This is a genomic window from Pseudomonas peli (assembly GCF_900099645.1).
Taxonomy (GTDB): domain Bacteria; phylum Pseudomonadota; class Gammaproteobacteria; order Pseudomonadales; family Pseudomonadaceae; genus Aquipseudomonas; species Aquipseudomonas peli.
On the sequence record NZ_FMTL01000002.1, the window covers coordinates 113661 to 168593 of the forward strand.

Here is a 54933-nt window from a genome sequence, read left to right on the forward strand (position 1 = left end):
GTTCGCCTTTATGAGCCTGGACTGGGACGGGCAGATCCGCATGGATCCGTCCTCCAGCCATGCCATGCAGCGCTTGATTGGCCTGAAGAACGGCTACGACATCGCCTTTGCCTGCGACACCGACTACGACCGCCACGGCATCGTTGCGCCGAGCGTCGGCCTGTTGCCGGCCAACCACTTCCTCAGTGTGGCCATCGATTACCTGTTCCAGCATCGCCCGCAATGGAGCGCCACAGCAGCGGTGGGTAAAACCCTGGTGAGTAGCGCGATGATTGACCGCGTCGCTGCGCGCTTGGGCCGGCCGATGCAGGAAGTGCCGGTGGGCTTCAAATGGTTTGCCGGCGGTCTGTTCGACGGCTCCCTGGGCTTTGGCGGTGAGGAGAGCGCCGGGGCGACCTTCCTGCGCCGTGATGGCCGGGTCTGGACCACCGACAAGGACGGCATCGCCCTAGCGCTGCTGGCCGCCGAGATGACCGCAGTGACTGGGCGTGACCCTGGCGAGCTGTACCAAGGCCTGAGCGATGAGTTCGGCGCGATTTACGCCGACCGCGTTGATGCGCCGGCCACCCCTGCGCAGAAAAAAGCCCTGGGCAAACTCTCGCCCGCGCAGATCAGCAGCCGTGAGCTGGCCGGTGATGCCATTACCCAGGTGCTCGACAAGGCGCCGGGCAATGGCGCGGCGATTGGCGGCATCAAGGTGATCAGCGAGGGCGGCTGGTTCGCCGCGCGGCCATCGGGCACCGAAGACATCTACAAGATCTACGCCGAGAGCTTCCGCGATGCGGCGCACCTGCAGCGCATCTTCAGCGAGGCGCAGCTGATCGTGGATGGGGCACTGGTCGCCGAATAGCAGGGCCGCCGTCGGTGCGATAGCGCACCGACACTTGCCGCTGTGGCGTACAGGATGAAGCAGCGCTTGGGTGCCATGCCGGCACCTGTTGTTCCGGCGTGTTGCAACTCATCAAGGAGAACGCCATGAGCCTGGGTACCATTCTATTGATCGTGCTGGTGCTGTTATTGATCGGTGCCATACCGGCCTGGCCACACAGCAGAAGCTGGGGTTACGGGCCTACGGGCGGTTTGGGCGTAGTGGTGGTGGTGCTGTTGGTGCTGCTGTTAATGGGCCGAATTTAACCGCTACCTGACATGTCCCACGGCCGCTGCGCAGCAATTGGTTTGCCGCTTTCGCCTGAGTGATTCAGGCGTTAGTCTGCGCAGCGTATCCCCCGCTGTGGTCGTCGCATGTACCGTCTTGATCTGAAAATCCGCCTGCATAACGGTTCTGATATTGCCATCGGCCCCGGCAAGGCCGAGCTGTTGGCGGCCATCGCCCAGCACGGCTCGATCAGTGCCGCCGCGCGCGCCATGGGCATGTCCTATCGGCGCGCCTGGTTGTTGGTGGAAACCATGAACCGCAGTTTCAAACAGCCGCTGGTCAGCACCCTGGCCGGCGGCAAGCAGGGCGGTGGCACCCAGCTCACCGCCACCGGTGAGCTGATTCTGCAGCGCTACCGCGCCCTCTGCGCCGCCGCCCTGGCAGCGGTGCAGAGTGGTTGCGACGAGCTGGCCGAACTGCTGGCCGAGCCGCCCACTAACAGCGACCTATAACTCAATCCGCAAGCGATGCGCCGCGCCATCCAGGGCGACTTTTAATGGCCCTTGCGGGCAAGGGATGGGCTGGTCGTCCAGCCAAGCCTGGCGAATGCCCTGGCTGCGTTGCGCCGGGTTGCTCAGCTCAATCTGGTAGTGGCTGCCAGCCAGGGCGATACGTGCGCTAAAGCCCGGCCAGTCGGGAGGGATGCAGGGGTTGAGCAACAGCCAGTCACCCTCGCGGCGAATACCGAGAATTCCTTCCACGCCGGCGCGCTGCATCCAGCCGGCTGCGCCGGTGTACCAGGTCCAACCGCCACGCCCATTGTGCGGCGCCACTGCGTACACATCGGCGGCCAGTACATAAGGCTCGACCTTGTAGCGCTGGCAGGCCTCAGGGCTGTTGCCGTGGTTGATCGGGTTGACCAGGTCAAACAGGTCGAACGCCTGCTTGGCCGAGCCGAGCTGGCAGTAAGCCAGAATCGCCCACATCGCCGCATGGCTGTATTGCCCGCCGTTCTCCCGCAAGCCCGGCGGATAACCCTTGATATAGCCGGGCTCCAGCGGGGTTTTGTCGAACGGCGGGGTGAACAGCAGGGCGATACCATCGTCCTCGCGAATCAGCTGGCGTTGCATGGCAGCCATGGCCATGTTTGCCCGCAGCGGATCGGCACTGGCGGACAGCACCGCCCAGGACTGGGCAATCGAGTCGATCTGGCATTCGCTGCTTTGCACCGAGCCGAGCCAGGTGCCGTCATCGAAGGTCGCGCGGCGGTACCACTGGCCATCCCAGGCATGGGTTTCCAGCGCCAGGCGCAACTGCTCAGCATGCGCGCGCCAGCGTGCTACGCGGGCGCTGTCATACGCCTCGGCGTAGGGGGTGAACAGCGCAATGGTGCGCAGCAGCAGCCAGCCGAGCCACACACTTTCACCCTTGCCGTGCTCGCCGACACGGTTCATGCCGTCGTTCCAGTCGCCACCGCCAATCAGCGGCAGGCCCAGTTCGCCGGTCAGTTGCAGGCATTGGTCGAGGCCACGGGCGCAGTGCTCGAACAGCGAAGCCGGCGCATCGGCCTGCATCGGCTGGAAGAACGCATCATGTTCGCCAGTGGTCAGCAGCGGGCCTTCGAGAAAGTCCAATTGCTCATCGAGAATTGCCGCATCGCCGCTGCACTGGATGTACTGCGCAGTGGCGTAGGCCAGCCACACCCGGTCATCGGAGATGCGCGTGCGCACGCCCTGGCCGGAATGCGGCAACCACCAGTGCTGCACATCACCTTCGACAAACTGACGGCTAGCGGCGCGCAGGATATGCCCGCGGGTGATCGATGGGCTGGCGAAGGTCAGCGCCATGCCGTCCTGCAGCTGGTCGCGAAATCCGTAGGCACCGCTGGCCTGGTAGAACGCCGAACGCGCCCAGACGCGGCAAGCCAGGGTCTGATAGAGCAGCCAGCCGTTGAGCATGATGTCCATGGCGCGGCTTGGCGTCTGCACCTGCACCGCGCCGAGTACGCGCTGCCAGTGCGCTTGCACCTTGAGTAGCACCGCGTCCAGATCGGCCTCGCGGTACTGCGTAATCAAGGTGCTGACCTGCTGTTCGCTGGCGCATTGGCCGAGGAACCAGAGCACTTCCACGCTTTCCCCGGGCTGCAGTTCCAGCTGGCATTGCAGCGCGGTGCAGGGGTCGAGCCCCGCACCCAGGCTGCCGCTCAGTGGGGCAAGGCGAGCGAGGGCGGCGGGTTGCGTGAGGTTGCCGTTACGCCCGATAAACTCGCTGCGATCCGCCGTCCAGCTGCTTTGCCGGCCGCCCAGGTCGCTGAATGCGCTGCGCCCGGTAAAGGCGATGCTCCACGGGTTGCGGACCATAACGGCACCGGTGGCGCTGTCCTGCTGACTGACGATAAACGGCGCGCTGGCGGCCCGCGTGCTGCCCAGCACCCATTCGGCATAGGCGGTCACGCTGAGGCGGCGTGGCCGGCCGGAGAGGTTGCGCAGGGTCAGCCGAGAAATCTTGATCGGGTCATCCAGCGGCACGAACTGCAGCAGCTCCATGGCAATGCCGCTGGCCTGATGGCTGAAGCGGCTGTAACCAAAGCCATGCCGCGCTTCATAGTGGCCGCTGTCGCGCAGCGGTTGGGCGGTGGGGCTGAACAGCGCCAGGCTGTCTTCGTCACGGATATACAGGGCTTCGCCTGGCGGGTCGCTGACGGGGTCGTTGGACCAGGGCGTGAGCTGGTTTTCCCTGCTGTTGTCGGCCCAGGTGTAGCCGCTGCCTTCAGCCGAGACCTGAAAGCCGAACTGCGGATTGGCGATCACGTTGATCCAGGGTGCCGGGGTGTTGCTCCAGGCGTCCAGGCGCACCACGTACTCGCGGCCATCCAGATCGAAACCGCCCTGGCCGTTGGCACATTCCAGCGGGCTTGGCGGCGCTGCGTGGAATTCCGGCAGGGGTTGCGCGCTGTGGTTGCTGGCGCTTGCCGGGACGGGGCTGGGGCAGGCCGGGATACGGGCCAGTTGTTCGGCAATGGGTCCGCGATGCGCCACCAGTAGCACCCTGGCGGCGGCCTGCAGGCGTTCGCGGTATTCACCGCTGAGCAGGTCGGCACGCAGCACGAATACCGCGCCCTGCGCCAGTTCGGCGGTAAAGCGTGGGCGTGATTGGCTGCTGCGCACGGCGGTTTCGATGGCCACCTGCAGGTCCTGCAGGTAGGAGGAGGCATGCTCGTTGACGATCACCAGGTCCACGGCCAGGCGCTTCATCCGCCAGTATTCGTGGGCGCGCAGCAGTTGCCGCACCTGAGCAATGTCTTCGGCGTCACTGATGCGCAGCAGGACAATCGGCAGGTCGCCGGAAATCCCTTGGGACCACAGCCCGGACTGGCTGCCGAGGCCGCGCAGCAGGCTGGCCGACGGTGCGCGAAAACGCGAGTCGGCATACAGGATCGGCGCCGCCAGGCGTTGAAAGTCGGCGGCTTCGGCGGCGAGCATGTCGAGGTGGCGCAATTGCACCTGGGCCTGGGTCCAGGCCAGGGTTTTCGCGCGCTCGAAGGCGCTGCGGTCGTGGTGCTTATCGATCAAATCAAGCAGCGCCTCACGGGTAGGCGCCACCACCGTCCAGAACGCCACACGGGCAATCTTGCCGGGCTCGATCAGCAGACGCTGGCGCAGCGAGAAGATCGGATCTAGCACCGTGCCGACGGTATTCGATAGGCGCTGGCCCTGGCGGATTACCGCGGCGGCATGCAGCGCACAACTGCGTCCGAGAAACTTCGCGCGGTCGGACTCGTACTGCGGCTCGGCACTCACTTCACCTTCAATCACGGCAAAGTGCGCAGCCCACAGCGACGGTTCGCTGGCACTGCGCGGCCGGCGTGTGGCAATCAACGCACCGAAGGCTGGCAGGTACTCGGTGACCACAAATAGCTTGGAGAACGCCGGGTGGGCGTTGTCGCTGGCGGCGCTGGCCAGTACCAGTTCGGCGTAGGAGGTCAGTTCGATCTCCCGCGTGATGCGGCCGCTGTTGGTCAGCGAGACGCGGCGCACTTCACCGTCGTCCTCGCCGGACACCAGCACTTCCAGGCTGGTGGTGAGATTGCCGTCGTGGCGGCTGTAGCTGGCGTAGTCCTCGGCGAACACCACTTCGTCATAGGGGTTGCTGCTGCTCGGCTGCGCGCCCAGGGACCAGCGGGTGCCATTGAGGGTATCCCAGAGAAAGATAAAGGAGCCGTGCGAGTCGCGGGTGCTGTCTTCCTGCCAGCGGGTGATGGCGATGTCGCGCCAGCGGCTGTAACCCGCGCCGCTGGCGGTGAGCATCACGCTGTACCGGCCGTTGCTGAGCAGGTGAGTAACCGGCGGATTGCCGTTGAAGTGGTTCAGTCGGCGTTCGTTGTGCAGCGTGCAGTCGGCTTCTGTGGCGCAGGCGCTGACCTCTTCAGCGCGCGGATGGGCTACCGCGACATTGCGTGGCATGCGTTCCTGCAACAGCAGCTCGCAGGCCTGGATCATCGGCTCGCGGTGGAAGCGCGCCCGCATCTGGCCGTCATGCAGGGTGTTGGCAATGGCGACGATGCTCATGCCCTGATGGTGGGCCATAAAATTGCGCACGATGGCGAAGGGCTGCTCATCCGGCAGGCGGGTGCGGGTGAAATCCAGCGCTTCATAGAAGCCATAACGGCCCAGGGCGCCCATCTCATTCAGGCGGCGGTAGTTGGCCAGGGCGCCTTGCGGGTCGACCATGGTGGCCAGACCGGTGGCGTAGGGGGCAATCACCCGATTGGCGGACAAGCCGCGCTTGAGGCCCAGGCCCGGTACGCCGAAGTTGGAATACTGGTAGGTCTGCTCCATGTCGCGGGCGTTGTAGGCCGATTCGGAAATCCCCCAGGGGATGCCCAAATCATTGCCATAGGCGGCCTGACGCGCGACCACCAGGCGGTTGGTCTGCTCCAGCAGGCTGCCGGCCGGCGCGCGCATCACCAGTGAGGGCATCAGGTATTCGAACATCGAGCCGGACCAGGAAATCAGCGCCGAGCCGCTGCCCAGTGGCGTGGCGGTGCGGCCCAGGCGGAACCAGTGACGGGTGCTGACATCGCCCTTGGCGATGGCGAATAAGCTTGCCAGCCGCGCTTCCGAGGCGAGCAGGTCATAGCAGCTGCTGTCCAGGCTGTTGTCAGCCAGGCAGAAGCCAATCGACAGCAGCTTACGTTCCGGTTCCAGCAGGAAGGCGAAATCCATGCCTAGGGCCATGTTGCGTGCCTGCTCGGCGACGCTGCGCAGCGCGTCGTGCAGGGTTGTGCGTTGGCTATCCGTCAGCTCGGCATCCTGCTGCAGATCGCCCAGGGCCTGGGTGAGGGCCTGCAGCCAGAACAGCAGTTCGCCGGCCTGGTTATCCGTGTCGAGTGGGGCGAAGCCGCTGGCCAGCTGCGTGGCTTTGTCACTCAGGCGCAGCAGGGCTGGCAGCAGGCTAAACAGCGGCTGCACGCCATTCAGGCCGGCTTCGATCTGTTGCAGTAATTCGTGCAGTTGTTGGCTGCGTTCGCTACTGGCAGTCGGCAGGGCCGCCAGCGCGGTGCGGGCCAGTTGCAGGTTGTCGTCGATACCCTGGCGGGCGTCCGCACTTACGGGGGCTTTCAGCCATTCTTCGCAGGCATTGGCCACCACCAGCAGGTGGCCGGCCAGGTTGCCGCTGTCCACTGATGACACATAGGCCGGCGCCAACGGGCGCAAATCCTCGGTGTCGTACCAGTTGAAGAAGTGCCCGCGATGGCGCTGCAACTGCGCCATGACTGCCAGCGTGGCCTGCAGACGGGCGACGGTGCGCTCGGTGCCGGCCCAGCCGAAATCGCGGGAGGCAATGGCGGAGAGCAGGTACAGGCCCATATTGGTGGGTGAGGTGCGGTGGGCAATAACCGGCTTGGGATCTTCCTGAAAGTTATCCGGTGGCAGCTGGTTGTCGGCTGGGGTGACGAAGGTTTCGAAGAAGCGCCAGGTACGCCGGGCAATCAGGCGTAGCTCGTTGCGTTGCGTCGGGTCGATCAGCAGGCGTTTGGCCATGCGTGGCGAACGACTGACCAGCATGGCAATTGCCGGTGCGCTGAGCCAGAGCAATGCGAAGGGCAGTACCAGCGGCCAGATGGTCGGTGACCAGAACAGGGCCAGAGCGCACAGCAGCAAGCCGAGCGTGGTGCCGCCGGCCATGCCGCAGTAGAAACCCAGCAGTTTCAAGCGCGGGCTGATCGCCGCCTGCGCGGCGGTGGTCCATTCCAGCAGATTACGTCGGGTGATCAGCAGGCGGGTCAGGGTACGGCTGATCGCATCGAGCATGCGCCAGCTCTGGTCGGCGAGGAATGTCAGGTTCAGCGCGCTTTGCAGCATGGCCAACAGCAGGTCATCACGCAGCTTGCTGAGGTGGCTGCGCCAGCGGATACCGGCACGTGCCGGCAGCAGGCCGAAGCACAGGGGCAGCAAGGCGGGGATCAGCAGGCTGGCAATCAGTAACAGGCTGGCGCTCAGCGCTGCCGGCAACGGCAGCAACCAGCTCAGGCCCAGCGCCGCCAGGGTGACCGGGGCCAGCAGGGAGCGGCGCAGGTTGTCGAGCATCTTCCAGCGGCCGATGCTCGGCAGCGCCGGTTTGCCGTGTAGCGGCCCGAAAATCCATGGCAGCAGCTGCCAGTCGCCCCGCGTCCAGCGGTGCTGACGCTTGCTGGCGACGTCGTAGCGTGAGGGGAACTCCTCGACCACTTCCACATCCGAAGCCAGGCCTGCTCGGGCGAAGACGCCTTCAAACAGGTCATGGCTGAGCAGGCTGTTTTCCCTGACTCGGCCGGCCAGCGCGGCCTCGAAGGCGTCGATGTCGTAGATGCCCTTGCCGGTAAAGGAGCCTTCGCCGAACAGGTCCTGATACACATCGGACACGGCAGCAGCGTAGGGGTCCATGCCGCCGGGACTGGAAAACACCTTCTGGTACAGCGAGCCTTCGCGCTGCAACGGCAGTGATGGGGTCACCCGGGGTTGCAGAATCGCGTAGCCGCCAACCACCCGTTGTAGCTCGGTGTTGAAACGCGGTTGGTTCAGCGGGTGGGCCATCTTGCCTATCAGACGCAGCGCGGCATCGCGGGGCAGGCGGGTGTCGGCGTCCAGGGTGATGACGTAGCGCACCGCGTCCGGCACGCGCTGGCTTAGCCCAGGCACCGGAGTAAAGCTGGTGTCATTGGCACCGCGCAGCAAGCGATTGAGTTCATGCAGCTTGCCGCGCTTGCGTTCCCAGCCCATCCAGACGTTTTCACTGGGGTTGAACTGCCGCCGGCGGTGCAACAGGAGAAAGCGACTGCCGGCGATACCCGGCCCGTAGCGCTGGTTGAGCTGGTCGATGGCGACGCTGGCCTGTTGCAGCAGGGCGTCGTCGCTGGCCAGGTGCTCCTGGTCGGCATCCAGGCCATCGGTGAGCAGGGCGAAGGTCAGGTCGCCGCCATGCCCGGCCAGGTGATGCACTTCCAGACGCTCGATCTGCTCCAGCAGATCAGCCTCGCTGCCGAGCAGGGTCGGTACGGCAATCAGCGTGCGCAGGCTGCTGGGCACCCCTTCGCTCAGTTCCAGACCCGGCAGGCCCATGGCGCCAAAGCTGGAACTGACCGCGCGATTGACCAGCGCGGTGGCCACTTCAGTGGCCGGCAGAAAGCCCAGCACACCCAGCGCCAGCAGCCAGCCGGCAGTCACGCCCTGGCTAGCCAGGCTGTAAAGCGCCAGACCCAGCAGCAGGCTGGCCAGGCCAACGATGGCGCCGACGTAGCCGGTCATACCGAGGTGGATATGGCCACGGCTGATGCGCAGGCGCAGCGGCGGACGAAAATCGATGCGCTGCTCCAGCGCCAGGCGGCCTTCGGCGATCAGGTGGTAGCCGGGGTCGCTGGTGCGCGGATCTGCGTTCTGGGTTGCACTGGCCTGCTGTGTGGCCAGCAGCGCTTGTTCGGCCACTTCCAGTTCGCTGAAGGCGCTGCCACGGGCCAGTTGCTCGATGGCGCTGCGGTACTGGTTGCGGGTGGCAAAATCCATCGCGGCAAAATCGCTGCGTGCGTCCAGGCGGGCATCCACCAGGCTGACGTTCTCGAACAGCTGCGCCCAGTCGATGGAGGAAATCAGGCGCATGCTGTTGATGATGTTGCGTACCGTAAGGTTGGACGCGCCCTGGCGCTGCTGCGCGTGCTGCACCACTTCATCGATGCTGCTGCCCTGCGCGCCGAGGCGCTCTTCCAGCCAGCCCAGTGCCGGGGTGGTGAGCGGGTCATGGTCACGCAGGCGCTTGGCCAGTTGTGCGGCAAAAGGCTCGCTTAACGCGGTGCGGGCGCGCTCGTGCAGTTCCCTGTCGAGCGCCGCGTGCGGGGCGTCTTTACCCAGCAGGCGGCTGGCCAGGGCGTCGGCATCGGCCCGCGCGCTGCGCCCGGCGGTCATTTGGTCGGCCAGGCGGCGCAGGTTTTCGATCAGCACGATGCGCAGGGTGATGGCCACCGCCCACAGCTCGCCGATGGTCAGCGGTTGCACCTGCTGATAGGCGACGATAAAGCGCTGCAGGATGTCGGGGTCGAAGTGGCTGTCGGTGTGGGCGATAAACGCCCAGGCCATGCCCAGTACACGTGGATAACCGGCAAAGGGACCGCTGGCGATTTTCGGCAGTTGGCGGTAATAGCCCGGCGGCAGGTCATCGCGGATCTCGCGAATCTGCTCTTCGACCAGGTGATAGTTGTCCAGCAGCCACTCGGCCGCCGGTACCACGCCACGGCCGTTGGCCAGTTCCGCAGCACTGGCGCGGTAGGCCGCAAGCAATACCTTGGCGTTGTCGTTCAGCCGGCGATGCAAGGACAGCACGGCGGGCGGTTTGCTGCTGATCGGTTGGGCAGCGGCCAGGGTGTAGGCGTGTTGTTCGAGGCGTTCGATGCCGAACAGTTCTTCGCGTACCGGGGCGTGATCAAGCCATGGCGAGGGTGCAGCGGCATGGCTGAATAGAGCAGAAAAAACGGAGGTCATAGGGCGCGGTTCCAGCCATCATTGGCATGCGCGATGGGCGTCGAGGTGCGAGACCCATCTGAGAAACCGCGACAGCGGACCTACGAAGTCACGATTGCCGTGCCCCTGTTGCTTCGCCGTGCTGATTTTGCATATTGGCCGCAGACGCTGGTGTGTCCGGTCAACACCCAAGACCCGGGTACCGCGATGGCGAAGTAAACCTGCACCATCGGGAAGAATGCTGTCGCAGCATTGTCGTCACCCTACAGCACGCTGCTGGCTGGCGTCTGTTCGCTAGCGGACATAGGCACAAATGTGTCGACGTTTAGCGAAGTTGGGCTTCAGCGAGGGTCAGGCTGCGCGGAATAAGCGATGCATCCCAGTGCTGGCTGGCCCAGCGCAGCAGTTCGGCAGGCTGGCCATGGGGGGCGCCGTCCGGCAACGGCTGGCCAAGCGCACGCAGGGCGCGAATCAGCAGTGGAGTGGCTTGATCGGCCGGTAGCGGTGGCGAGCGGTAGGATTTGCCGAGCTTGTGGCCATCGGGCTGGATGATCAGCGGCACATGCAGATAACGCGGTTGCGAAAAGCCAAGCAGCTCCTGCAGGTACAGCTGGCGCGGTGTGGAGTCGAGCAGGTCTGCACCGCGCACTATATCTGTGATGCCCTGCCAGGCATCGTCGAGCACCACGGCCAGTTGGTAGGCATACAGGCCATCGCGGCGGCGAATGACAAAGTCACCGACCTCGCGGCCCAAGTGCTGGCGGTAGTCGCCTTGTACGCGGTCGACAAAGTGGTAGCTCAGCTCCGGCACGCGCAGGCGAATCGCCGCATCGGCAAAGCCGTGGCCGGCATTGCGGCAAGTGCCGGGGTAGATGCCTTGAGTGCCTTCCAGTTGCTTGCGTGAGCAGGTGCAGGCGTAGGCCAGGCCCTGGTTGAGCAGACGTTCGACCAGTGCAGCATACTCGCCGTGACGATTACTCTGGCGCACCAGTTCGCCATCCCATTCGAAGCCGTAACTTTCCAGTGTGCTGAGAATGCCTTCTTGGGCGCCGGCGACTTCCCGTGGCGGGTCGAGGTCTTCCATACGCAGCAGCCAGCGGCCATTTACCGCGCGCGCGTCAAGGTAGGACGCAAGTGCGGCGACCAGTGAGCCGAAGTGCAGGTAACCGCTCGGGGTGGGGGCGAAGCGGCCGATATACGCGGGTGTGTTCATGTCTGGCACACACAGGGAGGCAGAAACAGCAGAGGGTGCCGAAGCACCCTCTGGGTCAGATCAGGAACCGATCTGTTTTTCTTTGATTTCCGCCAGGGTTTTGCAATCAATGCAAAGGGTGGCGGTGGGGCGTGCTTCCAGTCGGCGGATGCCGATTTCTACGCCGCAGGAGTCGCACCAGCCGTAGTCGTTGTCTTCGATGAGTTGCAGGGTTTCGTCGATCTTCTTGATCAGCTTGCGCTCGCGATCACGGGCACGCAGTTCCAGGCTAAATTCTTCTTCCTGGCTTGCGCGGTCCGCTGGATCGGGGAAGTTAGCTGCTTCGTCCTGCATGTGGTGCACAGTACGATCAACTTCCTGCATCAATTCCAGCTTCCACTTGTTGAGGATGCCGGTGAAGTGGGCGCGCATCGGCTCACCCATGTATTCCTCGCCCTTTGTTTCTTTATAGGGCTCAAAACCACGAGTCAGTTGGCTGCTTTTTGCTTTTGCTTTGGTGGGCATGGATGACCGCCTCTCACTCTCTCTAATCCACTGCGCAGGACGGTGTCCCTTGCCGATCCTACGTCGCGTAGAACTGGCCCTGCGGCTGCAAGCGGGCGAACTTACCAGAACAACTCAGCCTGCGCCACTCCCGGTTGTCGAAGCTGCGTTGGGTATGCTTTAGAATCCGCGGCTTAATCCAGACCAAGGCAGTCCCATGGCTCAGTCCTACAGTGCGCGCAGCCGCGCCATAGAACCTTTTCACGTGATGGGGCTGCTGGCCCGTGCCAATCAGCTGCAGGCCGACGGCCATGATGTGATCCACCTGGAAATCGGTGAGCCGGATTTCACCACCGCCGCGCCGATTGTTGCCGCCGGGCAGGCGGCGCTGGCCGATGGGCACACCCGTTACACCGCCGCGCGCGGCCTGCCGGCCCTGCGCGAGGCGATTTCCAGTTTCTATGACCAGCGTTACGGTCTGGATATCGATCCGCAGCGCATTCTGATCACCCCGGGCGGCTCGGGCGCCTTGCTGCTGGCCACCAGTCTGCTGGTTGACCCCGGCAAGCATTGGCTGTTGGCCGATCCCGGTTACCCCTGCAATCGGCATTTTTTGCGCCTGGTCGAAGGTGCGGCGCAGCTGGTTCCGGTTGGCCCTGATGTGCGTTATCAGCTAACGCCCGACCTGATTGAGCGTTATTGGGATCAAGATAGCGTCGGCGCGTTGGTGGCTTCCCCAGCTAACCCGACCGGTACTTTGCTCAGTCGCGACGAGCTGGGCGGGCTGTCTCAGGCGTTGAAAGCGCGCGGCGGCCATCTGGTGGTGGATGAGATCTACCACGGCCTGACCTACGGTGTAGACGCTGTCAGCGTGCTGGAAGTGGACGACGAAGCCTTTGTGCTGAACAGTTTTTCCAAGTATTTCGGCATGACTGGCTGGCGCCTCGGCTGGCTGGTGGCGCCACCAGCCGCCGTGCCGGAACTGGAGAAACTGGCGCAGAACCTCTATATCAGCGCGCCGAGCATGGCTCAGCATGCAGCCTTGGCGTGTTTCCAGCCGCAGACCCTGGAGATCCTCGAGCAACGCCGCCACGCGTTTCAGCACCGCCGCGATTTCCTCCTGCCAGCGTTGCGTGAACTGGGCTTCAAGATCGCTGTGGAGCCGGAGGGCGCCTTCTATTTATATGCCGACATCAGCGCCTTCGGCGGTGATGCCTTTTCCTTCTGCCAGCACTTTCTGGAAACCGAGCATGTGGCCTTTACCCCTGGCCTGGATTTCGGCCGCTACCAGGCCGCGCAGCATGTGCGTTTCGCCTACACCCAGGATCTGCCGCGTCTGCAGCAGGCGGTGGATCGCATCAAGCGTGGTTTGAATAGCTGGAAGCCCCATGCAGTTTGAGCCGCCGCTGGAAGAGGGGCGCCTGCTACGCCGCTACAAGCGCTTTCTCGCTGATATAGAGACCGCCAGCGGCGAGCTGCTGACTATCCACTGTCCCAATACCGGCTCGATGCTCAACTGCATGAGCGAGGGCGCGCGGGTCTGGTTCAGTCGCAGCAACGACCCCAAGCGCAAACTGCCGGGCACCTGGGAGATTGGTGAAACACCGCATGGCCGTCTGGCGGTGATCAACACCGGGCGCGCTAATGCCTTAGTGGAAGAGGCCTTGCGTGCCGGGCTGATCGCCGAGCTAAACGGCTTTACCAGCCTCAAGCGCGAAGTGCCTTACGGTCAGGAACGCAGCCGTATCGACTTTCGCCTGGACTACCCGACAGGTGCGGCGTTTGTCGAGGTTAAGAGCGTCACCCTGGGGTTCGCCGACAGCCGCGTCGCCGCCTTTCCCGATGCGCGCACCGAGCGTGGCAGCAAACACCTGCGTGAATTGGCGGCACTGGCCCGTGAGGGCATTCGCGCGGTGCAGCTGTATTGCGTGAACCTGACGGACATTGATGCCGTGCGCCCGGCCGAGGAAATCGACCCGGCCTATGCCGCTGCTTTGCGTGAGGCGGTGAGCGCCGGTGTGGAAGTGCTGGCTTACGGCGCGGCGATCAGCGCGCAGGGTGTGCAGCTGATGAAGCGTCTGGATGTGCGGTTGTAGGAACGGGGCTTTCCGTTCCTCTTTAATGCTGCGTTCTGCCGGCCGGTAACGCTTGCACAGGTTGCATGGCGCTGCGCAGATGCTGCTCGAACAGCTCGACAATCGCCGGCCAGCCCTGGCGTGAGGCATGCAGTCGCGCATTCAGGCGCACTCGGCGCAGGCCCTCGTGGTCGGTCAGCAGCCAGCTGGCGGCGTCGATAAAGCCTTGTTCGTCCTCAGCCACCGCAAGCGCGCCGTTGTGGCCGTGGCGGATATGTTGCGCGGCCGCCGCTTGATCAAACGCCACCACGCCAAGCCCGGAAGCCAGGGCTTCGAGCACCACATTGCCGAAGGTTTCTGAGAGGCTGGGAAACACAAACAGATCGCCCGAGGCGTAATGCGCGGCCAGCTCTTCACCGCGCTGCAGGCCGCAGAACACCGCTTCGGGCAGTTGCTGCTGCAGGCTGGTGCGCTGCGGGCCATCACCGACCAGAATCAGTTTCAGCCGCCGCTGCGGGTGCGCCTGTTGCAGCGCCCGAAAGCTCTTGCTGAGCAGGGCCAGGTTCTTTTCCGCCGCCAGGCGGCCGACATGCAAGATGGCGATGTCCTGTTCCGCCAGGCCCCAGCGCTCGCGCAAGGCCTCGCTGCGTTTGGCCGGGTGGAACAGCTGGCTGTCGACGCCTCGCGAGAGCAGTTCCAGGTTGTCGAAGCCGCGCCGCTGCAGCTCAATCTGCTGGCTAACGCTGGGCACCAGGGTCATCTGCGAGCGGTTGTGGAACCAGCGCAGGTAATTGGTCAGTACACGGGTCAGCAGGCCGAAGCCGTAATGCCCGGTGTATTGCTGAAAATTGGTGTGAAAACCGCTGACCACCGGGATTTGCAGGCGCCGCGCCGCGCGCAGGGCGGACAACCCGAGCGGCCCTTCGGTGGCGATATACAGCACATCCGGGCGCTGCCGCTGCCAGCTGCGCAGCAGCTTGTGCATCGACGACTGACCCCACTGCAAACCGGGGTAGCCTGGCAGCGGCCAGCCACGGGTCAGCAGCAGATCCGGGTCGGCCGCACCGCGCGGGTCGACGTTCTGCCGCGGACGCACCAGTTGCACGCGATGGCCACGGCCACGCAAGCCGTCGACCAGGCGCCCGAGGGTGTTGGCCACGCCATTGATTTCCGGCGGGAAGGTTTCGCTGATCAGCGCGATATGCAGGGAAGCTGTGCTCATGGCAGCAGTGTCCGCTGCCGCTATGTAATGACTGTGACGCTTTGATTGCGTTTGTATTTCAGTCGAGCAGTTCGATCAGCTGTTGGCGCAGCCAGGCGTGCGCCGGGTCGAGGTGCTGTTGCTGATGCCAGATCAGGCTGACCTGCACCGGCGGCATATCGAAGGGCAGCGGCGCGATTTCCAGCGCATGCACCGGAGCGAAGGCTTCGGCCAGACGCGCGGGCACGGTGCCGAGCAGATCGGTCTGGGCGACGATGGCCGGGATCGGTAGGTAGTTGGGCAAATGCAACGCCGCGTTCCGGCGCACCCTGGCCGAACCTAGAACGATCTCCAGCGGCGAGCCACGTCCGGCGCGCGGCGTTACCGTGATATGCCGCGCCTGTTGGTAATCCTCCAGGCTCAGCCCGCCGATAAAGGCCGGGTGGCCGGCGCGGCCAATGGCCACCAGCGGTTCTTCACGCAGCGGCGCGTAGTGCAGGTCAGGCGAATCGAAGTGCAGGTAGTCGATGGCCAGGTCCAGCGCACCACTTTCCAGGCGTTGCACCAGGCTGTCGGCATCATCGGCTTGCACCAGCAGCTCGATCTGCGCAGCACTGCGCGCCAGGTGTGCCTGCAACATGGGCAGCAGTGCGGCTTGCGCGTAGTCATTCAGCGACAGGCTGAAGGCGTGTGGGGTTTGCGGGTCAAACGGCTCGGCCGGGCCCAGGCCGGTCTGCAGCAGGCGCAAAGCCTGACGTACCGGCAGATATAAAGCCTGGGCGCGGGCGGTGGGCGTCAGGCCCCGGGCGGTGCGCAGAAACAGCTCTTCGCCGAGTTGCTGACGCAGGCGGGCGAGGGCGTTGCTCACCGTCGACTGGCTCAGGTGCAGGCGTTCGGCCGCGCGGGTCAGGTTGCCTTCCTGCATCAGTGCATCGAAGACCAGCAGCAGGTTGAGGTCGAGCTGACGCAAATTCGTTATCAAGAATAATGCTCTTTCTGAATATCCATTATCGGAATGATCTGGCCGCGCCTAGACTGCTGTCAATCTGCACAGGAGTTATGCCGTGGCCTATAACAATGACAATGCCCAGGCTTTCCGCACACGTTATCGGGATGCCATCCACCCGCTTTACAACCCCTGGCTGCATGCCGCCTTTGTGCTGGCCTATGGCCTGACCTGCATCAGCCTGCTGTGGCGCACGCTGGACGCGGTGGCGCATTGGCAATGGCTACTGGTGCCGCTGAGCCTGGTGTTCTTCAGCTGGGGCGAGTACCAGGTGCACAAGCGCCTGGGGCACAACAAGACGCGCTTCGGTCAACTGTTCTACAAGCGCCACACGGGTGATCACCACAGCTTTTTCGTCGAAGGCCAGATGCGCTACGAGACGCCACGTGATTGGCGGGTGATCCTCTTTCCTGCCTGGCTGATCGTGCTCTACAGCCTGCCGCTGCTGGCTATCTGGTGGGTGCTGGCGCACCTCGACGGCAACTTGGCGGCGCTGTTCGCTGGCAGCATGCTGCTGGGTTATATGAGCTACGAGGTGGTGCACGCCTGCGAGCATCTGCCGGCCGAGCATCCTGTCGCGCGGCTGCCGTGGATTCGCCAGATGCGCCGCCTGCATGCGTTGCACCACCGCCGTGAGCTGATGCATGCGCGCAACTTCGGCATCGTCCATCCGCTGATGGACTGGCTGTACGGCACCCTGCACTGGGAACCGGAGCCGATTTATCAGCAGAATCGCCAGCAGCATCGCATCCGTCTCACCCGCCCAGCGGATGACGTGCTGAGTTATGCCGCTGCGCCGGCGCATTGGCCCGAATGGCATCCATCCTCACTGCGCATCTATGGCCGGGAGGGTGCATTGCTCGCCGGTGAGGTATTTGAAGAAGACATTCATGCCGGTGGCCGCGCCGGGCATCTGCGCTGGGATGTACTCGACTACCAGCCAGGGCGCCGCTGGCAGGCCTGCGCTCGTGGTGATCACGGGCTGGCGCTGCTGCTGACCTACGAGTGCATAGAAGTGGAAGGCGGTTGCGAGTTTGTCCGCACCCTGGAATACGGCTTCGACGGCCTGCTGATGCGTTTGGCTAATCGCCTGCTTCTAAGCCGGCGTATTGAGCGCGAATCCCTGGCCTCGATGCAGGCGCTGCGCACGGTACTTGAGCGCAGCCAACCTGCAGGGTGATGACTTAGGAAGTGGAGGTGAGCGCCTGCTCCTGGCGTTCACGCACCCAGAACACGGTGGCGCCGGCCACTGCTGCCGGCATCATCAGGATATTCAACCCTGGCACCAGCAAAGCGGCGTAGGTGATACCGCCAAAACCCAGGCTCTGCCAGCGCTTCTCGCGCAGCCAGGCGAGCATGTCTTGCCAGCTCATCTTGTTGTTGTCTGCGGGGTAGTCGATGTACTGAATCGCCATCATCCACACGCCAAACAGCAACCACAGCGGCGCGGCGATCAGGTTGACCACCGGGATAAAGCTCAGGATCAGCAGACCAATGGCGCGCGGCAGAAAGTAGCCCAGCTTGCGCATCTCGCGGCTGAGGGTGCGTGGCACCATGGCAGTCAGTTCGGCCAGGCTGAAGGGCGGAAAATCATCCTGCCCGCGCACCACCACTTCGACCTTCTCCGCAAGAAAACCGTTAAACGGTGCGGCAATGATATTGGCCAGCAGGGTGAAGGTGAAAAACACCATCAGCAGTACCAGCACGACAAACAATGGCCACAGCACGTATTCAAGAAAGCTCAGCCAACTCGGCAGGCTGGGCATAAAGGTCTCGACCCAGCCACTGAACTGCTGCATGGAAACCACAATCAACGCAGTAAACAGGATCAGGTTGATCGTCAGCGGCAGCAGCACAAACAGCCGCAGGCCGGGGCTAAGGACCAGTTTCAGGCCTTCGCTGAGGTATTGCGGGCCGGTCAGCACGGGGGCGTGCATTGGAGGAATCTCCAGGAAGTTGAAGTCGCGCCGACCTTACCGGCTTTGTGTGGCAGGTGAAAGCCTCTGTAACGGACGCTAACGATTGCCGGTGTGCGCTTATAGCGCTTGCCTATGCACAGTATTGGCAAAGCATATTTCCGCAGTGCGTCGGGCAGGCATAGGCTGCGCAGCATCCCTTTGTGGGGCTTTCGACCTTATTACCTTCCCCTAGGTCCTCGCGAAAGTCCCTTTTTATTGCTGCCGGCAATGCCGGGAGGAGCTGTTGATGTCTGCTGATCGTCATGCCCGCGTGATCATTCTGGGCTCCGGCCCTGCCGGCTACAGTGCGGCAGTATATGCTGCGCGTGCGAATCTCAAGCCCTTGCTGATCACCGGCCTGCAGGCCGGCGGCCAGTTGACCACCACCACTGAGGTGGATAACTGGCCCGGTGATGTACATGGCTTGACGGGGCCGGCGCTGATGCAGCGCATGCAGGAGCATGCCGAGCGTTTCGAGACGGAAATCGTCTATGACCATATCAATGCCGTGGACCTGGCTGGTAAGCCGTTCACCCTGGTCGGCGACAGCGGCACCTACAGCTGTGATGCGTTGATCATCGCCACCGGAGCCAGCGCCCGTTATCTGGGCTTGCCCAGCGAAGAAAGCTTTATGGGTAAGGGCGTTTCGGCGTGCGCCACGTGCGATGGTTTCTTCTACCGCAACCGTGAGGTCGCGGTGGTGGGTGGTGGTAACACGGCAGTGGAGGAGGCGCTGTACCTGGCCAATATTGCCAGCAAGGTGACCCTGGTACACCGCCGGGAAACCTTCCGCGCCGAGAAGATTCTGCAGGACAAGCTGCAGGCGCGGGTCGCCGAAGGCAAGATCGTGCTCAAGCTCAATGCCGAGGTCGATGAAGTGCTCGGCAACAACATGGGCGTGACGGGTGTGCGGGTGAAGAACAACGATGGCAGCTTTGACGAGCTGAACGTTGATGGCCTGTTCGTCGCCATTGGCCATACGCCGAACACCTCGCTATTCGAAGGCCAGCTGGCGCTCAAGGACGGTTATCTGGTGGTCAACGGTGGCCGCGAAGGCAATGCCACTGCTACCGGCATTCCTGGCGTGTTTGCTGCCGGCGATGTGGCTGACCACGTTTACCGCCAGGCCATCACCTCGGCCGGTGCCGGTTGCATGGCGGCGCTGGATGTGGAGCGTTATCTCGACGGTCATTAAGTCTGAGAATGCAAAAAGCCTCGATTTAATCGAGGCTTTTTGTTGTCTGCGGTCTACCTAGACCCAGGTATTCAGCTTCAAATCCCGCGAACTCATGCGCAAAAACTGATCGCTGGCTTTGACCAGCAAGGCGTGTTCGTCGACGGTCAGCTCGCTGCTCTTTTTACCCTGCGCTTCACTGCGGTAGAGGGTTTTTCCGCCTTCTTCGCGTAGGCGCTGGTAGCGCTGGCTGCGTGCTTCCACTTTTAAGGTCAGCAGGTCGACATAGGCCACCTGCATCAGCTCGCTCTGCCCGGTTTCCAGGGCGCAACGCTGCAGGGCAGGGGTGTGGGTGAAGGGCGATTCGGAGAGCATCACCTGCTGGCATTCGCTGAGGTCCGGGCGTGGCTCGCCGTTATGGAACCAGTTGCCACGGATGTCACGTTTGAGGTTAAGGCTGCGTTGGCCGTGGTTGTCGACCTTCAGCCACAGGCGGCGAAAGCGCCAGCGCGGGTCGCAGTTAATCACGTAGGTCGCGGCGATGCTGTGGCCTTGCAGGCTTTGCATCAGATGGCTGGTGGCGTTGATGCCGTGTTCATCGATGTTCAGGCGCAGGTTTTCCACGCCGGGGTTGTGCCATGGTTTCCATACCAAGGTCTGCTGCATTTACGCGACTCCAAGCCAGGTAGGGGTAAGAAACCGGGAACGCACGGCCATAACGCAGCACGGAGCACCGTCCCTGGTGTTCTCGTTCAAGTAATGGCGCGCAGCATAGGAGGATTAACGTCAGATGTCTGTCAGCCTTTGCCGACAGTTGCGCAAGTTTCTGCGCGCGCATTCGCGCGATTGATTACACGCTGTTGCGTTGCAGCGATGGCTGTTCGAATCGTACACCCGCCAGGCCGGTCTCCATCAAGGCGCGGATATTGCCGTGGTCGTTGCCGCTCGGGGTGTTGAGTACGCTGCGGTAATGCTCACCAAAGCACAGCAAGGCTTCTTCTACACTCAGGCCTTCAAGCAAGGCCAGGCCTAGGGTTTTGCACGAACCTTCATTTTGCCCGGCAGCGTTGTGCACTGGGCCATTGTCGAAGGCGCTGGGCTGGTACTGGTAGTGCTCCGCGATAAACGCCAGGGTCTCGGCGAAGGTGAAGTGTTCGCTGCGCAGTTTGGCGCGAAAGTCGTTGAGGTGGCTCATTACTTTTTTCCCTTGCTGAAGGCGGCCTGCTGCTCGGCGCTGGCGTCCTTCTGGTATTTAGCTTTCCACTCTGCATACGGCATGCCGTAGACCTCTTCGCGTGCCTCATCCGGTGTGACGGCAACGCCGATGTCATCGGCAGCGGCTTTAAACCATTTGGACAAGCAGTTACGGCAGAAGCCAGCCAGGTTCATCATGTCGATGTTCTGCACGTCAGGGCGTGAGCGCAGGTGGTGCACCAGGCTGCGGAAGGCGGCGGCTTCAAGTTCGAGGCGTTCTTGCTCGGTCATGGCGATGCTCTCTGAAGGCAAGCGGGAGTACGTTGGCGGCGATGATAAAAGCATGCCCGCCCGGCGGCAACGACCCGGCACAGGACGCACCGGGGATCATATAAGGCCGTTTCAGCGTTTTCTCTAGCGATGTCCAGCGAGGGTGATAGACACCGACTCGGCAAAGCGCAGGGCGTGCAGTTTATCCACTTCAACCTCGGCGTAGCGTACGTCCGGGTTGGCCATCACCAGGTCGAGAATTTCCTGGGTCATGCGCTCGAGCAGGGCGAAGCGATGCTCTTCAACATGGCGGATCACGGCCTTGGTGATGGTGCGGTAATTCAGCGCGTGGTCGATGTCGTTGTCCCGTACCGCCTCTACGGCGGGATAGAGAATGGTCAGGTTGATCAACACATCCTGCTTGTTGTTGATCTCCTCTTCCTTGATGCCAATGTAAGTGCGCAGGCGCAGGTCTTTGACGCGGATGCGGGCCATCCCAGGTTCCAGTCGCGGCATTACTTGCTCCGTCCGATCAGTTGCAGGAATTCATGGCGAGTGTTGCAGGATTCGCGGAAGGCTCCAAGCATCACCGAGGAGGTCATTACTGAGTTCTGCTTCTCCACGCCGCGCATCATCATGCACATATGCTTGGCTTCGACGACCACGGCCACGCCGGCGGCATTGGTGACCTGCTGAATCGCGTCGGCGATCTGCTTGGTAAGGTTTTCTTGGATCTGTAAGCGCCGCGCGAACATGTCGACGATGCGCGCGACCTTCGACAGGCCGAGCACCTTGCCGGTAGGAATGTAGGCGACATGGGCCTTGCCGATAAACGGCAGCATGTGATGCTCGCACAGCGAGTACAGCTCGATGTCGCGAACGATCACCATCTCGTCGTTATCGGACTCGAACAGCGCGCCGTTGACCACCTCTTCCAGGCTTTTGTGGTAGCCATTGCACAGGTATTGCATCGCCTTGGCAGCACGTTTTGGCGTGTCCAAAAGGCCTTCGCGTTCAGGGTTTTCACCGACGCCAAGAAGAATCTCACGGTAGTGATTGGGCAGTTCTGGGGTCATTGCAGGATCCTCGCGGCCGGGTTCATTTGAGATGACGGCCGCCGTTGACAGTAAGGGTTGTGCCGGTGACATAGGGGTTGTCGAGCAGGTAGCGCAAGCTTTGGTAGATCACCTGTGGCCCTGGTTCGATGCCCAGTGCCGATTTGTTGAGGGTTTTGGCGCGGTACTCGGCATCGTCGTCCGGGTTGAACATGATCAGCGCCGGGGCGATACCGTTCACTTTGATCTGCGGGGCGAAGCGTGCAGCAAATGACAGCGTCAGGCTGTCCAGCCCAGCTTTGCTGGCGCAATAGGCGGACCGGTTGGCGCTGCCCTTGCGTGCCACGTCATCGCTGATGTGCACGATATCTGCCGGCGAGCTGCGTTCCAGCAAGGGTTGGCAATGCAGGTTGATCAAATAGGGGGCGAGCATGTGCACGCTGAACAATCGCTGAAACGCCGCAGCTTCTTCGCCAGGCGTTTCCACCAGCCAATCGGAGGCGTTGTGCACAATGGCGCGCAGGCTGTCAGTGTGTCCTTTGAGTTGTTCGATAAACGCCAGGATTCCCGCCTCGTCGGCAAAATCAGCCTGTAGGGCCAGGGCACCGCGTTGCCGGAGTCGATCGATGCCGTCGCGTTCACTGCGGTAGGTCACGATCAGCGCGTGGCCGTCATCCAGCAGGCGCTCGGCACAGTACAGGCCAATACGCTGGCTAGCTCCGGTTATCAGGATGGGTGCGGCGCTGGCGCTCATGGTCGACTCGGCAGAAGGAAAAAGGTGGGTTCAGCGACGCTGCGCCGGGTTACCTGACCAGTAAGACGCGGCCTCGACTGAACCAGGAGTAAAGTTATACCAGCAATGTGCTTTGTACAACCATGCGGCCAGTACGGGTACTGCGTCTAAACGGCTTAATTTGCCTATTTCATTGAGCTGTATCGGTATTTTTTGTGGATGAGGGCTGAATAAAATTGTTTTAATCGTGTACAAGTTTGGTTTTCTTGTACAGGTATGCAGCGTATGAAGCCGTGGCAATTGAGTGTTGCAGTGCTGTTTGGGCGCGTGCGTCGTGTGGAAGTGCTCACGCTGCGCTGCTGCGGCTACAAGGTGCAGGTGATCAGTAGGGCAGGTCGCGTGCGCACGCTGGAATATGCCCCGGGCCGCCAGCTATGGCCTGGGTTGGCAATGCTTAAGGCGCGTCTGCGTGGCTGCGGTATCAGGCAAATGCTGTTGCTGCAGCCCGAGAGTCACGACGAAATTATTGGTCGCCCTGTACTGCTTGAGCCAGACCCAGGTCTGTGGATCACGTTGCGCTGATGCGCTAACGCGATTTTTTGCTGACGTCGCATGTTGCATCCTTGCAGCGACGACTCGCATCCGGGTGGGGAAGCCAGTCAAGGTGTGGCCTTAGCCGGCAAAACAATCGATAACCCAGTTCAAACAGTGGCCGCAATGCGGGCCATGTCAACGGCGTGGCCCAATGCCCAAGGCCCGCTGCGCGCCAGCTCCATAGCGTGGCATCCAGGCCGGTGACCCACTGGCCATCAGCGAAGCGGGCGTGCAGGAGGTTCTGCAGGGTTTCGCGGCTGTATCCGACGGACTCGGGGTGAAAGTCGTTGACGCTGATATCAACCAGGCACAGCCGTTGTACATCAGCACGCTGGCGCAACAACTTGATCTCGCGGGCGCACAGCGGGCAGTCGCCATCGTAGTAGAGGGTCAGGGGCCAGCTCGGTTGCATATTCATGGTCTAACTCTTTGTATAAGTCTTGTACAAAGTATGCTGGAAATAGCTGGGTTACAATGCGGCCAACATTTTTTCTGTGATACCTGCGCCTATGTCCGATCACGTTGGTAGTGCGTCCCTCGTTTCGAATGCTCTCAAGCAGGAAGAGTTATTTCCCATTCGTGAAGTGGCGCGCCTGACTGGTGTCAATCCGGTCACCCTGCGGGCTTGGGAGCGGCGCTATGGGTTGATCCAGCCGACGCGCACCGACAGCGGTCATCGTCTGTATTCACAGGTCGATATCGAGTCGGTGCGCAGCATCCTGGCGTGGATCGAGCGCGGCGTTGCAGTTAGCAAGGTCGGTAAGATTCTGGCCAAAAGCAGTTCGATCAAATCAGCCAGCTCGCCAGTTTATGAAGAAGTCAGTGCCAGCGAATGGGGCGAGTGGCAAGCCCAGCTCCGCCGCGCCATCAGTGCCTTTGATGAAGTGCGCTTGGATCGACTGTACGGCCAGATTTTCTCCAGCTATCCACTGCCCGTGGTGTTTCAGGACATCCTGATGCCGCTGTGGCAGGAGCTGTTGCTGCGCCAGGAGGAATACGGCCAGACCAGCGAATGGCTGTTTTTCGACACCTTCCTGCGTGCACGTACGTTGCAGCGCCTGCAGGTGTTGCGCGCTCAGGTTGAGGAGCGTGTGCTGCTGGCGGCCTTGCCGGGCCACTGCCGCGAGTTGGAGCTGCTGGTAGCTGGGTTGCTGTTGAGCAGCGCCGAAACGGCGGTCAGCGTATTGGGCCTGGGCCAGCCGTTGGAAGAGCTAACGCTGATCTGTGAAAAAATGCAGCCCCAGGCGCTCGTGCTGTTCTCCAATCAGCCGCCCACTGATGATCTGCCTAAAGTGCTCTCGCGCCTTGCGCTGGCGCTGGATTGTCCGCTGGTGATGGCCGGTGACGGTGCTGACCTCGCCGAGGAAAGTCTCAGCGGCTCACCGATTGCCTGCTTGGGCAATGAAGGTCGCCTGATGCAGCGCCGCCTGCAGCAGTTTCTGGCGGGCCACCTAGATACCTGATTTCTCCACCAAGTACCCCTGAATTTGGGCGGCCTCCCGGCGGGTGGTCGCGCTTTGGCGTGCCCAGAAATTACTGTCGGTTTTAATTAGTTGTACAGCTTGTACAGAAAATTGCTTGCTATCTGGGTCTTTAGGCTATACAAAAGCTATACATTGTTTGTTTGTGTATAGCTTGTATCCATTCGTACAGCTTGAGGACTCAGCAACATGACCCAATACCGCGCACCCCTTCGTGACATGCGTTTCGTTTTTGACGAGGTGCTCGACGCTTATGCCACCTTGCAGTCGCTGCCTAGTCAGCGCGAGTTCGGAAACGACCTCGGTGGCGCCATTCTGGAAGAAGCCGCCAAATTGGCGGAGAACGTACTGGCCCCACTCAATGGCCCTGGTGATAAGCAGGGCTGTCAGTACGATCCGGAAAGTAAATCGGTCAAAGCACCGGACGGTTTCCGCGCTGCTTACCAACAGTTCGCCGAAGGCGGCTGGACCGCACTGGCCTGTACCCCCGAGTTTGGCGGTCAGGGCTTGCCCCATGTGCTGAACATGATGGTTGAGGAGATGGTTTGCTCGGCCAACCTGTCGCTTGGCATGTACCCAGGTCTGACTCATGGCGCGATCAATGCGTTGACCGCTCACGGCGCCCGTGAATTGCAGGAACGCTACCTGCCAAAACTGATCAGCGGTGAGTGGACAGGCACCATGTGCCTGACCGAGCCACAGTGCGGTACCGACCTGGGCTTGATCCGTACACGTGCTGTACCTCAGGCGGACGGCAGCTATGCCATCAGCGGTACCAAGATCTGGATCACCGGCGGTGAGCACGATCTGGCGGACAACATCCTGCACCTGGTATTGGCCAAGCTGCCCGATGCACCGGACAGCGTAAAAGGCATTTCACTGTTCTTGGTGCCCAAGTTCCTGGAAGACGGCAGCCGCAACCCGGCATTCTGCGGTGGCCTGGAACACAAAATGGGCATCAAGGGTTCAGCTACCTGCGTGATGAACTTCGAAGGGGCTCAGGGCTGGCTGATTGGAGAGCCGAACAAGGGCCTCAAGTGCATGTTCACCATGATGAACTCGGCGCGCTTGATGGTGGGCATGCAGGGGCTTGGTATTGCTGAAAGTGCTTACCAAGTCAGCCTTGGATTCGCCAAAGAGCGCCTGCAAAGCCGTTCGCTGTCGGGCCCGAAAGCCGCTGATAAACCTGCTGATCCAATCATCGTGCATCCGGACGTACGCCGCATGTTGCTGCGCCAGAAGGTGACCATCGAAGGGTGCCGCGCTCTGGCCTACTTCACTGGTCTACACGAGGATGTGGCTCATGACCATGAAGACCCAGCTGTGCGTGAGCAAGCCGATGATCTGGTGCAGTTGCTGACGCCGGTGGTTAAAGCCTTCCTCACCGACGAAGGCTTCAACAGTGCTAACGAAGGGCTGCAGGTACTGGGCGGCTCCGGGTTTACCGAGGACTGGGGCATCGAGCAGCTGGTGCGTGATTCACGTATCACACGAATTTATGAAGGCACCAACGGCATTCAGGCGCTTGACCTCGTGGGTCGCAAGCTAGCGCTGGGTGGGGGACGTGCTGTGCGCAATTACTTCGCCCTTATCGAGGGTTGGCTCAAGGCGCATGCCGAGGCTGATCACGTAATGGCCGTGGGTGGTGCGCTCAAGCAACTGCAGCAAGCCACGATGTGGATTGCCACCGAAGGCATGAAAGATCCTGAGCAAGCGGGTGCTGCAGCGACACCTTACTTACGTCTGTTCGCCCTCACCAGCCTGGCCTGGATGTGGGCACGTATGGCCGCGGTGGCCAAATCCAAGCTTGCCGAAGGCAGCACAGAAATAGCCTTTTATGGCGCCAAGCTGAAGTCTGCAGACTTCTTTATGGCGCGCATCCTGACGGAAACCGACAGCCTGCTGGCCGAGGTTAAAGCTGGTAAAGCCACCTTGATGGCCTTCAGCGATGAGGAATTTGCTGCCTAAAACGACTGCGCAATCCGATAGCCACAAGTTCCGCCCATTTTCGGTTATCGGATTTTTTTATCCCTGCTGCAGGCTTTTAGCCTGCACTTTAGGCCCGCCTGATTGCGGGTCTTTTTTTGTCTGTTAGTTGCGGTCGTTGTTCAGCCGTGGCGTGCCTGTGGTTGTTGTTCGCGTAGCAGGTGTTGCTGGTAAATGTAGTGGCGCAGCTGCTCATCGCCTTGCGGGTCGAGGGTATTTAGCTGATAGGCCAGCAGACCGTCTGCGGTTTCGCGGACAAAGATCCCCGATACGGCAATCGGTGCGTGTTCATCCACGGGCAACACCAGGTGAAAGCACTTCGGTGCCTTGCGCTGTGCGCGGTGTTCGATCAGCGCACCGTTCGCAGACAACTGATGAATCCACAGGTCACTCGGCTGTGTGTTGGGCTTATACAGCGGTAACGGCTCGGGCAGGGGCGAGCGCCATGCACGGTTGATCTCGCCTTCATCGATGATCTGCGGCGCGCCGAGCTGCAGGCAGGGTGCGTTGCGTTCATCCTGGCTAAGGTGCAGGTTGAAGGTGAGGTGCTGGTTGGCGATGTGCGCATGCAGGCTCAGCTGTTCATTGGCCGCACACTGCGACAGCAGTTCGCTGAGCTGTTTGCCCAGGTCAACTGGCATACCCGTTTGTCTGGGCGGCTCGCTGTTCGTGGGCTGATGCAGCTGGCGGATAAAGGCCAGTTCGGCCTGGGTCAGAAGTGCTTGTTCTTGCATGGGAGCGGTCTATATCAAGCTCTGGAGCTGTTGTGACCGCTGATCTGGGGATTAGTTAGTGCCGGTCGTCGCCTGCAAACGTGCCAGCTCGGCCTTGAGGACGGCCATCTCGGCTTCCAGCTCTTTGACCCGTTCCTGGGCTAGCACTTGTTCGGTGACGTTTTTCTGGATGCCGATGTAGTAGGTCAGCTGGTCGGCGTCATTAACCACCGGGGTGATTGACAGCTCGTTCCAGAACGGGCTGCCGTCCTTGCGGTAATTGCGGATGATCTGCCGGCACGGACGGTGTGCTTTTACCGCCTCGCGAATGGCATCCAGGCCAGCTTGATCACGGTCGCCAGCCTGCAGAAAACGACAATCCTGATAAAGGATGTCTTCGCTGGCGTAACCCGTGAGTTTTTCAAAGGCGGGGTTGGCATAGATCAGGATGTTGTCGTCACCTTCCTGTTCGGCCACCACGATGCCGTCGTTGGAGGCGTTGATCACCAGTTGCAGCAGTTTGGCGTTGATCATGAGGCGATTTCCCAGTCTATGTCGGCTGCATTCTAAAACATCCGGGCGGTCTGTCTACTTGCGGCATAATGCCGTGCTTATCGATTTGGTTCTGACTGTTTCGGAGTTCTGCATGAAAATCGCCATCCTTTCCGGCTCGGTGTACGGCACCGCAGAGGAAGTTGCTCGCCACGCCGAGCGTCTGCTCAAGGCCGCCGGCCATGAGGCCTGGCACAACTCGCGCGCCAGTCTGGCGGATATTCAGGCCTTTGCTCCTGAAGCTTTTCTGGCGGTGACGTCGACCACCGGCATGGGTGAATTGCCGGATAACCTGCAGCCCCTGTACTACGCCATTCGTGATCATCTGCCGGCCTGGAGTGGCCTGCCGGGCGGGGTAATTGCCCTGGGCGACTCCAGCTATGGCGACACCTTCTGCGGTGGTGGCGAGCTGGTGCGTGAGCTGTATGCCGAGCTGGGCATCCGTGAAGTGCAGCCGATGCTGCGCCTGGACAGCAGCGAAAGCGTGACTCCGGAAACCGACGCCGAGCCCTGGCTGGCGGACTTTATTGCGGCGCTGCACGGCTGATGCACCCGCGCGCGCAAGAGCTGATCACGGCGCTGCAACTCCAGGCGCATCCGGAAGGTGGCTATTACCGCCGCCTGTATGAGTCGTCTGCACAGCTTGACGGTGGCCGTCTGTGCGGCACGGCGATCATCTTTCTGCTTCCCGCTGGCGCGGTCAGCCGTTGGCATCGGGTGGATGCCGACGAGCTCTGGCACTTTTATGAAGGCGCGCCGCTGGAGCTGCTGGTCGCCGAGCAGCCCGATGCCGTGCGCTGTGCGCGCTTGGGCCCGGTGGCCATCGGTCAGCTGCCGCAGCGCTTAGTGCCAGCATATGCCTGGCAGGCGGCGCGCAGCACCGGGGCGTTTACCCTGGTGGGTTGTACGGTGACGCCGGGTTTCGACTTCGCCGGCTTCCAGTTGCTCAGCGATGACCCTGAGGCCCAGCGCGACTGGCCCATGCTCGCGCAGCTGCATCCCGAACTGGTTTGACCTGCAAGGCCACCATGCTGGCCGCTAGAGCGACTCACCTTTGCGGCATCCCTCGCTAGACTCCTTGGCACTTCAATAACAAAAGCCGAGGAATTCATCATGACCGTTGCCCACGCACTGCCTGTTGTCAGCCTCAAGGATCAGGTGTCTGCTGCCGAATGGCAGACCCGCGTAGACCTGGCCGCTTGTTACCGGCTGATTGCCCTGTATGGCTGGGATGACCTGATCTTCACCCATATCTCGGCGAAGATCCCCGGCAGCGAAGACTTCCTGATCAACCCCTATGGTCTGATGTTCCACGAGATCACCGCCTCCAGCCTGGTGAAGATCGACCTCGCCGGCAACAAGCTGATGGACAGTCCGTTCGACATCAACCCGGCCGGCTACACCATCCACAGCGCCGTGCACGAGGTGCGCCACGATGTTGGTTGCGTGCTGCATATCCACACCCCGCAGGGGATTGCCGTATCGGCGCAGAAGCAGGGTTTGCTGCCACTGTCGCAGCAGTCGCTGTTCGTTCTCGCCAGCCTGGCCTATCACGGCTATGAAGGCGTGGCGCTGAACCATGACGAGAAGTCGCGGCTGCAGGCGGACCTGGGCGATAAGAACTTTATGATCCTGCCCAACCATGGCTTGCTTACCGCTTTCGGCAGCATTGCCGATGCCTTCCTCGGCATGTTTACCCTGCAGCGCGCCTGCGAGATTCAGGTGATGGCGCAGAGTGGCGGGGCGGAGCTGATCCATATCCCGCAACAGGTCCTCGACGGTGCCCGGGCGATGATTGCTGGCGTGATGAAAAGTCCGCAGGGCATGGGCGGCGCTTTGCCGTGGCCGGCGCTGCTGCGCAAGCTGGATCAACAGATCCCAGGTTACGCAGCATGACGGTGCTGCCAGGGATTGCCCTGGCAGATTGGCGCAGTGCGGGGCAGGCCTTTAGCTTTAACGGCCATGGCATCCGCTACTGGACGGCCGGTCAGGGCGAGCCGCTGTTGCTGATTCACGGCTTTCCGACCGCCAGCTGGGACTGGCATTACCTGTGGGCTTCACTGGCTGAGCGTTACCAGGTAATTGCCTGCGACATGCTCGGCTTTGGCGACTCGGCCAAGCCCCGTGGACATGCCTACAGCCTGCTGGAACAGGCTGATCTGCAACAGGCGCTGCTGGCGCATTTGGGGATTGGTCAACCAGTGCATGTGCTGGCCCACGATTACGGCGACAGCGTTGCACAAGAGCTGCTGGCACGGCATCAGAACGGGCGCGTACAACTCGCCAGTTGTGTCTTTCTCAATGGCGGGCTGTTTCCGGAAACCCACCATCCGGTATTGGTGCAGAAGCTGCTACTCAGCCCCATCGGCCCGCTGATTGGCCGGTTGTTCAGCCGCCAGAAGCTGGCGCAGAGTTTTGCCAAAGTGTTCGGCCCACAGACCCAGCCCAGTGAGCGTGAATTGGATGACTTCTGGAGCCTGATCGCCGCCCATAACGGCCCGGCGGTGATGCACCGCTTGATCCGTTATATGCCCGAGCGCCGCGTCAACCGCGACCGCTGGGTGGCGGCGATGCAGGCCACGGCGGTGCCGATGCGGGTGATCGATGGTGCTGTTGACCCGATTTCCGGGGCGCATATGGTGGCGCGTTACCGCGAGCTGATCCCCCAGCCGGACACTGTGCTGCTGGAGGGCATTGGCCATTATCCGCAGACCGAGGCCCCGGATCAGGTGCTGGCGCATTACCTGCAATTCCGTGAAGGGCTGGAGGCCACATAATGCAACGACGTACTGTTCTGAAAGGTGCCGCCCTCGGTGGTGTAGCGGCTCTGGGGGCCGGGTTCTGGGCATTGCCCAGCGGCGAGGCGCCAGCCGCAGTCAGCCTGGATGCGGCCCAGCAGCTTTTGGCCGGTTTGGTCGATCAGCCATTGCGCAGCCTCAAGGGTTGGAGCCCGGCTGAAGTGTTCAACCATTGTGCGCAGAGCATCGAGTACTCCATCAGTGGTTATCCCGAACTCAAGCCGGGTTGGTTCCGCAGCAGCGTCGGCCCGCTGGCCTTTAGCGTATTTGCCGCGCGTGGGGCGATGCGTCATCCGCTGAATGAGGCCATTCCCGGCGCGGCCCCGCTGAATGCGCCAGCTACGCAAGCCCACGCGCTACAGCGTTTGCAACAAGCCTTTGCCGACTTCGCTGCGTATCAGGGCGAGTTGCAGCCGCATTTTGCCTACGGCGCGCTTAGTCATGCCGATTACGCTCAGGCCCATGTGTTGCATCTGTATAACCACTTGAGCCTGATCCGCCCGGCCTGACTATCCCGCTGCTTTATTGCGCACCATTCAGCGCTGCGCGTAGCTATTGTGACCAGAGCGCGACTGCTGGACACTCGGCGCATTGTTAATCTGCCGAGGAATGCTGCATGAGCGACGCCATCCGTTTTCAAGATCAGGTTGTAATCGTCACCGGGGCCGGCGGCGGCCTGGGCCGCGCCCATGCGCTGTTGTTCGCCAAGCACGGTGCCAAGGTGGTGGTGAATGACTTGGGCGGCAGCACCCACGGTGAAGGCGCCAATGCCTCGGCGGCCGATAAGGTGGTTGAGGAAATCCGCGCAGCGGGCGGCACCGCTGTGGCCAACCACGACTCGGTGACTGACGGTGAGAAGATCGTGCAGTGCGCCCTGGATACCTTTGGCCGCATCGATGTGGTGGTGAACAACGCCGGCATCCTGCGCGACAAGACTTTCCACAAGATGGAAGACGCCGACTGGGACCTGGTTTACAAAGTCCACGTCGAAGGCGCTTACAAGGTCACCCGCGCCGCCTGGCCGCACATGCGGGAGCAGGGTTATGGTCGGGTGATTTTCACCGCATCCACGTCGGGCATTTACGGCAACTTCGGTCAGTCCAACTACGGCATGGCCAAGCTCGGCCTGTACGGCCTGACCCGCACCCTGGCCCTCGAAGGGCGCAAGAACAACATCCTGGTCAACGCCATCGCACCTACTGGCGGCACGCGCATGACCGAAGGCCTGATTCCGCCGCAGGTGTTCGAGCAGCTCAAACCTGAGCTGGTCAGCCCGCTGGTGGTGTACCTGGCGAGCAACGCCTGCGAAGAAACCTCCGGCCTGTTCGAAGTCGGCGGCGGCTGGATGGGCAAAGTGCGTTGGGAACGCAGCCTGGGTGCCGGCTTCGATCCGCGTGAAGGCTACAGTCCGGAAGACGTGGCGGCCAACTTCGCGCAGATCTGTGACTTCGAGGGCGCGGCCCATCCGAAGGACAATATCGAAGCGATGAAAGAGATGATGGCCAACCTGCAGAAGTTCGCCCTCTGATTGCGCCACTCTGGCGGGGAGATCGGTCAGCAGGCTGATTTCCACCGCGCAGGGCTTTAAGGTGAAGGCCGGCTAAATGCCGGCCTTCGGCTTTTTAGGGAGCAGGTTATGCGCGTCATCATCGAAAAAAACGGCCCGGTCACCACCCTGATCATCAACCGCGCCGAGGTGCGCAATGCAGTCGACCGGCCTACGGCTGAGGCACTGGCCGCGGCATTGCGGGCTTTTGAAGCGGATGAACAGGCGCGGGTGGCGGTGTTGACTGGTGCGGGTGGGACTTTCTGCGCGGGCGCTGATCTGGGTGCGGTGGCCGCAGGGGCTGAACGTGCCAATCGCCTGGAAACCGAGGGTGACGGGCCGATGGGGCCGAGCCGCATGCAGCTGAGCAAACCGCTGATTGCTGCCATCGAAGGCCATGCGGTGGCCGGTGGCCTGGAGCTGGCGCTACTGGCCGATCTACGGGTGATGGCGGATAACGCGGTGCTCGGGGTGTTCTGCCGGCGTTTTGGCGTGCCGCTGATCGACGGTGGCACCGTGCATTTGCCACGGATTATCGGCCAGGGCCGCGCGCTGGATCTGATTCTCACCGGTCGCCCGGTAGTGGCCGAGGAAGCGCTAAGCATGGGATTGGTCAACCGGGTGGTCGCCGCCGGTAGCGCGTTGGCTGCAGCGCAGCAACTGGCACTGGAGATTGCCGGCTTCCCACAACGCTGCATGCTGGCCGACCGCGCCAGCGCTTATGCGCAGTGGGATCTGCCTTTTGTGCAGGCGCTGGGCAACGAGTTTGCAGGCGGCATGGCGGTGATCGCCAGTGGCGAAACCCAGGCCGGCGCGCAGCGCTTCAAGGATGGTACAGGGCGCCACGGCAGCTTTTGACCGCCGCGTTTAACCCTTGCCCGGAATCCCGTATTTGCGCAGACGCATGGCAATTGCGCTGTGCGAGGTGTGCAGACGGGTCGCCAGTTGCCGGGTCGAGGGATGGCTGGGATAGAGCTTTTCCAGCAGGGCTTTTTCGAACTGGTCCACTGCCGCTTCCAGGCTGCTGACTTCGCCCTCGGCTTGCTGCGCAGCCACTGCGGTGCCGGCGATATCCAGATCATCGATCTGCACCAGATTGCTTTCGCAGATCGCAGCGGCGCGGAAGATCACGTTCTGCAGCTGGCGCACATTGCCCGGCCAGCGATTGCCCAGCAGCGCCGGGTAGGTATCCGGTGTCAGCCGGCAGGGCAGGCGCTGGATCTGCGCGCAGGCCTGCTGCATAAAATGCCGCGCCAGCAGCAGGATGTCCTGACCGCGTTCGCGCAGGGGCGGGACTTCCAGGTTGAGCACGTTGAGGCGGTAGAACAGGTCTTCTCGGAACGCGCCCTCGTTGACCATCTTTTCCAGGTCACGGTGGGTGGCGCTGAGGATGCGCACATTGACCTTGACCTCACGCTCGCCGCCGACCCGGCGGAAAGTACCATCGCTTAAAAAGCGCAGCAGCTTGGCCTGCAGGTACGGTGACATTTCGCCGATTTCATCGAGAAACACCGTGCCCTGGTTGGCCAGCTCCAGTAGCCCCGGCTTGCCGCCGCGCTGGGCCCCGGTAAAAGCGCCGGGGGCGTAGCCGAACAGTTCGCTTTCGGCGAGGTTCTCCGGCAATGCCGCACAGTTAAGCGCGAGAAATGGCGCGGTGCGTCGCGTGCTTATGGCGTGACAGGCGCGCGCCACCAGCTCTTTGCCGGTGCCGGTTTCACCCTGGATCAGCAGCGGCGCATCGAGGGTAGCAACGCGCTGGGCGCGGGTCTTCAGGCTGCGAATCGGTGCGGAGTCACCGAGCAGCGAGTCAAAGCCTTCGGCATGGTCGTGGTGCAGTGCCGCCAGGCGTTCGCCGATGCGGCTCGGCGCATACAGGCTGAGCAGGCCGCCGGCCAGTTGCCGCGCGCCGCCGTCGACGCCTTCGGTGATCGGTTGCGCATCCAGCAGCAACGCCTGGCCCTTGAGGGTGACTTCGCGCATCGGCAGACGAAAACCTTGGTCGAGCAGCGCCTGGTGCAGGTCGTTGTCGGCGAATAGCTCACCAATGCCCAGACCATCAGGCTGTTGGCCACACAGCTCGATCAGCGCCGGGTTGGCCAGCAGCACGCGGCCCTGGCTGTCGACTGCCAATACCGGGTCGGTCATGGCGGCGAGCAGGGCGTCGAGTTGCAGGTGGCGGCGCTGGCCGGGGAGGATGTCGACAATGGTTACCGCCTGCACGCCACGCACCTTGAACAGCGCCTCGCGCAGCTCATCGAGCACCTCGGGGCTCAGGGTTGGCGCGTCGATATAGACGTTCGGCGGCACCATCTCCACCGCATCCAGGTTGAGATTACGCCCACCGAGCAGGGCCAGCACTTCCTGGGTGATGCCAACGCGGTCGATAAAGGTGACGTGAATACGCATGGAAACGGGCGGCCGACTTGCTTACGAGTGCGCCAGTATGCCCGGTCTGTGGGGCTTAGTTAACCGAGGGGCGCTCAACCGCACGTCAGGCGAATGATCACTTCGCTTTCATCGATATCGATATTCAAACGCTGCGGGTTGTAATCCATGGTCGCGGCGTCGCCGGGGGCGAGCACGCGGAGGGTTTTGGCGTTGGCCTGCTGCTGCACCTGCTCGATCAGCTCGCTGCTGGCGGTCTGACCGAGTACGCCATGAACCTGCTCGACATTGCAGTCGCCGCTGATTTCGGCGCTTGGTTGGGCGGGCTGCTGTGAGCTGCAACCTGCCAGTAGGGCGAGGAGGCTGAGGCCGGTGAGGGCGTGACGAAGTGCCATGTTCTATTTCCTTGTCTGCATAAAACTCGGGTCAGCCTAGCAGCCGCATCCGCTGTAGCTCAACGTTGGGCTGCTCAATCCGTGCAGGTTACTGCATCAGCATTTCCGCAAGCCCGGCCAACTTCCCTACAATTGCGCTTTTCCCCAGAGCAGGAGGTTCTGTGCAAGCGGTGATCTCGATTCAACAGCTGAGCAAGACCTACGCCAGCGGCCATCCGGCGCTGCAGGACATCAACCTGGACATTCGCCCCGGCGAGATCTTTGCGTTGCTCGGCCCCAATGGTGCGGGCAAGACCACCCTGATCAGCATCATCTGCGGCATCGTCAATCCAGGTGGCGGGCGGGTGCTGGTGGGCGGCAAGGACATCATCAAGGACTACCGCGCATCCCGTTCGCAGATCGGCCTGGTGCCGCAGGAGCTGGTCAGCGATGTGTTCGAAACCGTCTGGGCGACGGTGAAATTCAGCCGTGGCCTGTTCGGCAAGAAGCCCAATCCGGCCTATCTGGAACAACTGCTCAAGGACCTGTCGCTGTGGGACAAGCGCGATGCGAAGATTTTCGAGTTGTCCGGTGGCATGAAACGTCGGGTGATGATCGCCAAGGCGCTGAGCCACGAGCCACAGATTTTGTTTCTCGACGAGCCCACTGCAGGCGTCGACGTCGAGCTGCGCCGCGACATGTGGAACATGGTGCGCCGTCTGCGTGAGCGCGGCGTGACCATCATCCTCACCACCCATTACATCGAAGAGGCCGAGGAAATGGCCGACCGCATCGGGGTGATCAGCAAGGGGCGGATCATTCTGGTGGAAGACAAGCAGGCGCTGATGCACAAGCTCGGCAAGAAGCAGCTGACCCTGCAGCTGCAGCAGCCCCTGGCGAGCATCCCTGCCGAACTGGCGCGTTACCCGCTGGAACTGAGCGACGAGGGCCGCGTGCTGGTGTTTACCTTCGACACCCAGAGCGAGCACACCGGCATCGCCGAACTGCTCAAGGACCTGGCCCAGCACGGCATCGACTTCAAGGATTTGCAGTCCAGCCAGAGTTCGCTGGAAGAAATCTTTGTGTCTTTGGTCAAGGAGTCGCGCGCATGAATTTTTACGCAATCCGTGCCATCTACCTGTTCGAACTGGCGCGCACCTGGCGCACCCTGCTGCAGAGCATCGCTACCCCGGTGATCAGCACGTCGCTGTATTTCGTGGTGTTCGGTTCGGCCATCGGTTCGAGCATGACCCAGGTGCAGGGCGTCAGTTACGGCGCGTTTATTGTGCCGGGGCTGATCATGCTGGCGCTGCTGACCGAGAGCATTTCCAACGCCTCGTTCGGCATCTACATGCCCAAGTATTCGGGGAGCATCTACGAGTTGCTGTCGGCGCCGGTGTCCTACCTGGAAATCCTCATCGGCTATGTGGGCGCGGCGGCCACCAAGTCGATCATTCTCGGTCTGGTGATCCTGATTACCGCGCGGCTGTTCGTCGATTTCGAGATTCTCCACCCGCTGTGGATGCTGGCGTTTCTGGTGCTGACTGCGCTGACCTTTAGCCTGTTCGGCTTCATCATCGGCGTGTGGGCCGACGGCTGGGAGAAGCTGCAGGTGGTGCCGGCGCTGATCGTCACGCCGCTGACCTTCCTCGGCGGGGCGTTCTACTCGATCAGCATGCTGCCACCGGCCTGGCAGACGGTGACCCTGTTTAACCCAGTGGTGTACCTGATCAGTGCGTTCCGCTGGAGCTTCTATGGCGTGTCCGACGTCAACGTCGGCCTCAGCCTGGCGATGATTCTCGGCTTTCTGCTTCTGTGCATCCTGGCCGTGGGCGTGATCTTCAAGACCGGTTATCGGTTGAAAAGCTGAGGTGTGTTGGTGGCCCTGGCGTGACATAGCCAGGGTCGGGTGAGCTATGGGCTTGCGCACAAGCATGGCCGCATCAACGCGATCACGCGGGCTTGAATCATCACCGTTTGAACGGTCAGCGTATTTCTGTGCGAGGAGTGCGCGGGCCTTGCGCTGCGAGTCGTGTTAAGGCCGTGGCGGGGATCGATGGAAAGATTTTGTTTGATTTGCAGCGCCTGTCTTCCAGCTCACGGGGGGCAAGGGTTTGAGCACTTCTACAGCATGAACATTGCACATTTGTGGCTGCGACCAACGTCTTAGGGGTTGCCTACAGGGGGGCTTAGTGGCGTAGGCTGGAGTTGTCGCCTTGCTTGGCGACGCTTTCGCGAACAGTTGAAGAAGGAAAGCTTTATGCAAATCCAAGTTCACAGCGATAACCACATCGAAGGCAGTGCTCGTCTGGTTGAGTGGGTGAGTGCCAGTGTTTCCAGCAAACTGGAGCGCTTCGATGACGAGTTGACCCGCATCGTTGTCCACCTGCATGACGACAACGGCGCCAAAGCCGGCGCGCACGACAAACGCTGCCAGATCGAAGCACGGCCAAAAGGCCTGCAACCTATTTCCGTCACCCACAAGGCAGAGTCACTGGAACAGGCCATCGACGGCTCCATCGAAAAACTGCACCACGCCCTTGAGCATCAATTCGGCAAACTGCGCAGCAAGCGCGTCACGCCACTGCACGCCGATGAGGCGAACGATATTCCCGGTCAGGACGCATTGCTGGAAGAGGACTTCCTCGCCGAGGAACGCCTGCGCGCTGTCTAGGTAAACGTCACGGGCAACCGGCCAGGCTGGCTGCCCATCAACCCATCACACGCGCCCCCGCAGGTTTTTGCGGGGGCGCTGTCGTTTCAGGGCCTCACTAAGTGGTGCGCTGCCTGCCAGCGGCAACAGCCTGCCTGAGGCGGCAAAGCGTTTCCTCTTCGCTCAAGGCTGAGTTGACAGAAAGCCCGGTTTTACTGGCGTGCAGGTGGTTGGCCCATATTCTGCAGAAATGCCTGCCAGCTGACCTATGCAGGGATTCGCCATGACCAGTATTTCCAACAACTCGCCGCTGGCGAGCTACTTTGCCAACACCGCCAAACCCACGACGGATGGTGCTGCGGGCAGTGCCAACAGCAAGGAAAAACCCACTGCGGCCACTGACCCGCTTGCGGAAATTCGCCGATTTGCCAGCGGCATGGTGGCCAACAGCCGCGGCGGATTGTTGCGCGCGATGAACGCTGAAAGCAGCGGTGCCAGTAACGCGATTGCCAGTGATCGCTTCCGCCCGGTAACCGAGCAGGCCAGCGATACGTCGAAAATTGCCTTGCCGGATGTCGCTGAACTGGACCGCGAAGATGCGGCCAAACTGCTGGCGCAAATCAACAAGCTGGTCGACGCCGGCCTGGACAAGACCGACAGCTTTGTGGGTTATAACGGCGACAAACAGACAGAGTCGTTGACCACCTACCGTGATTGGCTGCAGGCCCGGGGCGGCGTCAGTATTTACGTCTAAGCATTCAGCCGTTGATATTGCCGCTAGGCGTCCAGCGCATTGGGCTGGTTTCATCGCGCGAGGTGCGCCAAGATCACCCGAACACATTGATGGGCATGCCAGTGAGCCTGTTCAGGTCGAGGGGGATTATGGCTAGCAAGGGTTTTATTCGGGCGATCGTCGCCCCGGGGTTGGCGCTGTTGTGCGCTGCGGGTGCACAAGCCGCCGAGGACGCGCAACTGGTTGGGCTGATCAACAGCTACCGCAGCGAGGTGCAGCGGTGTGGCGAGCAGGCTTCTGCCGAGCTGCCGCCGCTGACGGCAGATCCACGCTTGGTGCAACCGGTAGGACGCGCGGGCGATCTGCAGCAAGCGATGAGCGCCGCCGGCTACCCGATGGTCAACGTGCAGGCCATCAGCCTGTCCGGACCGCGTGATGCGGCGGCGGCGCTGAACGTGTTGCGAGAGAGTTTCTGCACAATTGTGCTGGACCCGCAGTTTGTCGATATCGGCGTCAATCAGCAGGGCCGTGAGTGGCGTATTCTGCTGGCCCGACCGCTGCTCACCGCACGCCTGGGCGACTGGCAGGCGGAAGGGCAGAAGCTGCTTGAGCAGCTCAACAGTGCGCGCAGCACCGCGCGTCAGTGCGGTAATCAACCCTTTGCCGCCGCTGCGCCGCTGACCTGGAATGCCACCCTGGGCAGTACCGCTGAAGCTCACAGCCGCGCCATGGCCAACGGCAACTTCTTTGACCACCAAGACCCTGATGGCCGCACCCCAGGTGATCGTGCGGAGCTGGCGGGTTACAGCGGCCAACGTGTCGGCGAGAACATCGCTGCCGGGCTTGATACCGCCAGCAAAGTCATCGCCGGCTGGCTGGCCAGCCCGGGGCACTGCGCCAACCTGATGAACCCGCAGTTCAGCGAATTGGGCGCGGCCTACGCCAACGACCCGAAAAGCGATGCCGGGATCTACTGGACGGCGCTGTTTGGCGCGCCGTAAGGGCGGCAATGCTGATCGACCCCGTTATTTGATCGGCGGGTGAACCCTGGTTCTGGCTGTGGTGCGCGCGGCCAGGCTCATCAGCTGCTGGAACTTAGGGCACTCCAGGTGGTTTTCTGCCGGGCAGGACGCCGCGTGGCGCAGGCCGTCGCGGATGGCGCTGAGGCGTTTGATGCTGCGGTCCAGCTCGTCGGCCTTGGCTTGCAGTTGCGCGCGGTCAATCGCTGGCTGGGAGCCTGCGGCGAGCATGGTGGCGATTTCATCCAGGGAAAACCCCGCCTCACGGCCGAGGGCGATCAGTGCCAGGCGTTGGATTACTGAGTCGCTGAACACGCGCTTGAGGCCGTTGCGGCCGATGGAGCGGATCAGGCCTTTCTCTTCGTAATAGCGCAGGGTCGACGCTGGCAAACCGGACCAGCGCGAGACTTTGCCGATATCCATCTCTTTCATCCTTGACCTCAAGTTGACTTGAACTGGCAGGCTTATGAAAACAGCCTTTCAGACAAAGCAAAAGAGGTGGATATGAACAGTCAATTGATCCTGCACGTGCTGTTGGTGGGCGTGAGCGCAACGCTGCTGATGGATGCCTGGGCGCTGGCGCGGCGGCGCTTGTTCGGGATTGCCTCGTTGGACTACGCCCTGGTCGGCCGCTGGCTTGGGCATATGCGCTATGGCCGTTTCCAGCATGCGGCCATCGGCAAGGCACAGCCCGTGCGTGGCGAGCGGCTACTGGGCTGGTGCAGTCATTACCTGATCGGCGTGGCCTTCGTCGGTCTGTTTGTGCTGTTGGTAGGGCCGCAGTGGTTTTGCCAGCCGACGTTGCTACCGGCATTGCTGCTGGGTGTTGTCAGCGTGGCGGCGCCGTTGCTGCTGATGCAGCCAGGGTTCGGCATGGGCCTGGCGGCCTCGCGGATGGCCAATCCCTGGCAGGTCAGATTGCGTGCGTTGGTTACCCATTTGGTGTTCGGCCTGGGCGTGTACCTGGTCAGTTGGGTTGTGGCGCAGCTGCTGGCTTTGCCGCTCTGCCCCTAATGCCGGCTGCTTAGCCCAGTACCCGCGCCAAGTGCTCTTCGTAGCGGGCGATATCTGCTTCGATGGCCGGGCGCTTCATCACGTCGACGCAGAGGAAGGTCGGCAGGGCGCTCATGCCGAGGAACTGGTTGGCCTTATGGAATGGGAAGTAGACTGCGTCCACGCCTTTGCCTTCAAAGAAGTCGCTCGGGTCATCGAAGGCCTGCTGCGGGGCGTTCCAGGTCAGTGACAGCATGTACTGCTTACCCTGGATCAGGCCGCCGCTACCGTATTTCTGCGAGGCGTCCGAGCGGGTGCGGCCGTCGCTGGCATAGAGGCTGCCGTGGCCTTCGGTAAACACCTCATCAATGTACTTTTTCACCGTCCAGGGCGCGCCCATCCACCAGCCGGGCATTTGATAAATGATCACGTCGGCCCAGAGAAATTTCTGCACTTCCTCAGCGATGTCGTAACCGCTGTCGATGTGGGTGTGCTTGAGGTCGAAACCTGCGCGGTCGAGAAAGGCCAGCGCGGTGTCGTGCAGGGTGGTGTTGTAGCGGCCGTCGGAGTGGGCGAACTGTTTACCGCCGTTGAGCAGCAGGATCTTCTTCATGACATGAGCCTCGGTAAATGATGGCCGCATGCTAGGTCGTGCAGGCGAGTCGAAACAGCCGTTGGCGGGCAAATGACATGTGACTAAAACGCATGAATACGCCGGCTTTAGTTGTTGTAGGGTAACTAAACCCACCCTGCCAGGAGCCCACGATGGCTGATCACTACGGATTTATCCTGCACGCCCATACCCGCCCGGAAAAAGCCGCCGAGTTCGAGGCGCTGTTCCGTGCGTATGTTGCCCCCAGCCGCGCGGAGCCTGGCTGCATCGCTTACCACATGCTGCGTGACCAACAGGACCCGACGCTGTTTATCTTCTATGAGGTCTGGCAGTCACGGGCGCACTTGGCCACTCACAGCGCCTTGCCGCATATGCGCGAGTTTCATCAGCGGCGCATGGAATACCTGCGCAGGGATTTCGAGATTCGCGAGATCGAGATGCTCAGCCCAGCAGGCTGACGGCGCGCGTCTGTATGGCTTTAGTGAAGGGGCGACTCTCCGGTGTGAGAGCCGCCAAGCACTATGTCTGCGGTTTCTCCACCACGACATAACGTTTGCCGCCACTGCGTTTGGCCACGTACATGGCCTCATCCGCGAACTGCACCAGCTGCAATTCGTTCTGGCAGTGTTCGGGGTACACCGCGATGCCCAGGCTTGGCGCGCTGAGCAAACGGTGCCCATCCAGCAGGTAGGGCGCGCTGAGGGCGGTAATAATCTTCTCGGCCACCAGGGTGGCATCCTCCTGGCGGCCGATGTTGTCCAGAATCACCGCAAACTCGTCACCGCCCAGGCGACCCACCGTGTCGGACTCACGCACGCACTGGCGTAAACGCCGTGCCACTTCCTGCAGCAACAGATCGCCGGTGCTGTGGCCGAAGCTGTCGTTGATCTGCTTGAAGTTATCCATGTCGAGGTAGAGCACCGCCAGCTGCAACCTGTCGCGTTTGGCGCGCTGCAGGGCGCTGCGCAGGCGGTCGAGAAACAGCGTGCGGTTGGAGAGTTCAGTCAGCTGGTCGTATTGGGCGAGAAACTCCAGGCGCGACTGTGTGCGTTTGCGCTCAATCGCCGTCGCCACCTGACTGGAGACAAACTGCAGCAGCGCCTGGTCCTGTTCGGTGTAGCGCTCCTTGGCGCTGTGGTTCTGCAGCACCAGTGCGCCGATGGTCTGGGGGCCGGAGATCAGCGGCACGCCCAGCCAGTCCAGCGCGCGCGGCGCGGCCTCGGGTTCATGCTGGGCAAGCCATTGGTTGGCGGTTTCCGGCGTCAACAGCAAAGCGTTGCCGGTGCGGATCACCTCAGCACAAAAGCGGCTGGTGGCCGTGGGTGTGGCGCATTGCTCGACCTGATAGGTCAGGCTCAGCTGATCACTCGCTGCGTCATACAACGCCACGCAGAAATGCCGGGCGGGCAGCAGCTGCGCCATCACCTCATGCACGCGGCCGTAGAGCATGTGCAGATCACCCGCCGCGTGGGCCGCTTCCGAGACCGCATACAACGCCGCCTGCACCGCCTCGGCCCGCTTGCGTTGGGTGATATCACGCGCCACACCAACGCGCACTTGCTCGGTCTCCAGCCACTGGGCAGACCACATGATGTGCACGATATGGCCGTCTTTGTGGATGTAGCGGTTCTCGTGGTCGTGCGAAGGCTGGCCCGAATTGATCTGCTTGACCAGCGCGCGGGTAGCCGCGCGGTCGTCCGGGTGCATCAGTTCAAAGGCGGTGCGGCCGACCATTTCTTCGGGGCGGTAGCCAAAAACCCTCTCGCTGGCCGCGCTGACGGACAGAAAGCGGCCTTCTACATCCACTACGCAGACAACGTCCAGCAGCAGATCCAGTAGTTTGTCGTGAGGCAGGTGCGGGTTTGACGTCATGGCCGTGAATATACTGCCCTGTTTGCGCGGTTCGCTAACGCTATGGTAGCTCTCCGCACGCGGTTGGTCTGTGCCTGCCTAGGCATGCTGCGCTTAATCAATGTACGGTCAATCGCTCGCGTACCAGCGCCTGCGCGTGCTGGGCCATCTGGTCGAGCAGGCGGTCGCGCTGCTTCTCGGCATCGCTCATGGCGCGCTTGCCGTGTTGTTTCACCAGGTAGGCGTGGATCTGCTGGACTTCGGTGGAGTGGAAGATCGGCGCCAGGTCCTGCACCGCCACCAAACCGTCCGAACGCTGGCTGCGGGTGTTCATAAGCACCTGTGGCCCCTGCGCGGCCAGCACCTGAAAACCCATGGCCTCGAAGGTTGAAACCTTGCTGGCGACGCAGGCCAATTCAGCGTGCGGGTACTGGGCGACCATCTGCTGCAGCAGGGCGCGGGCAATCCCGCGACGACGCTGGTTAGCCCGCACCGCCATATAGGCCAGGGTGCAGGCCTCGGGGTCATCCTGGGCGGGCAGGTAGAGCGCAAAACCGAGTACCTGGGACGGGTCCGCGTCATCAAGCGCCAGCAGCAACTGCGCGCGGCCGTTGAGGGTGCTGTCCATCGCCTGCAGGTACAGGTGCATTTCGTAGCCGATCACGTACTGGTACAGCTGATACAGCGGGTTGCTGGGCGTCAGCGACACCGGGCTGATATCGCTGAAGTAGTCCACCACCATCTGCAGCACCTGGCTTTTCAGCGACTCGGGCGGAGGGGTGTTCAGGTGTACAAGGGTGAACATCGTCAGTCTGGCTCCGGGCGGGCGCAAGTGGGCAGTCGGCAAGGGCGGCATTGTACCGTCCTCGGCGGGACGTGTTTGCATGCGCGTGCGAGCGGAGGGCGGCCTTTGGGCAGGATCTGTAAGGCGATGACCACGCTTGGGCTATGATGCGCGCCCGTCACAGCGGCTCGCCCATCATCAGGTCACTATGTCCATCAATGCCCTCTACACCGACCTGTCCGATTATTACGATCTGATGTGCGCCGATATCGACTACCAGGCGCAAAGCCACTGCATTCATCGGCTGCAGCAGCTGTTCGGCAATGCCGGCAGCCGCCACCTCGACCTGGCCTGCGGAACGGGGCCGCATGTGCAGCATTTTATTGAGGCCGGCTACACCAGCAGCGGCCTGGATATTAACCAGCCGATGCTCGACAAGGCCGCCATCCGCTGCCCGCAGGCGCACTTTGCGGTGCAGGACATGTGCGCGTTCACCGTGAGCGAGCCGCAAGACCTGATCACCTGCTTTCTCTATTCCATCCATTACAGTGGCGGCATCGAACGGCTGAAAGCCTGCATCGCCAGCGCCCATGCGGCGCTTGAGGTTGAAGGGCTGTTCTGCTTCAACGTGGTCGACAAGGGCAAAATCGACAACAGCCTGTTTACCGCACACAACGCTGAGTACGCAGATGGCCAGTTCACCTTCAGTTCCGGCTGGCATTACGCCGGCGAGGGTGAGCAGCAGGTGTTACGGCTGCGCATCGAAAAGGCCACGGCCGGTGAAACCCTGGTGTGGCACGACGAGCACCCGATGGTGGCGGTGGGCTTTGTGGAGTTGCAGGCGTTGTTGCAGCCGTACTTTGACGTGCATGTGTTTGAGCATGACTACCAGAAACTTATCCCTTGGGATGGCGTTTCCGGAAATGCGTTGTTTGCCTGCGTAAAGCGTTAGCCCCCTAGGGTGGATGACGCGTTGTTCATCCACTGCTGCTGCGGTTGTCCGGGCTACTGGCTGTTCTTCATTCAAGGGCGCTGATTGATGGCTTAAATCAGGGTAATGGCGATGTTGGGCGCTTCATTTTCAAGCTGTGGAAGAAAGTGTTAGCGCGTTTTGTCGGTGTTTTTTCGTGGCGGGATCGACAAGGATGAGCTCAGTCCACAGCGAGTGATAACGATGAAACCTCCGATCAAGCACTTAGGTTATTGGCTGTGTGCGCTGATGTTCACTGCCGTCGCCGGATGTGCAAGCCAACCCCTTGAAAGAGCCAACACCATGAACAAACCACTGGTATCCCTTGCTGTACTCAAAGCCAAACCCGGTAAAGAAGAGGCGCTTAAAGCCGGCTTGCTGACCCTGATCGAACCGACGCGGGCTGAGCCGGGCAACCTGGATTACGTGTTGTTTGAGCGACGGGCTGAGCCGGGCACGTTCTATATGCGTGAAGCGTTCAAGGACCAGGCGGCGCTGGATGCGCATTTTGCGACGCCGTATTTTCAGCGGTTTGCTGCCACGGCTGATGATTTGCTCAGTGAGCCATTGCAGCTGATTTTCTTGGAGCAGGTTTCGAACTGAGTTTTAGCCATGGGCCGTTGTCGTTTTTAAACGGCCCAAGTTGTGTACAGACGCCGCTTATTTGTTGTTTGGGCTAACGGTTCCGCCCTTACGGCGGGTCACTTCTGGCAGACGCCCCAGAAGTAACCAAGAGGTCTTGCCCCTTGCATCCGGCCCGACTTCGTCGGGTTCCCTCGCTCCATCATTGCTCCAGGGGCCCGCCGCGAAGGGCCATCCCTGGCCCATCGCGGCTCTCGCGGCATCCATGCCGCTCAACCCCTTACGCAACGATTCCACTCGGCCTCCTGATGGGGCGTTTGGCGTCGTCTGTGATAACGCAGGACAAACCGTAGGAGCGGGCTTGCCCGCGATGCTTTTGCTTCTGCTTTTACGTTCTGCTTTGCCGCCCACCAATATCCCAAACAACGCGATCCCCGAATCCCGTCAGGAGGCCGAGCGTAGGTGCTGTGGAGAGGGGCGTTTGGCATGGATGCCAAACGAGGAACGATGGGCCAGGGATGGCCCACCGTGACGACCCTCGGAACAGTGCCGGAGGGAGGGGAGTCTGGCGAAGCCAGACCCGTATGTCGGGTGTGCTTTCTCTTTGGTTACTTTCTCTTTGCACAAGCAAAGAGAAAGTAACTCGGCGTAAAGCCGAAACCAGTAGAAGAGGACAGCGCAGAAAATAGATCTGTCCCCTTTTCTGCCTTTAGAAGAATATGACTTGCTTCCTCTTCAGCAATTCGCCGTCATATTTTTCTTGGTAAGGGGATATCGCAGTTTGTACTGCAATTGCTAGAGAGTTAACTTCTTCATATAGGATTCGTAGCGCATCTGTTTTTTCATCTGTATTGAATATTTTTCTAGATTCATCTGGAGCCATCAAGGAGTTTCTTGGCTCCTCAAGATAGGTTAGAACTAGAAGAAATGAGCGTAAATTTTCAAGCAATACCAATGGAAAATATTGGCTACAATTCAATTTTTCATTCATTGCGAATGCTATTCCTGCGATGTCATAGCTAGTCAGCTTCTTCGCTTTGTTCTTTTTGTAGTCAGGCATGTCAGCAATAATGTTCTTCATTAGTCGAACAGTTTTCTTGAGATTGCCTGTGTAGAGTGCGTCTCGCTCATTGATCTTTTTGATATGAAGAAGTGGTTTATTGTCAATAAGTGTGTGATTTTCTTTGTCGTAAATTTGCACGACTCTGAAATGATCTAGCTTAGTTCTCTGATAGTCATGAGTGTCATGCCAGATGCTAGGGACAATATCAACCTTTCTTTTTAAACTGCCACCGCTTAGTGCTATAGACTTGCTGCCTGAAATATTGACTTCTGCCGCGTAATATCTGCTTTTCAGTTTTTCTTCAGACTGTTTTCTGAGTTCGCTAACAATCTCAACTATAGGACGAGTATCGCTAGCATCAACATAGTTGGTTCCGGGCAAAGCTGGGCGTTGGATGGTGATGATATCTGCCTTTAAAATTAGCATGTCTACATCGGAGTGACCTTCAATGTGAATATCCAGCGCAACCGAGCCTTGCATCCGCATTTCAGCGCTAATTCCGCTAGTTTTAAGTAGGTCAATTAAGGTTGATGCAACTCGTTCCCCCTCATCTTTCGATATTCTCGTCGACTCAGAACTGACAGCAGCCATGGCTCCTATCACATACTTGATTGCTGCATTTTCCCGAAGCTTTTCATGTGCTTCCGTAGGTCGCTGATCTCCGGCGAAGGAATACAACCCTTTTTCAATGCGATCTCTTTCCGCCGTTCCTTGTCGCCGATTTTTCAGGCTGGCCAGTCTGTTTTCAAAATTGATCATGATTCCTCCTTGCACAGCGACATTTTGCCGAAGGTTCTTCTGCCATTGCTATTGAAGTACGCGGCCACGCCTGATTTTAAATTTCTATCGAAAACTAACTCGCAATATCCCTTGTGAGAGTTAAACTCGTGGTACTGGTCGGATTCTGGGTTATTGGTATAGCTATAGTGCAAAACCCATCCGCTTTTTGTTCCCGGTTTCTTGCCGAGTGTTGCTGTATAGCTCTCACTTGAACTTTGGGTGGTTTTTAGAGTGATACATATTTTTTCCCAAGTTTGCTCAATGTCGATTTCTGCGTTCCAGTTGTATCTTGTGCTTCCATCTTCATTTAGCGTTTCCCCAGTTACTGACCATGTACCACCGATGTCAGGGATGCTGAAGAATGGAAGCTTCCATGCGTATTTGTTGAATAGGTAGTGCAGGATAAAATAAATTACTGCTGGCGTGATAACAGCTGTTGTAAGTGCTTCTATTTGGGTTGCCTGATACAGCCAGAAAAGTAAGGATGATGCTGCGCCAGTAAAAATTACGGATACGACACCTAGCCATCTGCCTATTGAAGCTCGACTATGGCCGAAAATTGCGTAGTCATGCATTCAGGTGATCCTTTATAAAGTAAGCTGAAATTATCATTGCTATTCGAGTCGGTTTTGAGGTCTTTGCTGACTGAACCAAAAGCTGATTAGTTCGGCGAAAACGCTTGTACGTATATTAAGGGTGTTGAGGCCGTGTTTGTGGCTGTTATGTAATCATTATATTAATGTTGCACTTGGTCTGGATGCAGGTTAAATGTGGTGTGGCCCGCAGGGGGAGAGCAGTTTGTTATAGTTGTATGGCTGTGTTTCGCAGTAGTGGTGATCTGTTATCCATCGCGTTTGCCTAAGGTTGACGGTCAAGATTTTTCCGGAAGTTTCTTCATTCCGAGTTCAAAAAAAAGCCCCGCACTAGGCAGGGCTTTTGATCTTGCTGATCGCCACCCCAAACATTAACTTCAGGTAAAGCGCTCTAATCTCTTTAGTGAGTGACTGGAATCAATCCCAGCTCAACGCCCCACCAGTCTGATACTCAATAACCCGTGTTTCGAAGAAGTTCTTCTCCTTCTTCAGGTCCATGATTTCCGACATCCATGGGAACGGGTTAGATGTACCTGGGTACTCTTCCTTCAAACCAATCTGGGTCAGACGACGGTTGGCGATAAATTTGAGGTAGTCCTCCATCATCGCCGCGTTCATGCCCAGTACGCCGCGCGGCATGGTGTCGCGTGCGTATTCGATTTCCAGTTGGGTGCCCTGGAGGATCATCTGGGTGGCTTCGTCTTTGAGCTGGGCATCCCACAGGTGCGGGTTTTCGATCTTGATCTGGTTGATCACGTCGATACCGAAGTTCAAGTGCATGGACTCGTCACGCAGGATGTACTGGAACTGCTCGGCCACGCCGGTCATCTTGTTGCGGCGACCCATGGAGAGGATCTGGGTGAAGCCGCAATAGAAGAAGATGCCTTCCAGTACGCAGTAGTAGGCGATCAGGTTGCGCAGCAGTTCTTTGTCGGTCTCGACCGTGCCGGTGTTGAAGGTCGGGTCGGAGATCGAACGGGTGTACTTGAGGCCCCAGCTGGCTTTCTTCGCGACCGATGGAATCTCGTGGTACATGTTGAAGATCGCGCCTTCATCCATGCCCAGCGATTCGATGCAGTACTGGTAGGCGTGGGTGTGGATTGCCTCTTCGAAGGTCTGGCGCAGGATGTACTGGCGGCACTCCGGGTTGGTGATCAGGCGGTACACGGCCAGGGCCAGGTTGTTGGCAACCAGGCTGTCGGCGGTGGAGAAGAAGCCGAGGTTGCGCATAACGATGCGGCGCTCGTCGTCGGTCAGGCCGTCCGGAGTTTTCCACAACGCGATGTCCGCGTTCATGTTCACTTCCTGCGGCATCCAGTGGTTGGCGCAACCATCCAGATACTTCTGCCAGGCCCAGTCGTACTTGAAGGGTACGAGCTGGTTGAGGTCGGCGCGGCAGTTGATCATGCGTTTTTCGTCAACGGCTACGCGCGCGGCGGTGCCTTCCAGCTCGGCCAGGCCTTCGGCGATGTCGAGTTGGTCGAGCGAGGCTTTGGCGCGGGCCACGGCGTCGCTGTCGTCAGCGGCCACGGCGCGGGCTTCAACGGCGGCAGCACCGCCCACCTGGTCGAGTTTGTCGATGCTCATGTCTGCCAGTTGGGCAGAGGCTTTATTGGCTACAACGGCGTCGGCGCCGTCTTCCTTGTCAAATTCATCCCAGCTCAGCATGGCTTGGCTCCTGCTTGCGGGCCGGTGAAATAACCGGCCTGTATGGATATACAGATATTTCTGATTATGTTCCGTTGCGTATCGCGCGCAAGGTTAAAACGGGTACCGCTGGTCGGGGTGGCTCTAATGACTGGCCGTTGCCCCGAAGCCCACGCCGGGTAGGGCGGGGGTTGGTAATAAGTGGGAGAGCTTTTGCCCTCTCCCTAACCCTCTCCCGCAAGCGGGCGAGGGGACTGAACGTGTTGCTTTTACTTTTGCTCGACGTTCAAGCGTGTAGCTGAGCGAGTAGTCGCTAGGCACCTGCTGGAGTGGAGCCCCTGAGCGTACGCATGTACGTGATGGGGGCCGCTCCGGCAGGTAACGCCGCGAATGCCGCTCAGATCCGCGCGTTGCCGAACACCTTACTGGCAGGCTTCGCAGTCTGGTTCATCGATCGCACAGGCTTTTGGTACTGGAGCTGGGCCTGCGCTCATTTCCACTTCCGGGGCCTTGGCCGGTGCTGCGCTCAGGCCTTCGCTGCCACCACTGGACACGGCGTTCAGCTTGCCGGTGTTGATGGTGGACTTCTCGGTGCTGGTCGCGGCCAGGGCACGGAGGTAGTAGGTGGTTTTCAGGCCACGGTACCAAGCCATGCGGTAGGTCACGTCGAGCTTCTTGCCCGAGGCACCGGCGATGTACAGGTTCAGCGACTGCGCCTGGTCGATCCACTTCTGGCGACGGCTGGCGGCATCGACGATCCACTTGGTATCGACTTCAAACGCGGTGGCGTAGAGGTCTTTCAGCTCTTGCGGGATGCGCTCGATCTGCTGCACGGAACCGTCGTAGTACTTGAGGTCGTTGATCATCACCGAGTCCCACAGGCCGCGGGCTTTGAGGTCGCGAACCAGGTACGGGTTGATCACGGTGAATTCGCCCGAGAGGTTCGATTTCACATAGAGGTTCTGGTAGGTCGGTTCGATCGACTGCGATACGCCGGTGATGTTGGCGATGGTAGCGGTCGGTGCGATGGCCATGATGTTGGAGTTACGAATGCCTTTCTGCACACGGGCACGCACTGGAGCCCAGTCCAGGGACTCGGTCAGGTCAACGTCGATGTACTTCTGGCCGCGCTGCTCGATCAGGATCTGCTGCGAGTCGAGCGGCAGGATGCCCTTGCTCCACAGCGAACCTTCGAAGGTGGAGTAGGCGCCGCGCTCGTCGGCCAGGTCACAGGAGGCCTGGATGGCGTAGTAGCTAACCGCTTCCATCGACTTGTCGGCAAATTCCACGGCGGCATCGGAGCCGTACGGGATGTGCTGCAGGTACAGCGCGTCCTGGAAGCCCATGATGCCGAGGCCAACCGGGCGGTGCTTGAAGTTGGAGTTACGCGCCTGCGGTACCGAGTAGTAGTTGATGTCGATAACGTTATCGAGCATGCGCACGGCGACCTTGATGGTCTTTTCCAGCTTGGCGGTGTCCAGCTTGCCGTCGACGATGTGGTTTGGCAGGTTCACGGAACCCAGGTTGCACACGGCGATTTCGTCGGCGTTGGTGTTCAGGGTGATCTCGGTGCACAGGTTCGAGCTGTGTACCACGCCCACATGCTGCTGCGGGCTGCGCAGGTTGCATGGGTCTTTGAAGGTCAGCCATGGGTGGCCGGTTTCGAACAGCATCGAGAGCATCTTGCGCCACAGGTCTTTGGCCTGGATGGTCTTGAACAGCTTGATCTTGCCGCCGTACTGGGTCAGGGCTTCGTAGTACTCGTAGCGCTCTTCGAAGGCTTTACCAGTTAGGTCGTGCAGGTCTGGCACTTCGGACGGGCTGAACAGGGTCCACTGGCCGTCATCGAACACGCGCTTCATGAACAGGTCCGGGATCCAGTTGGCGGTGTTCATGTCGTGGGTGCGGCGACGGTCGTCACCGGTGTTCTTACGCAGCTCGATGAACTCTTCAATGTCCATGTGCCAGGTTTCCAGGTAGGCGCAGACCGCGCCTTTGCGCTTGCCGCCCTGGTTAACTGCAACTGCGGTGTCGTTGACCACTTTGAGGAACGGCACCACGCCTTGCGACTTGCCGTTGGTGCCTTTGATGTAGGCACCGAGGGCGCGTACTGGGGTCCAGTCGTTGCCCAGGCCGCCGGCAAATTTGGACAGCAGGGCGTTGTCGCGGATGGCGTCGTAGATGCCGCCCAGGTCGTCCGGTACGGTGGTCAGGTAGCAGCTGGAGAGCTGCGGACGCAGGGTGCCGGCGTTGAACAGGGTCGGCGTCGAGGCCATGTAGTCGAAGGACGACAACAGGTTGTAGAACTCGATGGCGCGGTCTTCTTTCTGCTTCTCTTCAATCGCCAGGCCCATGGCTACGCGCATGAAGAACACTTGCGGCAGTTCGAAGCGGGTGCCGTCCTTGTGAATGAAGTAGCGGTCGTAGAGGGTCTGCAGGCCCAGGTAGGTGAACTGCTGATCGCGCTCGTGGTTGATCGCTTTGCCGAGTTTTTCCAGGTCGAAGCTGGCCAGCACCGGGTTGAGCAGTTCGAACTCGATACCCTTGGCGATGTAAGCCGGCAGGGCCTTGGCGTACAGCTCGCTCATTTCGTGGTGGGTGGCGCTGGTGGCGACACCGAGGAAGCCCAGGCCTTCGGCGCGGATGTTGTCCATCAGCAGGCGCGCGGTGACGTAGCTGTAGTTCGGCTCACGCTCAACCAGGGTGCGTGCGGTCATCACCAGTGCGGTGCTGACGTCGCTTTGCGCTACGCCGTCGTAGAGGTTCTTCAGGGTTTCTTTCTGGATCAGCGCGCCGTCGACTTCCGCCAGGCCTTCGCAGGCTTCGGTAACGATGGTGTTGAGGCGGCCCATGTCCAGCGGCGCAACGGTGCCGTCGAGGTGGGTAACGCGAATGCTTGGGTGCGGCTCGGCAATATCGGCGGCGCCGGTCTTGCGCGCCTGGCTGCGCGATTCACGGTAGATCACGTAGTCGCGGGCGACTTTCTGCTCGCCGGAACGCATCAGGGCCAGTTCAACCTGGTCCTGGATTTCTTCGATGTGGATGGTGCCGCCGGACGGCATGCGGCGCTTGAAGGTGGCGGTGACCTGTTCGGTCAGACGCGCCACGGTTTCATGGATACGCGACGAGGCAGCTGCAGTGCCGCCTTCAACAGCGAGAAAGGCCTTGGTGATGGCAACGGTGATCTTGTCATCGGTGTACGGTACTACGGTGCCGTTACGCTTGATCACACGCAGTTGACCCGGCGCGGTGGCGCTCAGGCTCTGGTTGTCATCGTTAGCCTGCGGCGCATTGGCCTGCGGGTTCTCGCGGGAGGTGTCGGTGTGCATGAAAGTCTCCATGTTCTGTATTTATTAGTTAGACGCTTTGCCGTCGATCACTGTGGCTACTGCCATTCATTCCATTTCAACAATGCCATGGGCGCAGCCAGAGGCCGGGCACATGGGGACTTGCAAATTGGGCAGGGAAGGTACGACTAAAGCGCCTTCCTGGCTCAAGAGTCACACGTCAAGGCGCTTTTGGCGCCTCAACTACTACATCTAGTGGTGCAACCGCGTGTGCGGTCGCCGCTTTATTCATTTTCAGGCGCGCCAAGCGCTGCACTGAAGGGTGGCCTGCTGCGGTAGAGCAGGCGTACTGCAAAGGTCTTTCAGGCGACCGGTGACGGGCTGGGATCAGGCCGTGTGCGAGTCATTCTTCTTGTATCCGGTTGCCAAGCTAAACCCAACATGTGGTGGGTGTCGCGCGATTGGCATACAAGATAATGCGCTATCTGGGGTATTGCAAGGCGAGAGAGCAAGAACAACCTGTGGATAAGTTGTGGGTGAATTGTGGGTTAAACCGCGCGATCGACGGCAAGCCCGCATGCTTGCTGGGGTGTACCGTTCGTCGGTGTTGATTGGCCTATTTCTGCCGGTTGCCCAGACGTGGCCTATCTCTCAGCGTGATACTACATCTAGTGTTTTTACAGAAATGTGGCATGCGCTATGCAGTGCTCGGGGCATTGATACAATGCCGGCCGTTTCCGTGTTGGCAGGAGTCCGTTGTGGAGCAGCAGTCGTGGCACATTCTTATTGTCGAAGACGACCAGCGCCTGGCCGAGTTGACCCGTGAGTATCTGCAGGGCAATGGCCTGAATGTCGCCATCGAGATGGATGGTGCGAAGGCCGCTGCGCGCATTCTGCAAGAGCAGCCTGACCTGGTGATTCTCGACCTGATGTTGCCGGGCGAAGATGGCTTGTCGATCTGCCGCAAGGTCCGTGGGCAATACGACGGGCCGATCCTGATGCTGACCGCGCGTACCGACGACATGGATCAGGTGCTGGGCCTGGAAATGGGCGCCGATGATTACGTCTGCAAACCGGTGCGCCCGCGTGTGCTGCTGGCACGTATCCGCGCGCTGCTGCGCCGTCATGAGGGCAGTGAAGTGCAGGCGCCGAGTGAGCGCCGGCGTTTGCAGTTCGGTCCGCTGGTGATCGACAGCGCCATGCGTGAAGCGTGGCTCGGTGAGCAGAGCATCGAATTGACCAGTGCCGAGTTCGACCTGCTGTGGTTATTGACCTCCAACGCCGGGCGGATTCTCTCGCGCGAGGAAATCTTCAACGCCCTGCGCGGCATCGAATACGACGGCCAGGACCGCTCCATCGACGTGCGCATTTCACGCATTCGCCCGAAAATCGGTGACGATCCTATGCACCCACGGCTGATCAAGACTGTGCGCAGCAAGGGCTATCTGTTTGTGGCCGAAGCGGCTGAAGCACTGACATGAAGTCGCTGGCATGAACTCAATCTTCCTGCGCATTTATGGCGGCATGCTCGCGGTGCTAGTGCTCGTCGCGCTGCTCGGCGTCGGTGCGCTGCAGCTGCTCAACGAAGTGCGGGTCGATCAATACCGTGAGCGCCTGGCACAGGGTACCTTCCGCCTGATGGCCGATAACCTCGCGCCGATGGTCGACATCGAGCGGCGTCGCGCCGTGACGGTGTGGGGGCGCTTGCTCGGCATTCCACTGCGCATCGAGGCGCTGGAGGGTGCCGGGCTGGACAGCGGCGCGCGCAACAGCCTGCGCCGTGGTCAGGTGGTGGTGCACCAGACCGGTCCGCATGAGGCGCGCATATTTAGCCAGCTGGACGGGAAGCCGCTGCTGCTGATTGCCGACGTGCAGCAGGTCAGTGAGCAGCTCGCGCGTGCCACCAGCTTTCTGTTGATCGACGAGCTGGTGCGCTATCCCTGGGATGAGCAGCCGCGACGGCTGGCCGCGTTGAAACAGGACAAACAGTTCGGTTTTGACCTGCGCCTGGTGCGCCTCGACCAAGCTGACCTCGACCCTGACCAGCGCCGCCGCGTGGATGAAGGCGATACGGTGATGGCCCTGGGCCGGGGCGGTGACAGCATTCATGTGTTCTCCGGCATCGTCGACACGCCCTGGGTGCTGGAAATCGGCCCGCTGTATCAGATGAACCCGTATCCGGCGCAATGGCTGGTGCTGATTGGCGCCCTGGGCTTGAACCTGATCGGGCTGATGGTTTACCTGCTGGTGCGGCCTCTTGAGCAACGCCTGAGTGATCTGGAAGGCGCGGCTACACGCATCGCCAGTGGCCGTTTGGATGCCCGTGTGCCAACCCGAGGCAGTGATTCGGTGGGGCGCCTGGCGGCAGCTTTTAACGCCATGGCCGAGCACCTGCAGCGCTCCCTGAGCATTCAGCGTGAAATGGTCCGTGCGGTGTCCCATGAGCTGCGCACGCCGGTGGCGCGGCTGCGCTTTGGCTTGGAGATGA

At 60.8% G+C, this 54933-nt stretch carries 53 protein-coding genes (2 of these 53 running past the window's edge); 28 read left to right on the forward strand and 25 right to left on the reverse strand.

The window, feature by feature from the left end; translation table 11 throughout:
* The 3 genes from pgm to BLO50_RS09225 all read left to right on the forward strand — a co-directional run.
* On the forward strand, positions 1-850 hold the 3' portion of the coding sequence (gene pgm / locus BLO50_RS09215; RefSeq protein ID WP_090251629.1) for a phosphoglucomutase (alpha-D-glucose-1,6-bisphosphate-dependent). It extends 803 nt beyond the left edge of the window; 850 of the gene's 1653 nt are visible here — the last part of the coding sequence; its start codon lies off the left edge, out of view; it ends in the stop codon at positions 848-850.
* Between the two features lie 125 nt (positions 851-975).
* On the forward strand, positions 976-1134 hold the full coding sequence (locus BLO50_RS09220) for a DUF3309 family protein (RefSeq protein ID WP_090251631.1): 159 nt from the start codon (positions 976-978) through the stop codon (positions 1132-1134).
* A gap of 108 nt (positions 1135-1242) precedes the next feature.
* A complete protein-coding gene (locus BLO50_RS09225) occupies positions 1243-1608 on the forward strand; it encodes a winged helix-turn-helix domain-containing protein (protein ID WP_090251633.1) in 366 nt (121 codons plus the stop codon).
* Here BLO50_RS09225 and BLO50_RS09230 read toward each other — a convergent pair.
* From BLO50_RS09230 to dksA, 3 genes are all read right to left on the reverse strand, one after another.
* Positions 1603-10107 (reverse strand): glycoside hydrolase family 94 protein, encoded by an 8505-nt coding sequence (locus tag BLO50_RS09230; RefSeq protein WP_090251636.1) that lies wholly within the window; start codon positions 10105-10107, stop codon positions 1603-1605. The two genes, BLO50_RS09225 and BLO50_RS09230, sit on opposite strands and share 6 nt — an antisense overlap.
* A 304-nt stretch (positions 10108-10411) precedes the next feature.
* The gene (gene gluQRS / locus BLO50_RS09235; protein ID WP_090251638.1) at positions 10412-11299 is read right to left on the reverse strand and encodes a tRNA glutamyl-Q(34) synthetase GluQRS; all 888 of its coding nucleotides are present in this window, start codon (positions 11297-11299) and stop codon (positions 10412-10414) included.
* A 60-nt stretch (positions 11300-11359) separates the two neighbouring features.
* The gene (gene dksA / locus BLO50_RS09240; RefSeq protein WP_090251641.1) at positions 11360-11803 is read right to left on the reverse strand and encodes an RNA polymerase-binding protein DksA; all 444 of its coding nucleotides are present in this window, start codon (positions 11801-11803) and stop codon (positions 11360-11362) included.
* 196 nt (positions 11804-11999) lie between these two features.
* On the opposite strand from dksA, the gene BLO50_RS09245 reads away from it, so the two are divergent.
* Together BLO50_RS09245 and sfsA are read left to right on the forward strand one after the other, a co-directional pair.
* On the forward strand, positions 12000-13181 hold the full coding sequence (locus BLO50_RS09245; protein WP_090251644.1) for a pyridoxal phosphate-dependent aminotransferase: 1182 nt from the start codon (positions 12000-12002) through the stop codon (positions 13179-13181).
* Positions 13171-13878, forward strand: a complete 708-nt coding sequence (gene sfsA / locus BLO50_RS09250) for a DNA/RNA nuclease SfsA (protein ID WP_090251646.1) — start codon at positions 13171-13173, stop codon at positions 13876-13878. Before BLO50_RS09245 ends, sfsA begins: the two co-directional genes overlap by 11 nt.
* Before the next feature lie 22 nt (positions 13879-13900).
* On the opposite strand, the gene BLO50_RS09255 is transcribed toward sfsA, so the two are convergent.
* Together BLO50_RS09255 and bsrA are read right to left on the reverse strand one after the other, a co-directional pair.
* Positions 13901-15079, reverse strand: coding sequence for a glycosyltransferase family 4 protein (locus tag BLO50_RS09255; protein ID WP_169852840.1), 1179 nt, complete (start codon positions 15077-15079; stop codon positions 13901-13903).
* Between the two features lie 58 nt (positions 15080-15137).
* Entirely contained in the window at positions 15138-16040 is a 903-nt protein-coding gene (gene bsrA, locus BLO50_RS09260) for a LysR family transcriptional regulator BsrA (RefSeq protein WP_090251651.1), read from the reverse strand.
* A gap of 82 nt (positions 16041-16122) precedes the next feature.
* On the opposite strand from bsrA, the gene BLO50_RS09265 reads away from it, so the two are divergent.
* Entirely contained in the window at positions 16123-17244 is a 1122-nt protein-coding gene (locus tag BLO50_RS09265) for an SRPBCC family protein (protein WP_090251654.1), read from the forward strand.
* A 4-nt stretch (positions 17245-17248) separates the two neighbouring features.
* On the opposite strand, the gene cysZ is transcribed toward BLO50_RS09265, so the two are convergent.
* Entirely contained in the window at positions 17249-18001 is a 753-nt protein-coding gene (cysZ, locus tag BLO50_RS09270) for a sulfate transporter CysZ (protein WP_090251656.1), read from the reverse strand.
* A gap of 268 nt (positions 18002-18269) precedes the next feature.
* Here cysZ and trxB point away from each other — a divergent pair, with 268 nt between their 5' ends.
* Positions 18270-19217, forward strand: coding sequence for a thioredoxin-disulfide reductase (trxB, locus tag BLO50_RS09275; RefSeq protein ID WP_090251659.1), 948 nt, complete (start codon positions 18270-18272; stop codon positions 19215-19217).
* A 57-nt stretch (positions 19218-19274) separates the two neighbouring features.
* Here trxB and BLO50_RS09280 read toward each other — a convergent pair whose 3' ends face one another.
* The 6 genes from BLO50_RS09280 to folM all read right to left on the reverse strand — a co-directional run bounded on the left by BLO50_RS09280 (position 19275) and on the right by folM (position 22469).
* Complete coding sequence (locus BLO50_RS09280) at positions 19275-19862, reverse strand: putative glycolipid-binding domain-containing protein (RefSeq protein WP_090251662.1); 588 nt, start codon at positions 19860-19862, stop codon at positions 19275-19277.
* Between the two features lie 184 nt (positions 19863-20046).
* On the reverse strand, positions 20047-20391 hold the full coding sequence (locus BLO50_RS09285; protein ID WP_090251664.1) for a HopJ type III effector protein: 345 nt from the start codon (positions 20389-20391) through the stop codon (positions 20047-20049).
* On the reverse strand, positions 20391-20681 hold the full coding sequence (locus BLO50_RS09290; RefSeq protein WP_090251667.1) for a DUF1244 domain-containing protein: 291 nt from the start codon (positions 20679-20681) through the stop codon (positions 20391-20393). The genes BLO50_RS09285 and BLO50_RS09290 overlap by 1 nt, the downstream gene beginning before the upstream one ends.
* Positions 20682-20804: 123 nt before the next feature.
* Positions 20805-21176: a dihydroneopterin triphosphate 2'-epimerase gene (gene folX / locus BLO50_RS09295; RefSeq protein ID WP_090251669.1), complete on the reverse strand. Its 372-nt coding sequence runs from the start codon at positions 21174-21176 to the stop codon at positions 20805-20807.
* Positions 21176-21736 (reverse strand): GTP cyclohydrolase I FolE, encoded by a 561-nt coding sequence (folE, locus tag BLO50_RS09300; protein ID WP_090251672.1) that lies wholly within the window; start codon positions 21734-21736, stop codon positions 21176-21178. The genes folX and folE overlap by 1 nt, the downstream gene beginning before the upstream one ends.
* A 22-nt stretch (positions 21737-21758) precedes the next feature.
* Positions 21759-22469, reverse strand: coding sequence for a dihydromonapterin reductase (folM, locus tag BLO50_RS09305; RefSeq protein ID WP_090251675.1), 711 nt, complete (start codon positions 22467-22469; stop codon positions 21759-21761).
* A gap of 264 nt (positions 22470-22733) precedes the next feature.
* On the opposite strand from folM, the gene BLO50_RS09310 reads away from it, so the two are divergent.
* Positions 22734-23030, forward strand: a complete 297-nt coding sequence (locus BLO50_RS09310) for a hypothetical protein (RefSeq protein WP_244152873.1) — start codon at positions 22734-22736, stop codon at positions 23028-23030.
* Positions 23031-23034: 4 nt separating this feature from the next.
* Here the strand turns inward: BLO50_RS09310 and BLO50_RS09315 are convergent, their stop codons facing one another.
* The gene (locus tag BLO50_RS09315; protein ID WP_090251679.1) at positions 23035-23460 is read right to left on the reverse strand and encodes a thiol-disulfide oxidoreductase DCC family protein; all 426 of its coding nucleotides are present in this window, start codon (positions 23458-23460) and stop codon (positions 23035-23037) included.
* Positions 23461-23551: 91 nt separating this feature from the next.
* On the opposite strand from BLO50_RS09315, the gene BLO50_RS09320 reads away from it, so the two are divergent.
* Together BLO50_RS09320 and BLO50_RS09325 are read left to right on the forward strand one after the other, a co-directional pair.
* Positions 23552-24505 (forward strand): MerR family transcriptional regulator, encoded by a 954-nt coding sequence (locus BLO50_RS09320; protein WP_090251682.1) that lies wholly within the window; start codon positions 23552-23554, stop codon positions 24503-24505.
* A gap of 207 nt (positions 24506-24712) precedes the next feature.
* Positions 24713-26491: an acyl-CoA dehydrogenase C-terminal domain-containing protein gene (locus tag BLO50_RS09325; RefSeq protein ID WP_090251684.1), complete on the forward strand. Its 1779-nt coding sequence runs from the start codon at positions 24713-24715 to the stop codon at positions 26489-26491.
* A 140-nt stretch (positions 26492-26631) separates the two neighbouring features.
* On the opposite strand, the gene BLO50_RS09330 is transcribed toward BLO50_RS09325, so the two are convergent.
* Entirely contained in the window at positions 26632-27243 is a 612-nt protein-coding gene (locus tag BLO50_RS09330; RefSeq protein WP_090251687.1) for a hypothetical protein, read from the reverse strand.
* A gap of 51 nt (positions 27244-27294) precedes the next feature.
* On the reverse strand, positions 27295-27756 hold the full coding sequence (locus BLO50_RS09335; RefSeq protein ID WP_090251690.1) for a PAS domain-containing protein: 462 nt from the start codon (positions 27754-27756) through the stop codon (positions 27295-27297).
* A 112-nt stretch (positions 27757-27868) separates the two neighbouring features.
* Here BLO50_RS09335 and BLO50_RS09340 point away from each other — a divergent pair, with 112 nt between their 5' ends.
* The 7 genes from BLO50_RS09340 (at position 27869) to BLO50_RS09370 (ending at position 32976) form a co-directional block, all read left to right on the forward strand.
* A complete protein-coding gene (locus BLO50_RS09340; protein WP_090251694.1) occupies positions 27869-28321 on the forward strand; it encodes a flavodoxin in 453 nt (150 codons plus the stop codon).
* Positions 28321-28788 carry a cupin domain-containing protein gene (locus BLO50_RS09345; protein ID WP_090251697.1) on the forward strand — a complete coding sequence of 156 codons (468 nt, stop codon included), beginning with the start codon at positions 28321-28323 and terminating at the stop codon, positions 28786-28788. The genes BLO50_RS09340 and BLO50_RS09345 overlap by 1 nt, the downstream gene beginning before the upstream one ends.
* Positions 28789-28887: 99 nt before the next feature.
* Positions 28888-29670, forward strand: coding sequence for a class II aldolase/adducin family protein (locus BLO50_RS09350; protein ID WP_090251699.1), 783 nt, complete (start codon positions 28888-28890; stop codon positions 29668-29670).
* Positions 29667-30551: an alpha/beta fold hydrolase gene (locus tag BLO50_RS09355; RefSeq protein WP_090251702.1), complete on the forward strand. Its 885-nt coding sequence runs from the start codon at positions 29667-29669 to the stop codon at positions 30549-30551. Before BLO50_RS09350 ends, BLO50_RS09355 begins: the two co-directional genes overlap by 4 nt.
* The gene (locus tag BLO50_RS09360; protein WP_090251705.1) at positions 30551-31081 is read left to right on the forward strand and encodes a DUF1569 domain-containing protein; all 531 of its coding nucleotides are present in this window, start codon (positions 30551-30553) and stop codon (positions 31079-31081) included. Before BLO50_RS09355 ends, BLO50_RS09360 begins: the two co-directional genes overlap by 1 nt.
* Positions 31082-31188: 107 nt before the next feature.
* On the forward strand, positions 31189-32100 hold the full coding sequence (locus tag BLO50_RS09365) for an SDR family oxidoreductase (RefSeq protein ID WP_090251709.1): 912 nt from the start codon (positions 31189-31191) through the stop codon (positions 32098-32100).
* Positions 32101-32208: 108 nt separating this feature from the next.
* A complete protein-coding gene (locus BLO50_RS09370; RefSeq protein WP_090251712.1) occupies positions 32209-32976 on the forward strand; it encodes a crotonase/enoyl-CoA hydratase family protein in 768 nt (255 codons plus the stop codon).
* A 9-nt stretch (positions 32977-32985) separates the two neighbouring features.
* Here the strand turns inward: BLO50_RS09370 and BLO50_RS09375 are convergent, their stop codons facing one another.
* Positions 32986-34524, reverse strand: coding sequence for a sigma-54-dependent transcriptional regulator (locus BLO50_RS09375; protein WP_090251715.1), 1539 nt, complete (start codon positions 34522-34524; stop codon positions 32986-32988).
* A 74-nt stretch (positions 34525-34598) separates the two neighbouring features.
* On the reverse strand, positions 34599-34898 hold the full coding sequence (locus BLO50_RS09380) for an I78 family peptidase inhibitor (RefSeq protein WP_090251717.1): 300 nt from the start codon (positions 34896-34898) through the stop codon (positions 34599-34601).
* Between the two features lie 161 nt (positions 34899-35059).
* Between BLO50_RS09380 and BLO50_RS09385 the strand changes: the two genes are divergently transcribed.
* The 5 genes from BLO50_RS09385 to BLO50_RS09405 all read left to right on the forward strand — a co-directional run bounded on the left by BLO50_RS09385 (position 35060) and on the right by BLO50_RS09405 (position 39264).
* Positions 35060-35989 (forward strand): ABC transporter ATP-binding protein, encoded by a 930-nt coding sequence (locus tag BLO50_RS09385; protein ID WP_090251720.1) that lies wholly within the window; start codon positions 35060-35062, stop codon positions 35987-35989.
* Positions 35986-36747 (forward strand): ABC transporter permease, encoded by a 762-nt coding sequence (locus BLO50_RS09390; RefSeq protein ID WP_090251723.1) that lies wholly within the window; start codon positions 35986-35988, stop codon positions 36745-36747. Before BLO50_RS09385 ends, BLO50_RS09390 begins: the two co-directional genes overlap by 4 nt.
* A 390-nt stretch (positions 36748-37137) precedes the next feature.
* Positions 37138-37551, forward strand: a complete 414-nt coding sequence (locus BLO50_RS09395; protein ID WP_090251725.1) for an HPF/RaiA family ribosome-associated protein — start codon at positions 37138-37140, stop codon at positions 37549-37551.
* A 262-nt stretch (positions 37552-37813) separates the two neighbouring features.
* Positions 37814-38284: a hypothetical protein gene (locus BLO50_RS09400; RefSeq protein WP_090251727.1), complete on the forward strand. Its 471-nt coding sequence runs from the start codon at positions 37814-37816 to the stop codon at positions 38282-38284.
* Between the two features lie 128 nt (positions 38285-38412).
* Positions 38413-39264 (forward strand): CAP domain-containing protein, encoded by an 852-nt coding sequence (locus BLO50_RS09405; protein ID WP_090251729.1) that lies wholly within the window; start codon positions 38413-38415, stop codon positions 39262-39264.
* A gap of 24 nt (positions 39265-39288) precedes the next feature.
* Here BLO50_RS09405 and BLO50_RS09410 read toward each other — a convergent pair whose 3' ends face one another.
* A complete protein-coding gene (locus BLO50_RS09410) occupies positions 39289-39714 on the reverse strand; it encodes a helix-turn-helix domain-containing protein (RefSeq protein ID WP_090251732.1) in 426 nt (141 codons plus the stop codon).
* A 72-nt stretch (positions 39715-39786) separates the two neighbouring features.
* Between BLO50_RS09410 and BLO50_RS09415 the strand changes: the two genes are divergently transcribed.
* Entirely contained in the window at positions 39787-40296 is a 510-nt protein-coding gene (locus BLO50_RS09415) for a DUF2938 domain-containing protein (protein ID WP_090251735.1), read from the forward strand.
* Between the two features lie 10 nt (positions 40297-40306).
* Here BLO50_RS09415 and mdaB read toward each other — a convergent pair whose 3' ends face one another.
* The gene (mdaB, locus tag BLO50_RS09420; protein ID WP_090251737.1) at positions 40307-40888 is read right to left on the reverse strand and encodes an NADPH:quinone oxidoreductase MdaB; all 582 of its coding nucleotides are present in this window, start codon (positions 40886-40888) and stop codon (positions 40307-40309) included.
* 152 nt (positions 40889-41040) lie between these two features.
* Here mdaB and BLO50_RS09425 point away from each other — a divergent pair, with 152 nt between their 5' ends.
* Positions 41041-41346, forward strand: coding sequence for a putative quinol monooxygenase (locus tag BLO50_RS09425; RefSeq protein WP_090251739.1), 306 nt, complete (start codon positions 41041-41043; stop codon positions 41344-41346).
* A gap of 61 nt (positions 41347-41407) precedes the next feature.
* Here BLO50_RS09425 and BLO50_RS09430 read toward each other — a convergent pair whose 3' ends face one another.
* Positions 41408-42760, reverse strand: coding sequence for a sensor domain-containing diguanylate cyclase (locus BLO50_RS09430; RefSeq protein WP_090251742.1), 1353 nt, complete (start codon positions 42758-42760; stop codon positions 41408-41410).
* A gap of 97 nt (positions 42761-42857) precedes the next feature.
* Positions 42858-43544 (reverse strand): GNAT family N-acetyltransferase, encoded by a 687-nt coding sequence (locus tag BLO50_RS09435; protein WP_090251744.1) that lies wholly within the window; start codon positions 43542-43544, stop codon positions 42858-42860.
* A 187-nt stretch (positions 43545-43731) separates the two neighbouring features.
* Between BLO50_RS09435 and BLO50_RS09440 the strand changes: the two genes are divergently transcribed.
* Positions 43732-44475, forward strand: a complete 744-nt coding sequence (locus BLO50_RS09440; protein ID WP_090251747.1) for a class I SAM-dependent DNA methyltransferase — start codon at positions 43732-43734, stop codon at positions 44473-44475.
* A 321-nt stretch (positions 44476-44796) separates the two neighbouring features.
* Complete coding sequence (locus tag BLO50_RS09445; RefSeq protein ID WP_090251749.1) at positions 44797-45096, forward strand: putative quinol monooxygenase; 300 nt, start codon at positions 44797-44799, stop codon at positions 45094-45096.
* Positions 45097-45784: 688 nt separating this feature from the next.
* Here the strand turns inward: BLO50_RS09445 and BLO50_RS09455 are convergent.
* From BLO50_RS09455 to BLO50_RS09470, 4 genes are all read right to left on the reverse strand, one after another.
* Positions 45785-46897, reverse strand: a complete 1113-nt coding sequence (locus BLO50_RS09455) for a nucleotidyltransferase family protein (protein ID WP_090251755.1) — start codon at positions 46895-46897, stop codon at positions 45785-45787.
* Positions 46894-47493, reverse strand: a complete 600-nt coding sequence (locus BLO50_RS09460; RefSeq protein ID WP_090251756.1) for a Cap15 family cyclic dinucleotide receptor domain-containing protein — start codon at positions 47491-47493, stop codon at positions 46894-46896. Before BLO50_RS09460 ends, BLO50_RS09455 begins: the two co-directional genes overlap by 4 nt.
* Positions 47494-47928: 435 nt before the next feature.
* On the reverse strand, positions 47929-49179 hold the full coding sequence (locus BLO50_RS09465) for a ribonucleotide-diphosphate reductase subunit beta (RefSeq protein ID WP_090251759.1): 1251 nt from the start codon (positions 49177-49179) through the stop codon (positions 47929-47931).
* Positions 49180-49580: 401 nt separating this feature from the next.
* A complete protein-coding gene (locus tag BLO50_RS09470; protein ID WP_090251763.1) occupies positions 49581-52487 on the reverse strand; it encodes a ribonucleoside-diphosphate reductase subunit alpha in 2907 nt (968 codons plus the stop codon).
* A 716-nt stretch (positions 52488-53203) separates the two neighbouring features.
* On the opposite strand from BLO50_RS09470, the gene BLO50_RS09475 reads away from it, so the two are divergent.
* Complete coding sequence (locus BLO50_RS09475; RefSeq protein ID WP_090251766.1) at positions 53204-53926, forward strand: response regulator; 723 nt, start codon at positions 53204-53206, stop codon at positions 53924-53926.
* A 10-nt stretch (positions 53927-53936) separates the two neighbouring features.
* Positions 53937-54933 carry the 5' portion of an ATP-binding protein gene (locus tag BLO50_RS09480; RefSeq protein ID WP_090251768.1) on the forward strand. It continues 605 nt past the right edge of the window, so only the first 997 of its 1602 coding nucleotides appear in the window; the start codon lies at positions 53937-53939; its stop codon lies off the right edge, out of view.

What these genes read in the sequence shown, in the direction of transcription:
- BLO50_RS09220 (WP_090251631.1), top strand. Translation starts at nt 976, where the DNA reads ATGAGCCTGGGTACCATTCTATTGATCGTGCTGGTGCTGTTATTGATC.
- BLO50_RS09225 (WP_090251633.1), top strand. Translation starts at nt 1,243, where the DNA reads ATGTACCGTCTTGATCTGAAAATCCGCCTGCATAACGGTTCTGATATT.
- BLO50_RS09230 (WP_090251636.1), bottom strand. Translation starts at nt 10,107, where the DNA reads ATGACCTCCGTTTTTTCTGCTCTATTCAGCCATGCCGCTGCACCCTCG.
- gluQRS (WP_090251638.1), bottom strand. Translation starts at nt 11,299, where the DNA reads ATGAACACACCCGCGTATATCGGCCGCTTCGCCCCCACCCCGAGCGGT.
- dksA (WP_090251641.1), bottom strand. Translation starts at nt 11,803, where the DNA reads ATGCCCACCAAAGCAAAAGCAAAAAGCAGCCAACTGACTCGTGGTTTT.
- BLO50_RS09245 (WP_090251644.1), top strand. Translation starts at nt 12,000, where the DNA reads ATGGCTCAGTCCTACAGTGCGCGCAGCCGCGCCATAGAACCTTTTCAC.
- sfsA (WP_090251646.1), top strand. Translation starts at nt 13,171, where the DNA reads ATGCAGTTTGAGCCGCCGCTGGAAGAGGGGCGCCTGCTACGCCGCTAC.
- BLO50_RS09255 (WP_169852840.1), bottom strand. Translation starts at nt 15,079, where the DNA reads ATGAGCACAGCTTCCCTGCATATCGCGCTGATCAGCGAAACCTTCCCG.
- cysZ (WP_090251656.1), bottom strand. Translation starts at nt 18,001, where the DNA reads ATGCACGCCCCCGTGCTGACCGGCCCGCAATACCTCAGCGAAGGCCTG.
- trxB (WP_090251659.1), top strand. Translation starts at nt 18,270, where the DNA reads ATGTCTGCTGATCGTCATGCCCGCGTGATCATTCTGGGCTCCGGCCCT.
- BLO50_RS09280 (WP_090251662.1), bottom strand. Translation starts at nt 19,862, where the DNA reads ATGCAGCAGACCTTGGTATGGAAACCATGGCACAACCCCGGCGTGGAA.
- BLO50_RS09285 (WP_090251664.1), bottom strand. Translation starts at nt 20,391, where the DNA reads ATGAGCCACCTCAACGACTTTCGCGCCAAACTGCGCAGCGAACACTTC.
- BLO50_RS09290 (WP_090251667.1), bottom strand. Translation starts at nt 20,681, where the DNA reads ATGACCGAGCAAGAACGCCTCGAACTTGAAGCCGCCGCCTTCCGCAGC.
- folX (WP_090251669.1), bottom strand. Translation starts at nt 21,176, where the DNA reads ATGCCGCGACTGGAACCTGGGATGGCCCGCATCCGCGTCAAAGACCTG.
- folE (WP_090251672.1), bottom strand. Translation starts at nt 21,736, where the DNA reads ATGACCCCAGAACTGCCCAATCACTACCGTGAGATTCTTCTTGGCGTC.
- folM (WP_090251675.1), bottom strand. Translation starts at nt 22,469, where the DNA reads ATGAGCGCCAGCGCCGCACCCATCCTGATAACCGGAGCTAGCCAGCGT.
- BLO50_RS09310 (WP_244152873.1), top strand. Translation starts at nt 22,734, where the DNA reads ATGAAGCCGTGGCAATTGAGTGTTGCAGTGCTGTTTGGGCGCGTGCGT.
- BLO50_RS09315 (WP_090251679.1), bottom strand. Translation starts at nt 23,460, where the DNA reads ATGAATATGCAACCGAGCTGGCCCCTGACCCTCTACTACGATGGCGAC.
- BLO50_RS09320 (WP_090251682.1), top strand. Translation starts at nt 23,552, where the DNA reads ATGTCCGATCACGTTGGTAGTGCGTCCCTCGTTTCGAATGCTCTCAAG.
- BLO50_RS09325 (WP_090251684.1), top strand. Translation starts at nt 24,713, where the DNA reads ATGACCCAATACCGCGCACCCCTTCGTGACATGCGTTTCGTTTTTGAC.
- BLO50_RS09330 (WP_090251687.1), bottom strand. Translation starts at nt 27,243, where the DNA reads ATGCAAGAACAAGCACTTCTGACCCAGGCCGAACTGGCCTTTATCCGC.
- BLO50_RS09335 (WP_090251690.1), bottom strand. Translation starts at nt 27,756, where the DNA reads ATGATCAACGCCAAACTGCTGCAACTGGTGATCAACGCCTCCAACGAC.
- BLO50_RS09340 (WP_090251694.1), top strand. Translation starts at nt 27,869, where the DNA reads ATGAAAATCGCCATCCTTTCCGGCTCGGTGTACGGCACCGCAGAGGAA.
- BLO50_RS09345 (WP_090251697.1), top strand. Translation starts at nt 28,321, where the DNA reads ATGCACCCGCGCGCGCAAGAGCTGATCACGGCGCTGCAACTCCAGGCG.
- BLO50_RS09350 (WP_090251699.1), top strand. Translation starts at nt 28,888, where the DNA reads ATGACCGTTGCCCACGCACTGCCTGTTGTCAGCCTCAAGGATCAGGTG.
- BLO50_RS09355 (WP_090251702.1), top strand. Translation starts at nt 29,667, where the DNA reads ATGACGGTGCTGCCAGGGATTGCCCTGGCAGATTGGCGCAGTGCGGGG.
- BLO50_RS09360 (WP_090251705.1), top strand. Translation starts at nt 30,551, where the DNA reads ATGCAACGACGTACTGTTCTGAAAGGTGCCGCCCTCGGTGGTGTAGCG.
- BLO50_RS09365 (WP_090251709.1), top strand. Translation starts at nt 31,189, where the DNA reads ATGAGCGACGCCATCCGTTTTCAAGATCAGGTTGTAATCGTCACCGGG.
- BLO50_RS09370 (WP_090251712.1), top strand. Translation starts at nt 32,209, where the DNA reads ATGCGCGTCATCATCGAAAAAAACGGCCCGGTCACCACCCTGATCATC.
- BLO50_RS09375 (WP_090251715.1), bottom strand. Translation starts at nt 34,524, where the DNA reads ATGCGTATTCACGTCACCTTTATCGACCGCGTTGGCATCACCCAGGAA.
- BLO50_RS09380 (WP_090251717.1), bottom strand. Translation starts at nt 34,898, where the DNA reads ATGGCACTTCGTCACGCCCTCACCGGCCTCAGCCTCCTCGCCCTACTG.
- BLO50_RS09390 (WP_090251723.1), top strand. Translation starts at nt 35,986, where the DNA reads ATGAATTTTTACGCAATCCGTGCCATCTACCTGTTCGAACTGGCGCGC.
- BLO50_RS09395 (WP_090251725.1), top strand. Translation starts at nt 37,138, where the DNA reads ATGCAAATCCAAGTTCACAGCGATAACCACATCGAAGGCAGTGCTCGT.
- BLO50_RS09400 (WP_090251727.1), top strand. Translation starts at nt 37,814, where the DNA reads ATGACCAGTATTTCCAACAACTCGCCGCTGGCGAGCTACTTTGCCAAC.
- BLO50_RS09405 (WP_090251729.1), top strand. Translation starts at nt 38,413, where the DNA reads ATGGCTAGCAAGGGTTTTATTCGGGCGATCGTCGCCCCGGGGTTGGCG.
- BLO50_RS09410 (WP_090251732.1), bottom strand. Translation starts at nt 39,714, where the DNA reads ATGAAAGAGATGGATATCGGCAAAGTCTCGCGCTGGTCCGGTTTGCCA.
- BLO50_RS09415 (WP_090251735.1), top strand. Translation starts at nt 39,787, where the DNA reads ATGAACAGTCAATTGATCCTGCACGTGCTGTTGGTGGGCGTGAGCGCA.
- mdaB (WP_090251737.1), bottom strand. Translation starts at nt 40,888, where the DNA reads ATGAAGAAGATCCTGCTGCTCAACGGCGGTAAACAGTTCGCCCACTCC.
- BLO50_RS09425 (WP_090251739.1), top strand. Translation starts at nt 41,041, where the DNA reads ATGGCTGATCACTACGGATTTATCCTGCACGCCCATACCCGCCCGGAA.
- BLO50_RS09430 (WP_090251742.1), bottom strand. Translation starts at nt 42,760, where the DNA reads ATGACGTCAAACCCGCACCTGCCTCACGACAAACTACTGGATCTGCTG.
- BLO50_RS09435 (WP_090251744.1), bottom strand. Translation starts at nt 43,544, where the DNA reads ATGTTCACCCTTGTACACCTGAACACCCCTCCGCCCGAGTCGCTGAAA.
- BLO50_RS09440 (WP_090251747.1), top strand. Translation starts at nt 43,732, where the DNA reads ATGTCCATCAATGCCCTCTACACCGACCTGTCCGATTATTACGATCTG.
- BLO50_RS09445 (WP_090251749.1), top strand. Translation starts at nt 44,797, where the DNA reads ATGAACAAACCACTGGTATCCCTTGCTGTACTCAAAGCCAAACCCGGT.
- BLO50_RS09455 (WP_090251755.1), bottom strand. Translation starts at nt 46,897, where the DNA reads ATGATCAATTTTGAAAACAGACTGGCCAGCCTGAAAAATCGGCGACAA.
- BLO50_RS09460 (WP_090251756.1), bottom strand. Translation starts at nt 47,493, where the DNA reads ATGCATGACTACGCAATTTTCGGCCATAGTCGAGCTTCAATAGGCAGA.
- BLO50_RS09465 (WP_090251759.1), bottom strand. Translation starts at nt 49,179, where the DNA reads ATGCTGAGCTGGGATGAATTTGACAAGGAAGACGGCGCCGACGCCGTT.
- BLO50_RS09470 (WP_090251763.1), bottom strand. Translation starts at nt 52,487, where the DNA reads ATGCACACCGACACCTCCCGCGAGAACCCGCAGGCCAATGCGCCGCAG.